This is a genomic window from Actinocorallia aurea, from assembly GCF_054783995.1.
This window is the reverse complement of sequence record NZ_BAAGPQ010000036.1, coordinates 1-56,180: the sequence shown is the minus strand read 5'-3', so window position 1 is coordinate 56,180 and position 56,180 is coordinate 1. Positions and strand designations below refer to the sequence as shown.

General features: G+C 72.2%; 51 protein-coding genes and 1 pseudogene (1 of these 52 running past the window's edge). 23 read left to right on the top strand and 29 right to left on the bottom strand.

Going from position 1 to position 56,180, the window contains the following annotated elements:
* Window positions 1-694, top strand: partial view of an alkane 1-monooxygenase gene (locus ACYVOM_RS37830; RefSeq protein ID WP_460308432.1) — the 3' portion only. The gene continues 458 nt to the left of window position 1, outside the view; 694 of the gene's 1,152 nt are visible here — the last part of the coding sequence; its start codon lies off the left edge, out of view; its stop codon occupies window positions 692-694.
* A gap of 178 nt (window positions 695-872) precedes the next feature.
* On the opposite strand, the gene ACYVOM_RS37825 is transcribed toward ACYVOM_RS37830, so the two are convergent.
* The gene (locus ACYVOM_RS37825) at window positions 873-1,652 is read right to left on the bottom strand and encodes an MBL fold metallo-hydrolase (RefSeq protein WP_460308431.1); all 780 of its coding nucleotides are present in this window, start codon (window positions 1,650-1,652) and stop codon (window positions 873-875) included.
* A gap of 174 nt (window positions 1,653-1,826) precedes the next feature.
* Between ACYVOM_RS37825 and ACYVOM_RS37820 the strand changes: the two genes are divergently transcribed.
* The gene (locus ACYVOM_RS37820) at window positions 1,827-3,833 is read left to right on the top strand and encodes a HelD family protein (protein ID WP_460308430.1); all 2,007 of its coding nucleotides are present in this window, start codon (window positions 1,827-1,829) and stop codon (window positions 3,831-3,833) included.
* Window positions 3,834-4,295: 462 nt separating this feature from the next.
* Here ACYVOM_RS37820 and ACYVOM_RS37815 read toward each other — a convergent pair whose 3' ends face one another.
* The 5 genes from ACYVOM_RS37815 to ACYVOM_RS37795 all read right to left on the bottom strand — a co-directional run bounded on the left by ACYVOM_RS37815 (window position 4,296) and on the right by ACYVOM_RS37795 (window position 10,422).
* Window positions 4,296-5,537: a cytochrome P450 gene (locus ACYVOM_RS37815; protein WP_460308429.1), complete on the bottom strand. Its 1,242-nt coding sequence runs from the start codon at window positions 5,535-5,537 to the stop codon at window positions 4,296-4,298.
* Window positions 5,538-5,912: 375 nt separating this feature from the next.
* The gene (locus ACYVOM_RS37810) at window positions 5,913-6,656 is read right to left on the bottom strand and encodes a polysaccharide deacetylase family protein (protein ID WP_460308428.1); all 744 of its coding nucleotides are present in this window, start codon (window positions 6,654-6,656) and stop codon (window positions 5,913-5,915) included.
* Between the two features lie 293 nt (window positions 6,657-6,949).
* Window positions 6,950-8,371, bottom strand: a complete 1,422-nt coding sequence (locus tag ACYVOM_RS37805) for a family 2B encapsulin nanocompartment shell protein (RefSeq protein WP_460308427.1) — start codon at window positions 8,369-8,371, stop codon at window positions 6,950-6,952.
* 26 nt (window positions 8,372-8,397) lie between these two features.
* Complete coding sequence (locus ACYVOM_RS37800) at window positions 8,398-9,255, bottom strand: geranyl diphosphate 2-C-methyltransferase (RefSeq protein ID WP_460308426.1); 858 nt, start codon at window positions 9,253-9,255, stop codon at window positions 8,398-8,400.
* 60 nt (window positions 9,256-9,315) lie between these two features.
* Window positions 9,316-10,422, bottom strand: coding sequence for a family 2 encapsulin nanocompartment cargo protein terpene cyclase (locus tag ACYVOM_RS37795; RefSeq protein WP_460308425.1), 1,107 nt, complete (start codon window positions 10,420-10,422; stop codon window positions 9,316-9,318).
* A 249-nt stretch (window positions 10,423-10,671) separates the two neighbouring features.
* On the opposite strand from ACYVOM_RS37795, the gene ACYVOM_RS37790 reads away from it, so the two are divergent.
* Window positions 10,672-10,953, top strand: coding sequence for a hypothetical protein (locus tag ACYVOM_RS37790; protein ID WP_460308424.1), 282 nt, complete (start codon window positions 10,672-10,674; stop codon window positions 10,951-10,953).
* Between the two features lie 70 nt (window positions 10,954-11,023).
* On the opposite strand, the gene ACYVOM_RS37785 is transcribed toward ACYVOM_RS37790, so the two are convergent.
* Complete coding sequence (locus ACYVOM_RS37785; protein WP_460308518.1) at window positions 11,024-11,740, bottom strand: Mut7-C RNAse domain-containing protein; 717 nt, start codon at window positions 11,738-11,740, stop codon at window positions 11,024-11,026.
* Between the two features lie 23 nt (window positions 11,741-11,763).
* Entirely contained in the window at window positions 11,764-13,149 is a 1,386-nt protein-coding gene (locus ACYVOM_RS37780; RefSeq protein WP_460308423.1) for an FAD-binding oxidoreductase, read from the bottom strand.
* Between the two features lie 121 nt (window positions 13,150-13,270).
* Here ACYVOM_RS37780 and ACYVOM_RS37775 point away from each other — a divergent pair, with 121 nt between their 5' ends.
* Window positions 13,271-13,444, top strand: coding sequence for a hypothetical protein (locus ACYVOM_RS37775; protein WP_460308422.1), 174 nt, complete (start codon window positions 13,271-13,273; stop codon window positions 13,442-13,444).
* Between the two features lie 2 nt (window positions 13,445-13,446).
* On the opposite strand, the gene ACYVOM_RS37770 is transcribed toward ACYVOM_RS37775, so the two are convergent.
* The 4 genes from ACYVOM_RS37770 to ACYVOM_RS37755 form a co-directional block, all read right to left on the bottom strand.
* Window positions 13,447-14,016, bottom strand: a complete 570-nt coding sequence (locus ACYVOM_RS37770; RefSeq protein WP_460308421.1) for a TetR/AcrR family transcriptional regulator — start codon at window positions 14,014-14,016, stop codon at window positions 13,447-13,449.
* Window positions 14,017-14,048: 32 nt separating this feature from the next.
* The gene (locus ACYVOM_RS37765) at window positions 14,049-14,582 is read right to left on the bottom strand and encodes a copper chaperone PCu(A)C (protein WP_460308420.1); all 534 of its coding nucleotides are present in this window, start codon (window positions 14,580-14,582) and stop codon (window positions 14,049-14,051) included.
* A gap of 113 nt (window positions 14,583-14,695) precedes the next feature.
* The gene (locus ACYVOM_RS37760; protein ID WP_460308419.1) at window positions 14,696-15,385 is read right to left on the bottom strand and encodes an acetoacetate decarboxylase family protein; all 690 of its coding nucleotides are present in this window, start codon (window positions 15,383-15,385) and stop codon (window positions 14,696-14,698) included.
* Window positions 15,386-15,448: 63 nt separating this feature from the next.
* A complete protein-coding gene (locus tag ACYVOM_RS37755; protein ID WP_460308418.1) occupies window positions 15,449-16,096 on the bottom strand; it encodes a hypothetical protein in 648 nt (215 codons plus the stop codon).
* A gap of 175 nt (window positions 16,097-16,271) precedes the next feature.
* On the opposite strand from ACYVOM_RS37755, the gene ACYVOM_RS37750 reads away from it, so the two are divergent.
* Both ACYVOM_RS37750 and ACYVOM_RS37745 read left to right on the top strand, forming a co-directional pair.
* Window positions 16,272-18,422: a sensor histidine kinase gene (locus ACYVOM_RS37750; protein ID WP_460308417.1), complete on the top strand. Its 2,151-nt coding sequence runs from the start codon at window positions 16,272-16,274 to the stop codon at window positions 18,420-18,422.
* Entirely contained in the window at window positions 18,415-19,095 is a 681-nt protein-coding gene (locus ACYVOM_RS37745; protein ID WP_460308416.1) for a response regulator, read from the top strand. Before ACYVOM_RS37750 ends, ACYVOM_RS37745 begins: the two co-directional genes overlap by 8 nt.
* A 292-nt stretch (window positions 19,096-19,387) precedes the next feature.
* Here ACYVOM_RS37745 and ACYVOM_RS37740 read toward each other — a convergent pair whose 3' ends face one another.
* The 3 genes from ACYVOM_RS37740 to ACYVOM_RS37730 form a co-directional block, all read right to left on the bottom strand.
* A complete protein-coding gene (locus ACYVOM_RS37740) occupies window positions 19,388-19,981 on the bottom strand; it encodes a histidine phosphatase family protein (RefSeq protein ID WP_460308415.1) in 594 nt (197 codons plus the stop codon).
* 250 nt (window positions 19,982-20,231) lie between these two features.
* The gene (locus tag ACYVOM_RS37735) at window positions 20,232-20,573 is read right to left on the bottom strand and encodes a mycothiol transferase (RefSeq protein WP_460308414.1); all 342 of its coding nucleotides are present in this window, start codon (window positions 20,571-20,573) and stop codon (window positions 20,232-20,234) included.
* Window positions 20,564-20,716, bottom strand: coding sequence for a hypothetical protein (locus ACYVOM_RS37730; protein ID WP_460308413.1), 153 nt, complete (start codon window positions 20,714-20,716; stop codon window positions 20,564-20,566). Before ACYVOM_RS37730 ends, ACYVOM_RS37735 begins: the two co-directional genes overlap by 10 nt.
* A 181-nt stretch (window positions 20,717-20,897) precedes the next feature.
* On the opposite strand from ACYVOM_RS37730, the gene ACYVOM_RS37725 reads away from it, so the two are divergent.
* Window positions 20,898-22,304: a sulfatase-like hydrolase/transferase gene (locus tag ACYVOM_RS37725; protein WP_460308412.1), complete on the top strand. Its 1,407-nt coding sequence runs from the start codon at window positions 20,898-20,900 to the stop codon at window positions 22,302-22,304.
* A gap of 195 nt (window positions 22,305-22,499) precedes the next feature.
* Window positions 22,500-23,534: a zinc-dependent alcohol dehydrogenase gene (locus ACYVOM_RS37720; protein ID WP_460308411.1), complete on the top strand. Its 1,035-nt coding sequence runs from the start codon at window positions 22,500-22,502 to the stop codon at window positions 23,532-23,534.
* A gap of 50 nt (window positions 23,535-23,584) precedes the next feature.
* Here ACYVOM_RS37720 and ACYVOM_RS37715 read toward each other — a convergent pair whose 3' ends face one another.
* Window positions 23,585-24,427: an undecaprenyl-diphosphate phosphatase gene (locus ACYVOM_RS37715; protein ID WP_460308410.1), complete on the bottom strand. Its 843-nt coding sequence runs from the start codon at window positions 24,425-24,427 to the stop codon at window positions 23,585-23,587.
* Window positions 24,428-24,611: 184 nt separating this feature from the next.
* Complete coding sequence (locus tag ACYVOM_RS37710) at window positions 24,612-26,081, bottom strand: PucR family transcriptional regulator (protein WP_460308409.1); 1,470 nt, start codon at window positions 26,079-26,081, stop codon at window positions 24,612-24,614.
* Window positions 26,082-26,218: 137 nt separating this feature from the next.
* Between ACYVOM_RS37710 and ACYVOM_RS37705 the strand changes: the two genes are divergently transcribed.
* Both ACYVOM_RS37705 and ACYVOM_RS37700 read left to right on the top strand, forming a co-directional pair.
* Entirely contained in the window at window positions 26,219-26,737 is a 519-nt protein-coding gene (locus tag ACYVOM_RS37705; protein WP_460308408.1) for a gluconokinase, read from the top strand.
* A 229-nt stretch (window positions 26,738-26,966) separates the two neighbouring features.
* Window positions 26,967-27,383: a DUF4259 domain-containing protein gene (locus ACYVOM_RS37700; RefSeq protein WP_460308407.1), complete on the top strand. Its 417-nt coding sequence runs from the start codon at window positions 26,967-26,969 to the stop codon at window positions 27,381-27,383.
* A gap of 204 nt (window positions 27,384-27,587) precedes the next feature.
* Here the strand turns inward: ACYVOM_RS37700 and ACYVOM_RS37695 are convergent, their stop codons facing one another.
* Window positions 27,588-28,445, bottom strand: a complete 858-nt coding sequence (locus ACYVOM_RS37695; RefSeq protein WP_460308406.1) for an alpha/beta fold hydrolase — start codon at window positions 28,443-28,445, stop codon at window positions 27,588-27,590.
* 328 nt (window positions 28,446-28,773) lie between these two features.
* Between ACYVOM_RS37695 and ACYVOM_RS37690 the strand changes: the two genes are divergently transcribed.
* Window positions 28,774-31,434, top strand: a complete 2,661-nt coding sequence (locus ACYVOM_RS37690) for an HAD-IC family P-type ATPase (RefSeq protein ID WP_460308405.1) — start codon at window positions 28,774-28,776, stop codon at window positions 31,432-31,434.
* Window positions 31,435-31,447: 13 nt separating this feature from the next.
* Here ACYVOM_RS37690 and ACYVOM_RS37685 read toward each other — a convergent pair whose 3' ends face one another.
* The 3 genes from ACYVOM_RS37685 to ACYVOM_RS37675 all read right to left on the bottom strand — a co-directional run bounded on the left by ACYVOM_RS37685 (window position 31,448) and on the right by ACYVOM_RS37675 (window position 34,334).
* On the bottom strand, window positions 31,448-32,182 hold the full coding sequence (locus tag ACYVOM_RS37685; protein ID WP_460308404.1) for a hypothetical protein: 735 nt from the start codon (window positions 32,180-32,182) through the stop codon (window positions 31,448-31,450).
* A gap of 91 nt (window positions 32,183-32,273) precedes the next feature.
* Entirely contained in the window at window positions 32,274-32,714 is a 441-nt protein-coding gene (locus tag ACYVOM_RS37680) for a cold-shock protein (protein ID WP_460308403.1), read from the bottom strand.
* Between the two features lie 246 nt (window positions 32,715-32,960).
* A complete protein-coding gene (locus ACYVOM_RS37675) occupies window positions 32,961-34,334 on the bottom strand; it encodes a helix-turn-helix domain-containing protein (RefSeq protein ID WP_460308402.1) in 1,374 nt (457 codons plus the stop codon).
* A gap of 200 nt (window positions 34,335-34,534) precedes the next feature.
* Between ACYVOM_RS37675 and ACYVOM_RS37670 the strand changes: the two genes are divergently transcribed.
* The 7 genes from ACYVOM_RS37670 (at window position 34,535) to ACYVOM_RS37640 (ending at window position 40,296) form a co-directional block, all read left to right on the top strand.
* On the top strand, window positions 34,535-35,584 hold the full coding sequence (locus ACYVOM_RS37670) for an ATP-binding protein (protein ID WP_460308401.1): 1,050 nt from the start codon (window positions 34,535-34,537) through the stop codon (window positions 35,582-35,584).
* Window positions 35,581-36,015, top strand: a complete 435-nt coding sequence (locus ACYVOM_RS37665; protein ID WP_460308400.1) for a roadblock/LC7 domain-containing protein — start codon at window positions 35,581-35,583, stop codon at window positions 36,013-36,015. The genes ACYVOM_RS37670 and ACYVOM_RS37665 overlap by 4 nt, the downstream gene beginning before the upstream one ends.
* A complete protein-coding gene (locus ACYVOM_RS37660; RefSeq protein ID WP_460308399.1) occupies window positions 36,012-36,356 on the top strand; it encodes a DUF742 domain-containing protein in 345 nt (114 codons plus the stop codon). The genes ACYVOM_RS37665 and ACYVOM_RS37660 overlap by 4 nt, the downstream gene beginning before the upstream one ends.
* A complete protein-coding gene (locus tag ACYVOM_RS37655) occupies window positions 36,337-36,909 on the top strand; it encodes a GTP-binding protein (protein ID WP_460308398.1) in 573 nt (190 codons plus the stop codon). The genes ACYVOM_RS37660 and ACYVOM_RS37655 overlap by 20 nt, the downstream gene beginning before the upstream one ends.
* A 24-nt stretch (window positions 36,910-36,933) precedes the next feature.
* On the top strand, window positions 36,934-38,181 hold the full coding sequence (locus ACYVOM_RS37650) for a styrene monooxygenase/indole monooxygenase family protein (protein WP_460308397.1): 1,248 nt from the start codon (window positions 36,934-36,936) through the stop codon (window positions 38,179-38,181).
* 145 nt (window positions 38,182-38,326) lie between these two features.
* Window positions 38,327-39,250: a DUF7064 domain-containing protein gene (locus ACYVOM_RS37645; protein ID WP_460308396.1), complete on the top strand. Its 924-nt coding sequence runs from the start codon at window positions 38,327-38,329 to the stop codon at window positions 39,248-39,250.
* Window positions 39,247-40,296: a phosphotransferase gene (locus ACYVOM_RS37640; RefSeq protein ID WP_460308395.1), complete on the top strand. Its 1,050-nt coding sequence runs from the start codon at window positions 39,247-39,249 to the stop codon at window positions 40,294-40,296. The genes ACYVOM_RS37645 and ACYVOM_RS37640 overlap by 4 nt, the downstream gene beginning before the upstream one ends.
* A gap of 201 nt (window positions 40,297-40,497) precedes the next feature.
* Here ACYVOM_RS37640 and ACYVOM_RS37635 read toward each other — a convergent pair whose 3' ends face one another.
* The 5 genes and pseudogenes from ACYVOM_RS37635 to ACYVOM_RS37615 form a co-directional block, all read right to left on the bottom strand.
* Complete coding sequence (locus ACYVOM_RS37635; protein ID WP_460308394.1) at window positions 40,498-42,240, bottom strand: pyruvate dehydrogenase; 1,743 nt, start codon at window positions 42,238-42,240, stop codon at window positions 40,498-40,500.
* A gap of 70 nt (window positions 42,241-42,310) precedes the next feature.
* Window positions 42,311-43,231 carry an urease accessory protein UreH domain-containing protein gene (locus ACYVOM_RS37630; protein ID WP_460308393.1) on the bottom strand — a complete coding sequence of 307 codons (921 nt, stop codon included), beginning with the start codon at window positions 43,229-43,231 and terminating at the stop codon, window positions 42,311-42,313.
* Window positions 43,232-43,308: 77 nt separating this feature from the next.
* Window positions 43,309-44,358: a DUF3616 domain-containing protein gene (locus ACYVOM_RS37625; protein WP_460308392.1), complete on the bottom strand. Its 1,050-nt coding sequence runs from the start codon at window positions 44,356-44,358 to the stop codon at window positions 43,309-43,311.
* Window positions 44,359-44,422: 64 nt separating this feature from the next.
* A pseudogene (locus ACYVOM_RS37620) lies at window positions 44,423-44,881 on the bottom strand (response regulator); the annotation flags it as partial.
* A gap of 8 nt (window positions 44,882-44,889) precedes the next feature.
* The gene (locus ACYVOM_RS37615) at window positions 44,890-48,996 is read right to left on the bottom strand and encodes a hybrid sensor histidine kinase/response regulator (protein WP_460308391.1); all 4,107 of its coding nucleotides are present in this window, start codon (window positions 48,994-48,996) and stop codon (window positions 44,890-44,892) included.
* Window positions 48,997-49,064: 68 nt separating this feature from the next.
* Here ACYVOM_RS37615 and ACYVOM_RS37610 point away from each other — a divergent pair, with 68 nt between their 5' ends.
* Genes ACYVOM_RS37610 through ACYVOM_RS37600 form a run of 3 tightly spaced genes read left to right on the top strand, consistent with a single transcriptional unit; the run spans window position 49,065 to window position 51,029 of the window.
* Window positions 49,065-50,246, top strand: a complete 1,182-nt coding sequence (locus ACYVOM_RS37610; protein WP_460308390.1) for a PP2C family protein-serine/threonine phosphatase — start codon at window positions 49,065-49,067, stop codon at window positions 50,244-50,246.
* Window positions 50,247-50,263: 17 nt separating this feature from the next.
* Window positions 50,264-50,578 (top strand): STAS domain-containing protein, encoded by a 315-nt coding sequence (locus ACYVOM_RS37605; RefSeq protein ID WP_460308389.1) that lies wholly within the window; start codon window positions 50,264-50,266, stop codon window positions 50,576-50,578.
* Window positions 50,579-50,594: 16 nt separating this feature from the next.
* Window positions 50,595-51,029: an ATP-binding protein gene (locus ACYVOM_RS37600; protein WP_460308388.1), complete on the top strand. Its 435-nt coding sequence runs from the start codon at window positions 50,595-50,597 to the stop codon at window positions 51,027-51,029.
* Here the strand turns inward: ACYVOM_RS37600 and ACYVOM_RS37595 are convergent.
* Complete coding sequence (locus ACYVOM_RS37595) at window positions 51,001-52,347, bottom strand: class II 3-deoxy-7-phosphoheptulonate synthase (protein ID WP_460308387.1); 1,347 nt, start codon at window positions 52,345-52,347, stop codon at window positions 51,001-51,003. The two genes, ACYVOM_RS37600 and ACYVOM_RS37595, sit on opposite strands and share 29 nt — an antisense overlap.
* A 43-nt stretch (window positions 52,348-52,390) precedes the next feature.
* Window positions 52,391-53,368, bottom strand: a complete 978-nt coding sequence (locus ACYVOM_RS37590) for a sigma-70 family RNA polymerase sigma factor (protein ID WP_460308386.1) — start codon at window positions 53,366-53,368, stop codon at window positions 52,391-52,393.
* A gap of 159 nt (window positions 53,369-53,527) precedes the next feature.
* Here ACYVOM_RS37590 and trxA point away from each other — a divergent pair, with 159 nt between their 5' ends.
* Together trxA and ACYVOM_RS37580 are read left to right on the top strand one after the other, a co-directional pair.
* Window positions 53,528-53,884: a thioredoxin gene (gene trxA, locus ACYVOM_RS37585; RefSeq protein ID WP_460308385.1), complete on the top strand. Its 357-nt coding sequence runs from the start codon at window positions 53,528-53,530 to the stop codon at window positions 53,882-53,884.
* Window positions 53,885-53,968: 84 nt separating this feature from the next.
* Window positions 53,969-54,778 (top strand): putative RNA methyltransferase, encoded by an 810-nt coding sequence (locus tag ACYVOM_RS37580; RefSeq protein WP_460308384.1) that lies wholly within the window; start codon window positions 53,969-53,971, stop codon window positions 54,776-54,778.
* 320 nt (window positions 54,779-55,098) lie between these two features.
* On the opposite strand, the gene ACYVOM_RS37575 is transcribed toward ACYVOM_RS37580, so the two are convergent.
* On the bottom strand, window positions 55,099-55,797 hold the full coding sequence (locus ACYVOM_RS37575; RefSeq protein WP_460308383.1) for a hypothetical protein: 699 nt from the start codon (window positions 55,795-55,797) through the stop codon (window positions 55,099-55,101).
* Between the last annotated feature and the right edge of the window lie 383 nt (window positions 55,798-56,180).

Sequence of the window (56,180 nt, the reverse complement as noted above, 5' to 3'; positions counted from 1 at the left end):
CGCCCTCGCGCAGACCGCCTACGGGCACTTCTTCGTCGAGCACAACAGGGGTCACCACGTCAGGGTCGCGACCCCCGAGGACCCCGCCAGCGCACGCCTGGGGGAGAGCTTCTACCGGTTCCTGCCCCGGACCGTCGTGGGGAGCGTCCGCTCCGCTTGGCGCCTCGAAGTCGGCCGGCTGGCACGCCGCGGGACGGGGCCGTGGACGTTGCGCAACGAGGTGCTCAACGCCTGGGCCCTCACCGTCGTCCTCTACGCGGCGCTCGCCGCGGTGTTCGGTGCGGGCGTCCTGCCGTACCTGGTCGTCCAGGCCGTCATCGGGTTCGCGGCCCTGGAGGTCGTCAACTACGTCGAGCACTACGGGCTGCTGCGCGAGCAGACGCCCTCGGGACGGTACGAGAGGGTCCGCCCCCGGCACAGCTGGAACAGCGACAGCCTCGCCTCCAACATCCTGCTCTTCCACCTCCAGCGGCACAGCGACCACCACGCCCACCCGGCCCGCCCCTACCAGGTCCTCCGCCACTTCGACGAGGCCCCCGAACTCCCCGCCGGCTACGCCACCATGACCCGCCTCGCCTACCTGCCGTTCCTCTGGCGCCGCATCATGGACCCCCGCGTCCTCGCCCACTACTCCGGCGACCTGAGCCGCGCCAACATCGACCCCGCCAAACGCGCCCGGTACGTTTCCGCCTGACCGCCCAGTCCCGCAAGCACCCGCCCCTCCGGCCGAACCCGCCCGGAGGGGCATCCGCGTTCGATCGGGCCCGCGCGGGGCCTCACCGGACCTCACGACACCGCCGCACATCAGGCCGGCGCGGTGCGCCCCGGCTGAGATGGCCGGGCGGCGGGGCCGCCTGATCCCGGGACACGGGTCAGGCGGGGAGCCGTGCGGCGGAAAGGAGCGCAGGGTCGTGGGACGAGACGATCGTGAGGTCCGGGGAGGACCGGCGGTGGAGGTCGGCGAGGCGCGCGTGGTTGCGGCGGACCCGCGCGCCGGCGAAGGCGACGACGGACTCTTGGGCGCGCAGCACGAGCGGGACGTCAGAGCCGTCGAGGGTGCCCCGGTGGTAGAAGGCGTCGCCGCAGTGCAGGATCCAGCGGTCGCCCGCCTCGACGGCGACGGCCGCGTGGCCCCGGGTGTGGCCGGGCAGGGGGATCAGCACGAGCCCGGACGCGATCTCCGTGAGCTCCCGCGCCGCGGCGAAGCCCCGCCACGCCTCCCCGCCCGGACCGTGCTCCACCAGCCGCGGCCCGTGCGCCCACTGCACCGGCCGGTACCGCATCCGCTCCCGCCACGACGGCGCGTGCACCGCCCCCCGCGCCTCGTCCGCCGTGACGTGCACACGCGCGTCGGGGAAGTCGGCGAGCCCCCCGATGTGGTCGAGATCGAAATGCGTGAGCACGATGTCCCGCACGTCCTCCCGCCGGAACCCGAGCCCCTCGACCTGCCGGACCGCGGTCTCCTCCTCCGCCAGGACCGGCCGGATCACATGCCGCATCGGCCCCAGCCGCCGGGGCTCCGCCACGTCCCGCAGCCCGAACCCGGTGTCGACGAGCACCAGCCCCGTCCCGGTCTCCACCACGAGCACATGGCACACCAGCGGCGCGGTCGGCATCCGCATCGTCCCGCAGTTCACATGATGAACCTTCACCCCGCGCTCCTCACCCCAAGATCCCCTCATTCTCCACAAACCACCGCCTTTCACTCCACCCACGTGGGTTCCGGGCCGCGCGGCCGTGAGATCGGCAGGCGTGACGAGATCGACCAGGCCGAGGGGGAAGGTAAGCTCGTCGGTTCGCCCATCTTGACCGACAGGAGTGGAAGCATGTCCGGAGAGGCCGACGCGGCGGGGGTGCTGGAGGCCGAGCGCGCCCATCTGGAAGGGGCACGGACGGCCCTGCGGCGGATGCGCGAGCACGCCGAGTCCCTGTCGGCGGACGCCGCGGGCGACTGGGTCTCCGCCCAGATCCTCGAATCGCTGCTCGACCAGCGGATCCGGGCCCTCGCCGACCACCCTGACACGCCCCTGTTCTTCGGCAGGCTCGACCACCTCCCGAGCGACCTGCCCGAGACCGTGTACGTGGGGCGGCGGCACGTCCACGACGACGGTGGCGCGGCCCTCGTCCTGGACTGGCGCGCGCCCGTCTCCCGAACCTTCTACCAGGCCGGGCCGAGCGAGCCGATGGGCGTCGCGCGGCGGCGCAGGTTCGGCTACCGCGGCGGCGAGCTGACCGCCTTCGAGGACGAGCACCTCGACGGCCGCGAACTCGCCGCGTCCCGGCTGCTCACCGACGAGATCGAGCGGCCCCGCACCGGCCCGATGCGCGACATCGTCGCCACGATCCAGCCCGAACAGGACGTCATCGTCCGCGACGAACTGGCCAAGACCGTCTGCGTCCAGGGCGCGCCGGGCACCGGGAAGACCGCGGTCGGCCTGCACCGGGCCGCCTACCTGCTGTTCACCCACCGGGAGCGGCTGAACAGGTCCGGCGTGCTGATCGTCGGACCCAACCGGGCGTTCCTCTCCTACATTTCCGGAGTCCTCCCGGCACTCGGCGAGGTCCGCGTCGACCAGGCGACCGTCGCCGACCTCCTCGGCGGCCCGACCGGCGACGAATCCGACGAGCGGGCCGCGCTCAAGGGCGACGCCAAGATCGTCGACGTGCTGCGCAAGGCCCTGTGGCTGCACGTCACCCGGCCGGAGGAAGGGCTCCTCGTCGTGCGGGGCGGCGCGCGCTTCCGCGTCCCCGACTACGAGGTCCGCGAACTCGTCGCCGAACTGCGCGGCACCACCCGCTACGCCAACGGCAGGGAGGCGCTCGCGCGGCGGCTCGCCCACCGGGTCCTGCTGCTCATGGAGCAGCGCGGCGAAGCCCCCGACGACAGGGTGCACGACGCGGTCGCCCGCAGCCGGCCCGTGAAGGCGCTCGTCGACCAGGTCTGGCCGAAGCTGACGCCCCAGCAGGTGCTGTTCCGCCTGCTGTCGGACGCCGAGTTCCTCGCCCGCGCCGCCGAAGGCGTCCTGTCCGGCGACGAGCAGGACCTGCTGCGCTGGGCGAAGGCGCCGCGCTCGGCCCGCTCCGCCCGCTGGACGGCCGCGGACCTCGCGCTGCTGGACGAGCTCGGCGACCTCGTCGAGCGCACGCCCTCGCTCGGCCACCTCATCGTCGACGAGGCCCAGGACCTGTCGCCGATGCAGTTGCGCGCCCTTGGCCGCCGCTGCGCCACGGGCTCGGCGACCGTCCTCGGCGACCTCGCCCAGGGCACCACCCCGTGGTCCGCCCGCACCTGGACCGAGGTGCTGCACCACCTCGGCCGCGAAGGCGAGGTCACCGAACTGACCGTCGGCTTCCGGGTGCCGCGCGAAGTCCTCGACTACGCCGCGCGCCTTCTCCCGTCGATCGCCCCGGGCCTCGCCGTACCGAGCTCCCTGCGCCCCGGCCGCGGCTCCCTGATGGTCCGGCAGGTCCCCGACTCCGCCAAGGAGGCCGTCGCCTCGGTCCGCGACCTGCTGTCCGGCGAAGGCTCGATCGCCCTGGTCGCCGCCGACTCCGACGTCGCCTCCCTGGCGTCCCTCCTCGACGCCGAGGAGATCCCCCATACCGTCCTCACCGCCGACGGCACCGCCGCCGACGCCCCCCACCTGCGCCTCCACCTGGTCCCCGCCCCTCTCATCAAGGGCCTCGAATACGACCACGTCGTCCTCACCGAACCCTCCGCCATCGTCACCGCAGAACCCCGGGGCCTCGCCCGCCTCTACGTCTGCCTCACCCGAGCCGTGACCTCCCTCACCGTCCTCCACACCACCCCCCTCCCCACCGAACTCACCTGACCTCACCCACCCCCGCCACGCCCGGGGGCGAAGCGGTCGGCGAGGCGGCCTGCGCACGGCGGGACGAAGCAGGGGCACATGGCCCTGGCCGAGCCCGCGACCTGCGGTTCGGTCAGGGCAGGCGGACTCGGCGGGTCGTCCTGACGCGGGTGCGGGGTGCGCCGGTTCGGTCGGGCGGCTGACACCTCCTTTCCGACTTCGCGCGATGTCCGCGCCATCGTCGAACGAGGCCTCGCGTCAGGCTGGACACCCATCTCCCACGGACCCCCCTTCTTCCTCTCCGAACACGACGCTCCCCCGTGGAACCTCCCCGGCTTCCTCCTCACCGACCGCCTCCGCGACCCCGACGCCCCGGACCCGACCCCCCGCGTGACCGCGGCCCACCCCCGCCGCGCCCTCACGCCCGCCCACCCCTGACCCGCACCATGCGCAGACCTCCGGACATCCGCAGGTCCCGGTGGTTCAGGTGAAGGTGTAGGTGATGGGGAGGCGTTTGAGGCCGCCTACGAAGGTGGTGGCGGTCCATTCGGGGGTGCCGGCGAGGTCGATGGAGGACAGGCGGGGCAGGAGGGCGGCGAAGAGGGACCTGATCTCCATCCGGGCGAGGGCGGCGCCGAGGCAGTAGTGGACGCCGAAGCCGAAGGCGAGGTGGCGGTTGGGGTCGCGGGCGACGTCGAAGCGGAACGGGTCGGCGAAGACCTCCTCGTCGCGGTTGGCCGACGGATAGGACAGCAGGACGGACTCACCCTCGGCGACGGGGACTCCGCCGACCGAGGTGTCGCGGGCCGCGGTGCGCATGAACTCCTTGACCGGGGTGACCCACCGGATCATCTCGTCGGCCGCGGTCGGCAGCAGTGACGGGTCGGCGCGCAGCCGGGCGAGCTGTTCCGGATGCTCGATGAGGGCGTGCAGCCCGCCGGAGATGGTGGAACTCGTGGTGTCGTGCCCGGCCGTGGCGATGATGACGTAGTAGGACGTGGCGTCCGCCTCCGAGAGCGGTGCGCCGTCGACGCGGGCGGTCGCGATCGCCGAGGCGAGATCGTCGGTGGGGTGGGCGCGACGGGAGGCGGTGAGCTCCTTGAAGTAGGCGAAGAACTCCGCGAGGGTCTGGAACTGCTCGGCGGGGCTCGCGCCGCGGCGGAACTCCGAGTCCTGGCCGCCGAACAGCTCCTGGGTGAGGGTGAGCATGCGCGGGAAGTCCGATTCGGGCAGGCCGAGCAGCGAGAGGATCACATACAGCGGGTAGTGCACGGCGATCTGTCCGGCGAAGTCGCACGAGCCGTCGAGCTCCGCCATGCGGGCGACGTAGCGCAGCGCCAGTTCGTCGACCCGCGCCTGGAGCCTGCGCATCGCCTGGGGCCGGAACCAGTCGGCTCCGATCGCCCGGACGACCCGGTGCTGCGGATCGTCCATGTGCACGAGGGTGCGCAGGCCGGTGCCCTGCTCGCGGTGCCGCCGCTGGAGCGCGTCCATCTCGGAGGTGGCGAGGATCGGGCGCGGGCCGTTCAGGAACTCCTCGTGCCGCCGTTCCACGTCGAGCACGTCGGCGTGCCGGGTGACCGCGTAGAACGGGTCGAATCCTGGGGCCTCGACCAGGTGCACGGGGTCTTCGCGGCGCAGGATCCGCAGGGCTTCGTGCAGCCGCCGCTCCTGCGCGTAGGACTGCGGGTCGGCGACGGCCAGACCCGCTTCGCGCACTGACATCCGAGCATCCATCTCGCCCTCCGGCGGGGGGTGGGCGTCCGGGCCCCGACGGCCGGACGCTGCTCCCTTTCTAACATTCCCGCCACGCTCTGTGGCGCGTTGTCCACAGGACGCGAAAGTGCCCGGTCAGGCAGGGTAGGGGGAGACCGGTCCAGGAGTGCCCGGCGTTCGACGCGCTCGGTGCCCGGCCGGAGCGCGAGACCGGTGTCCGCTTCGTGGCCACGATCCATCCGTCGGCGGTGCTGCGCGCCGAAGGCAGGGACGAGGCGTACGCGGGTCTGGTCTCCGATCTCCGGGTCGTCGCCGGACTCCTCGGCTGAGCCGTGGGGGAGGGGCGCTTCCCGGGCGTGCGGGGGCCGCACGCCCGGGAGTCGGTCACCAGTGGGCGGCGACGGCGTAGAACGTGGTGCCGGGCCAGGCCTCGACGGCGGTCTCGGACGGGACGATCTTGCCCGCGCACAGGCCCCGCTCGGCGAGGCCGGAGATGATGCCGGGCAGGGCGTCCAAGGTGGACTGGTAGCCCTCGTGGAGGAGGATGATGCCGCCGGGGGCCACGGTCAGGGCGTTCGCGGTGATCTGCGCGGCGGTGATCCCGTTGTAGTCGTAGGAGTCGGTGGTCCACAGGACCTCGGTCATGCCGAGGCTGGTGGCGCTGGAGCGGATGGCGGCGTTGGTCCGGCCGTAGGGCGGACGGAACAGGGAGGGCGCCACCCCGGTCTGCGCGAGGAGGATCTGGTTGGTGCCGAGCAGTTCGTTGAACGCGTCGGTGGAGCTGAGCGTGTCGAGGAACGGGTGCGAGAAGGTGTGGTTGCCGATCCAGTGCCCGTTCTGCGCGAGCAGGTCCACGTAGGAGGGGTAGTCGAGGGCGTGCGCGCCGGTGAGGAAGAACGTGGCACGGACCCAGCCCGCGTCGTGCAGCGCCTGCACGTAGGCGGGGGTCAGCGTGGTGGGGCCGTCGTCGAACGTGATGGCGACGTAGCCGCCCGCGCAGGGCTCGTCGGCGGACGCGGGGGCCGCGGCGGCTCCGACCGCCACGGTGCCGAACGCGGTGGTCAGCGCGACGAGCGCGGCGGCGATGCGTGATCTGGCGGAGCGCCCCGATAGGCGGGGAGTGGACATGAGGGTCCTCCGGAAAGGGTCGGGAGGCGCGTCCACGCGGAACCGCCCCAGCCCGAAGGGGGTGCACCGGTCGACGGCCGTCCAAATCCTAATGTCGCGTTAGGCCACCCTCAGTCCGCAACGCCCGAATGACACCTTTCTGGTATTTCGTATGAGAATTTCCTGTCGTAGTCGTTCTCGCGGCACCGCCGCGCAGCCGTGATGCCCGGGTCCCGGACGCACGCCGGACCCCGCGACGGGATGGCTTCCCGCCGCGGGGCCCAGGCCCTCCGTTTCCTTCGTCCGCGCCGCCCCTAAACGCGAGGGGCCGCGACGTCCACGCACTCCAGGACCCCGAGCGCGTCGGGGACGAGGATCGCGGTGTTGAAGTAGGCGCTCACCAGGTAGCGGGCGATCGCCGCCTCGGTGATGCCCATGAAACGGACGTTGAGGGAGGGTTCGTACTCGTCGGGAAGGCCTGTCTGATGCAGTCCGACGACGCCCGAGTCGTCCTCGCCCGTACGCATGGCGAGGATGGAGGTGGTGTGGTCGGAACCGACCGGGATCTTCCCGCACGGGTAGATCGGCACCCCGCGCCAGCCCAGCAGGCGCTTGTCCCCTTCGACGATCTGGTCCGGCGCGACGCTCCGCCGGGTGCACTCTCGGAAGAACGCCGCGATCGCCCTGGGATGGGCGAGGAACAGGCGGGTGCCGCGCCGCATCGCCAGGAGGTCGTCCATGTCGTCGGGGGTGGGCGGGCCCGACCAGGTGGAGATCCGCTGGGTGTCGTCGGCCTGGTGCAGCAGCCCGAAGTCCGGGTTGTTGACCAGCTCCCACTCCTGCCGCTCGCGCAGCTCCTCCACGACCAGGCGGAGCTGCTCCTCCGCCTGGTTCATCGGCCCGTTGTACAGGTCGCCGACCCGGGTGTGGAGGTTCAGGACCGTCTGGGCGACGGCCAGTTCGATCTCCTGCGGACGCGGGTCGTAGTCGGCGTACGTCTCGGGCAGGCGCGGCTCGCCCCGGTGGCCCGCCGCCAGCCGGATCTCGGTCTCGCCCCTGCGGTTGGCCGGGGCGGCGGCCGCCTCGCGGTGGGCCGCCAGATGCGCGCGCAGCTCCGGGCTGACGTCGCGCAGCGCGGCGAGCTCGGCCCGGGGCAGCGCCAGGACGGTGCCCGCGGTGGCGGCCCGCAGGGTCTCCTTCCACACGGGGCCGTCCGTGCCCGCCGTCAGCAGGTCGGCGCCCGCGTGCCGTCCGTCGGTGAGGACGCCCAGCATCGCCGGGCCGCCGTACCGGCCGGTGCCGATCCGCTCGACGCGGCCGCGCGCGACGGCCAGCACCTCTGTCACCGGCTGCCCTTCGGCGGCCAGGACGTCGCCGGGCTCGACGTCGCGGGCCGTGAAGCGGCCCGCGATCTCGACGAGCACCGCGATGCCCCGGGCGGAGCCGTCGAGTCCGTGCAGGGCGGGGAACCCGCCGAGCGAGTCGGGTGCGACCCGCACGCCCGAGGCGCCCCACCGGAAGGCGAGCAGCCCTGGCCGTGCCGTGGTGGTGCGGCGGCGGTTGATCCGGTAGGTGCCGCCGCGGACCTCGACCCAGGGGAGCTTGCGCAGCAGCCACCTGGAGGAGATGGCCTGCATCTGGGGCGGGGTCTTGGTGGTGGTCGCCAGCAGGCGGGCCGCTTCGGTCGCCAGACTGAGCGCGGGCGGGTCCGCCAGGGCCTCCTCGATGGGGGGCATCGCCTCTCCTTCTCCTCCTCCGGGGGTCAGACCCGGTCGGCGGCGATGAGCAGATAGTGGAAGCTGCCGCCGGTGTAGGCCTCCAGGAAGGCGTCCTCGATGCCGGTGACGAGGTGCTCGGAGCGGGCGCGCATCCGCCAGTACGGGATGGTCGCCTCGGTGAGGTCGATGACGTTGATCGGCACGAGGTTGTTGGCGGCCATCGCCTTGAAGTAGGCGCTGCGCGGGTGGATGTCGCAGATGTAGTGCGAGTTGATCTCGCTGACGGCCCGGGACGGCAGCCCGTAGACGTCGTTGTAGCAGCCCGTGATGGTCACGTAGCGGCCGCCCTGCTTGAGCAGCCTGCTGTGTTCGGCGAAGAGGTCGAAGAGGTCGACGTACATCGTGGACTCGTTGTTCCAGATGCCGTCGAAGGTGCCCGTCTCGAAGCCCGTCGCGAGCATGTTCCGGAAGGAGAAGTGCACGGAGTCCGCGACCTCCCGGCGCTCGGCCTGCTCATTGGCGAACCGCACCTGCTCCTCGGAGATCGAGATGCCCTCGACCTGGGCGCCGAACCGGAGATGGGCCATGAAGCTCGTGCCGCCCCTGCCGCAGCCGGCGTCCAGCAGCCGGCCGCCCGCGGGGATCGGCGCCAGGTGGTCGAGGAGGAACGACGCCTGGGCCGTCTCCAGCCTGTGCAGTTCCTCGATGGTCCGCTGCTCGCGGGTGTCCTCCGGGCCTTCCAGCACCGACCAGTCGGGCTCGCCGATGCCGTAGTGATGGTGGTAGGTGCCGCTCACGTCGCCCAGCAGGAGGTTGACCGGATTGCGCTCGGCGTTCCAGTAGTCGGCGACGGAACGCTGGTAGAGGCTCTTGAGCACGGGGGCGGTGGTGGTCGGGGACATGGCCGTTCCTCTCGGTCGGTGTCTACTTGACGGGTTTCGCGCGGTGGCTTCGGGGCCGGTTCACTCGGCCGGGGTGCGGTAGCGGGGGTTGGTGTCGTGCCATTCGAAGCCGCCGCCCATCCAGGCCCGGACCCCGCGCAGGAACCACTGGAGCTGCGGGGACGGCACGGCCGCCAGTTCGGCGTGCGCGGCCTGGAAGGCGCGGACCAGGTCGTTGTGCAGGTCGACGACGGTCTCGGTCGCCTCGGCGACGGAGCAGCCGCGGTCGGCGGCGACGAGCAGGACCATGTTGCAGACGGGCTTGGCGTCGGCGGCGTCCTTGGCGACGGAGAAGAGGTCGTTGAGCATGACCGAGGCGGTGCCCGCGTGGAAGAGGGCGTCGCGTACGCGTTGCTGGTAGTACAGCTCGGCGGGCACCTCGTAGCCGCCGACGGCGTCGACCAGGGTCATCGAGGTGTAGAAGCTGTCGTGCTGGCGGGCCGACAGGTACTCCCAGGCGGGCGGGCGCCGGTCGGTCTCGCGCCAGGCGGCGTAGGCGCTCCAGCTCACGAACATCGCGAAGGTGGAGTAGCAGACGCGCTGGACCTGGGCGGCACTGGCGCGGGCTGCCATGTGCGCGGTGGCCGAGCGCAGCATCCGCAGCACGAGGTCGTCGGCGAGGGCCTCCTCCAGCGGCGGCGTGAAGTCGCCGGCGAAGGGCGGCGCGTCCATCGCCGACATCGCCAGCGCGAGCCGCGGCGGGAGCAGTTCGGGGACGGCGCCGAGCGAGGTGTCGTCGGCGTAGTAGTCGTCGGCGGCCCACCAGGCCGCGTTCAGCTTGGCGGCCGTCAGCAGCGCCTCGGGGTCGTCGCTGTCCGGGTGGGTGAGCATCGCGAGCCTGCCGAAGCCCGCCGCGGCCATCGCGTCGAGTTCGTCGTCGCGGAAGCCGAGCCCCGAGGCCCAGGCCAGCAGCCGGGCCTCCACCTCGGCCGACAGCGCGTCGTCGATCCGCTCGACGGCCGGGACGTAGAGGGGCGACGCCGTTCCGTCGCCCCACGATCTGTGCGAGTACACCGGCGGCGCGCCGATGGTCCTGTTGACGGCGGCCGCGCCGGTGCCGAGGCCGGTAGGCCCGGGCATCCGCCAGGGGACGCGTTGTGCCGTGGCTCCGCCAGGCTGCCCGCCCACGCCCATGATCCACCTCCACGCGATCTCGTGTTCGCCAAGAGAGTGTCACGTTTCGTGAGTGCCTGGATACGATATGTGCCTTCCGGGAAAGTGATAGATCACCGTCCGCGCGGCTATGGACACGGAGCGCGACTAGTGATACGCGTGTGGCCTGCGTGTCCGGTGTGTCGGAGGTGGTGGGTGTGTGTCCAGGGTCGGGGATCACCGGTAGGAATGTTACATTCGGCCCGTTAATGGATACTTAGAGTAATGACGGGAGTGCTGTTCCTGCTCCCGGAACTCGATCCGGCGGTGCGCCGCCGGGGACGGAAGGAGCCTTCCGTGAACCGCAGTCCCTTGCGCTTTCGCAGGCGCCGTCGGCTGACGGTCCCGAGGGCGCTGGCCGTGGTACTGGGCCTGACGGCGACCGGCATCCCCGCCGTGCTCGCCGAGCCCGCAGCGGCCGAAGCGGTCCACAAGCCCAGTGACGACCCGTTGGTCGCCGGCACCGAGGACTTCGACGACGTCGTGGACCTCGACCTTCGCTGGTAGCCCCCGCCCTGTTCGTGCCCGGAGGACTCCCGGCCCCTCCGGGCACGCCCCGCTGCCCCTCCCCGCTCCGTCAGCGTTCGGCCGCCGCCTCCGTGAGGCGCCGCGCCGTCGCGACGAGCTCGGCGAGCCGGGCATGGTGGGCGCCCTTCCAGTACAGGCGCCCGCACCCGGTGCAGCGGGCGAACTCGTCGTAGGTCCGGGACGTCCCGGCGGGCAGGGACGTCAGGACGTCCGCCTTGGGGACGGGCCGGAGAAGGGCGTTGCAGGCAGGGCAGCGTGTCCAGGGCGCCAGCGGCGGCGCGAAGCGGTCGAGGACGTCGGCGAACTGGTCGTCGGGGTCGTCTCCCCGGACGTGGGCGCCGAGCCAGAGCGCACGGCGCCGCAGGAGGCCCCGGTCGCGGGTGAGCAGGACGCGCCGCTCGCCGTTGGCCACGACCACCAGAGCGGGATCGTCGAGCGCGGGATCGTAGGCGGTGTCGAGCCCGACGAGGCGAAGCCGCCGGGCCAGGGAGCCCAGATGCACGTCCAGGAGGAAGCGGGCCGGCGAAGGCAGCGACTGCGGTCTGCGGACCGGGGTGACGCGCACTTCGTCGCCGTCTCTCGGGCGGTAGGAGGGGGAGACCCGCCTACCGCCCACTTCGAGCCCGCCGACCTCGGTGAGCGGTACGCCGACCGCCTCGACGACGTGCCCTAGCGAGGACGTTCCGTCGTGGCGTACCCGCACGGCTCCTGCGCGGTCCCGAGGACGCAGGAACAGGCGCAGGCAGGGGGCGAAGGACAAGGACAGCTCCGCAGGGCCGTCTCCTGCCTTCACGCGGATACGGCCGGCACGATGTTCTGGTTCACGTGCAACACGTTGTCCGGGTCGTAGAGGGCCTTCACCGCGGCGAGGCGCTCGTAGTTGGCCCGGTAGGAGGCCCGGACGCGGTCTTGCCCTTCGTCCATCATGAAGTTGACGTAGGCGCCCCCCGCCGACGTCCCGTGCAGGGCCTCCCAGTACTCGCGCGCCCAGGCTCTGAGGGCTTCGGCGCTGGCCGGGTCGGGGTCCACGCCCACGATGACGCCCGACCACCCGCCGTCGCGGTAGGCGAAGGCCGTCGCGTCGGACGGCACCCGCGCCACGGCACCGTCAACGGGGTAGAGGTGCATCGTCGACTGGGGGGTCGGCAGGCGTTCGGCGAAGGCGCGGTGGACGTCTATGGCCTCGTCGGTGATCTCGGTGAAGAAGTCGGCCCTCCAGTACCACTGGAGGCCGGGCGGGTAGAGGGCGTCGAACGCGCTCTGCAGGGCCGTGAACGGCATCGCGGAGAGGCCGACGAGGAGTGGCGCGCCGAAGGAGCGGACGGGTGACAGGATCTCGTCCGCCCGGTCGCGCGGCCCGCTGTAGCACCAGATGATCGCGCAGACCTTGCGCCCCCACAGGGCTTCGGGGAAAGGCGGCGCGGGCGGGACGGTGATGAAGGCGAACCAGCCGTTCAGCTCCTCGGGCAGGGACGGAAGCACCTCGCGGTACCAGCGCAGGACGTCGCCCGCGTCGTCGAGGTCGTAGAGCACGGGCCCGCCGACGATGAGTCCTTTGTCGCCTATCTCGTGGCAGCGGAAGGTGAAGGAGGTGACGATGCCGAAGTTGCCGCCGCCGCCTCGCAGCGCCCAGAACAGGTCGTCGTGGGAGGTCTCCGAGGCGCGGATGAACGCCCCGTCGGCCAGGACGACGTCGGCCGACAGCAGGTTGTCGATCGTCAGCCCGCAGCGCCTCGACAGGTTGCCTATGCCGCCGCCGAGCGTCAGTCCTCCGACGCCCGTGGTGGAGATGATCCCGGACGGGGTGGCCATGCCGAAGGCTGCCGTGGCGTGGTCCACGTCGCCCCAGGTGCAGCCGCCGTCCACCCGGACGGTCCGCCCCTGCGGTTCGACGGACGTGCCGCGCTGGGCGGAGAGGTCGATGACGAGGGCGTCGTCCCAGATGCCGAGGCCGCCCGCGTTGTGGCCGCCGCCTCGGACGGCCAGGGTGAGGTCCTGGGCGCGGCCGTGCCTGACGCAGGCGATCACGTCGGCGACGTCGCGGCATCGGGCTATGGCCGCGGGCCGTTTGTCGATCATGGCGTTGTAGACGGCGCGTGCCGCGTCGTAGCCGGGGTCCGCGGGAAGGATGAGGTCGCCCCGCAGCGCTGTGCGCAGTTCGTCGAAGGCACTCATGGGTCCGCCATCCCCTGAAGCACCTCCCGCTATGTACCTGAATGTTCCTGTTTCGCCTAGATTGCAGCCCGCTATTGCGTGACCTTTGCCACGAAAAGCACTGATCCTTGCTGTCTTGGGCATGAGTAGTGACATGAAGTGGTTTCGCAGGCACACCGAGTCCGACCGTCGTCCGACCGCCCGCGAGCGCGCCGCCGCCGCGCGCACCGCTCGCGCCGAAGCCGACCTCCGCGCCACCGAGGCCGAGATCCACGCCCTGGCCGCCCGTGCCCGTCGCGCGGTCCGCAACGCCTGACATCACACGAAGAGCGCGTCCACGACCCGGTGGACGTGCGCACGAAAGCGGGCCATCTCCCTCGGATCGCCGCGCGGCGCGATGAGGGGGATGCCCGCCACCGCGTGCAGTTGGATCGTCCAGACCAGCGTCCAGACGACGAGTTCCGCGTCGACCCCCTCGCGCGCGATCGCGGCCAGCGCGGGCACGAGGGGGTCGGCCTGCGGCTTGGCGTAGGTCCGCTCGACGTCCCTGAGGTCGCTCGCGTCGTTCATCCACCGCTGCACCCACAAGGCGGCCACGTGCGGATTCTCGTGCATGTAGTCGAGGTAGTCGTCGACGAGGCGGTGGTAGTCGTCCCGGGTGAAGCCGGGCCGCAGATGTTCGGCCACGAGCCGCAGGTCGAGGTCCTGCGCCTCCTGGTAGACCGCGAAGTAGAGGGCACGCCGCCCCCCGAACTCCCCGGCTATCTCCTCGATGGGCACACCGGCCGCGCTCGCGATGAGCTCACTCGTCGTCTGGTCGTAGCCCAGTTCGCCGAACAGTCGTGCGGCGGCGCCCAGAAGTCTCTCGCGGGATGTCCGTTCCGCCATGGCGCCGCCTCCTCCGCCGGGATCCGCAGTGGTCAGGGCGCGGGCGAGTACGTGGTGAGGGTCTCCTGCCGCGACTGCACAGGGACGCTGAGCGTGCCCGTGCCGGCCTTGGCGAAGGTGAAGGTGAGCTCGATGTTCCCGCCGCTCGGCAGGGGCGCCTTGACGCCTTTCAGGATGATCTTCGCGCCCGGCCCGACCCGGACGTCCTGCCCGGCGGGCAGCGGGATCGTGCCGCCGACGATCTCGGACGACTGCGCGGCCGACGACGTGACGGACTGCAGCACATCGGCCTGGGCGGTGGTGCCCGAGGTGTTGTCGACCTCGCCGCCCGCCGGATGGTTGACCATCGTCAGGTAGACCGGGACGTTCGAGCCCGCGGGCAGTTCCGCCCCGTCGTCGCCGCCGAGCACGAACACGTCCCGGAGGTCGATCTGGCCGACCTGCCCGTCCACGCCCGCCTCGGGGGACACCGAGCCGGAGTCGCCCGCGTCCTCGTCGCCGCCGCCGCAGCCGAACAGCAGTGTCCCGCCCAGCAGTGCCAGCGCCGCGACCGAACCGATCCTCATGCGTCCCCCCAAAGCGTCCTCGCCCCTCCCTGTGGGGATGCCAGCGATCCGCTCCCGGCAAAACACCCGTCGTCCCATGCGAGGGCAAAGGCGCGCGGGCGGGCCGTCGGACGTCAGGAGACCGGGACGGCGTCCTCGAACGTCATGCGCAGGTGGGAGACGGTCGTCGTCGTGAGCGCCGGGAGGCGGTCGAGGCCGAGGCGACGGAGGTCCTCGGCGGCGGGATGGGGGCCGAGGACGACGGCAGCCCCTCCGGGGCGCATGCGCACGCCTGACGGGGTCATCACCCAGGGGGTGCGCCGGGTGACGCCGTCTATGCAGGAGTAGGCGTCGACCGTGGTGGTGCCCGCGCTGGAGGGCACGGGAAGGCCGGGCTTCACCTGGAGGGCGACGGCGAGGGCGCCCTTCTCGTGGACGGCCGCGCGCTGGGGGTTCGACCAGTCGATCGGCAGGTGGGTGAGGACCTTGGGGAACCCCCAGATGCCCCGTCCCGCCGCCAGAGTGAACTCCCCGTCCACGGGAAGCCAGTGGATGAAGGCTCCGACGGGAGAGGCCCCCTCGCCCTTGCCCTCGACGAGGAAGGCGACGGCGAACTCGTGGTAGGGGCCCAGGTCACCGTCCTCGTACTCGATGAAGGCGAGCGTGCACACCGCGAGGCCGGGGCCCGGGCGCAGGACGCGCAGGCCGCTGTAGCCGATGACGCTCTGGGCGGTGCGCGCAGGAACGGCCCACATGGCCGAAGCCACGCGGGCCTTGCGGATCTCGACGGGCATGGCGATCTGTCGTCCCTGGATCTCGTGCATGCCTCAAGTAGAACAGGTTCTAGATCGGAGTCTCAAGGCCCGCCCCGCCGGGCCCGGTTCCGGTCACCGCCGGGTGAGCTCGGGGCGCAGCGCCAGCAGGACGCCCAGAGCGGCGTACCCGACGACCAGATGGACACCGCCGACCCAGCCCGCGACGTCCTCGCCGAAGATCCCGTAGGCCGGTACCGACACGATCGCCCAGCTCTCGGCGACCAGCGGCCACCCGCGCAGCACGCCCCGCCAGCGGCCCGCGAAGGCCAGCTTGACCGAGATGATCGCCATGCCCAGCATCGACAGCGGCCAGGTCAGGTCGAGGACCGCCAGCCACCCCGACTCGGCCTGCGCGTCGGGCAGGACGCCGTGCAGCAGCGACCAGACGCTCGCCAGGCCGAGCACGAACGCCTCGAACCGCAGCGCGAACCGCGCGGCCTTCGACGTGCCGATCGCCATCGTGCGGATCTGCACCCACAGCAGGCAGAGCACGCCGAGCTGGAAGGCGAGTCCGGTCAGGTCGATGATCCGGCCCTCGGTGCCCGTGCCGTCGCTGCCGAAGGCGCAGATCGTCACGGCCCAGGTCAGGGCGCCCGCGGTCAGGCCGAGGCCCGCCCTGCGGATCGCCGCATCCGACGGCCCGGTCCCCGCCGCGGGGCCGCTCGGCGCGGCGACGTCGGTCCGGGCGCGGGCCCGCTCGTTGGTGTAGCGCGTTTCCATGGTCTCCTCCGGTCGGTGTCACGTGCGGCGTCTGCCGCGACGTGGTCCACGATCCGCGCCCGCCGTCCCGAGCCGGCAGGGCCGCCCATCCCCGATCCGCGCCCGGATCAGCGCCGGGCCGTCCCGGGACGCGCGTCCCTGGGAGGACGCCCCGGAAAAAGCGACAATGACGGACGTGACCGATGCGTCCCCCGCCGAGAAGCCCACCGGCGCCCCGCCACCCGCGGCCTCCGAACCTTCCACCGTCCAGCCCGCGTCGGCTCCCGGCTCGGTGCGGGCCGTCCTGCCCGCCGCGCTCGCCCTCGTGGCGCTCGCGTGCACCATCGCGACCGCGGTCCTGGAGGTGCGGAACGCCGGGGTGGACGTCCCGCGCAACACCGGCGTGGACGGGACGAGCTGGCCCGCCTCCCTCTGCGGCTTCGTGCAGGCGGCCTCCGCGGCGCTGCTGCTGCGCAGGCTGCCCCGGCATCCGGTCGCCTGGGTGCTGATGGTGTCCGGGCTGCACTGGGCGCTCAACGGGCTGGCCGGCGCCTGGATCGTGCACGGCCTCTACGTCGCCCCGGGCGCGCCCGGCGTCGCCCCCGCGTTCTGGCTCTACACCAGGCTCGGCGCGGCGCTCCTGCTCGGGCTGCCCCTGCTGCTCCTGCTCTTCCCGGACGGCAGGCTGCCGGAGACCCGGCTCTGGCGGGTGCTCGCGGCGGTGAGCCTCGGGCTGACGGCGCTGCTGCCCGTCGTCTGGGCGCTCGTCCCCTCCTCGGTCATCGCCGCCATGGAAGGGCCCCCGGCGCCGGAGATCGCCCGGCTCGACCTCGACCCGCTGAGCCTGAACCTGCCCGACGCCTTCTGGACCGCGACCGTCCACGCCGCGCAGGCGGTCACCCCGGTGACGCTGCTCGTCCCGCTGGCCGTTCTCGTGCACCGCTACCGCGCCGCGGGGCCGGAGGGCCGCGCCCAGATCCGCTGGCTGATCTGGGCCGCGCTGGTCAACGCGTGCGTGCTGCTCCTTCCCCTGGTCCTTTCGTCCGACCTCCCGGCACTCCTGCTCTACGCAGGCATCTGCCTCGCCTGCGCGGCGATCCTCGCGGCGGTGGCCAAGTACCGGCTCTACGACATCGACAGGCTGCTCCCGGCGACGCTCCTGTACGCGCTCCTCGCCTGCGTCGTCGTGGGCCTGGACGTCGTCGTGTTCACGGTGGCCGGGAGCGTCCTCGGCGAACGGGACTCGGCGCTCGCGGCCATCGCCGTCGTCGCCGTCGCCTACGCGCCGCTGCGCACGGGCCTGTGGCGGCTGTCCCGCCGCCTCGTCCGCGGCTCCCGCGACGACCCCTACGCCATGGTCTCGACCCTCGCGGCCCGGCTCGACCAGGCCAGCGGCCCGGACGAGCAGCTGTCCGCCCTGGCGAGAACGGTCGCCGACGCCTTCCGGCTGCCTTACGTCCGGGTCGAGATCCAGCATCCCGACGGGGTGCGCTCGGTCGTCGAGCACGGAATCCCACGCGGCCCCTCGGTGTCGCTGCCCGTCGTCTACTCCACCGCGGCCGTGGGCAGGCTCGTGCTGTGCCGGGCCGAACTGACCGAACGCGACCAGCGGCTGCTCGGCGACCTCGTGCGCCAGGCCGCGGCGGCGGCCCGCGCGAGCGAACTGAGCGCCGACCTCCAGCGGATCCGCGCCCAACTCGTCACGGCCCGCGAGGAGGAGCGCCGAAGGCTCCGCCGCGACCTGCACGACGGGCTCGGGCCGAGCCTCGGCGCGGTCGCGCTCCGCATCGAACTGGCCCGCAACCTCGCGGCCGGCGACCCCGCCCGCGCGGACGCCATCCTGGAGCAGACCGCGGCGGAGGTCTCCGGCGTGATGGCCGACGTCCGCCGCCTCGTCCACGACCTGCGCCCGCCCGCCCTCGACGAACTCGGCGTGCTGCGCGCCGTCGAGCAGCACGCCGACCGTCTGCGCTCGGCGGCGCTCCAGATCATCGTGGTCGGCGGCGGGGGCCTCGACGAGCTTCCGGCCGCCGTGGAGGTCGCCGCCTACCGGATCGTGTCCGAGTCCCTCGCCAACGTCGTCCGGCACTCGGGCGCGGGCCGCTGCGAGGTGACGCTCGCCGTGCGCGGACCGGTGCTGGAGGTCGAGGTCCGCGACGACGGCTCGGGCATCGGTCCCGACACCGCCGCGGGCGTCGGCATGCTGTCGCTGCGTGAGAGGGCCGCCGAACTGGGCGGGGACTGCGCGGTCACCTGCCCGGAAAGCGGTGGCACACTGGTGCGCGCGAGACTCCCCCTGCAGGCGGAGTCCGCGATGGAGACGGCGATGGAGGCCGCAGGTGCCTGAAGCTTCCGGCGAGCCCTTGCGGATCCTCCTCGCCGACGACCACCCCGTCTATCGCGACGGACTGGCCATGCTGCTCGGCTCGGTGCCCGGCATCGACGTCGTCGGCACCGCGGCTTCGGGGGCCGAGGCCGTCACGGGGGCTGCCGAACTCCAACCCGACATCGTGGTGATGGACGTCGGAATGCCCGGCATGGACGGGATCGAGGCGACCCGCCGGGTCACCGCGGCGAGCCCGCACATCGGCGTCGTCGTGCTGACCATGGCCGAGGAGGAGGCCACCCTCTTCGCCGCGATGCGGGCCGGAGCGCGCGGCTACCTGCTGAAGGGCGCGAACCAGGCCGAGATCGTCAGGGCGATCCGCGGGGTGGCCGCCGGGGACGTCATCTTCGGGCCGTCGGTGGCACGCCGCGTCGCCGACTTCTTCGCCGGACCCCAGGACGCGGAGGCCTCCGTCCCGGAGCCCGCCGAGTACGTCTTCCCGCAACTCACCCCCCGCGAGCGCGACATCATAGAACTGGTCGCCGCGGGCCGCTCCAACGCGCAGATCGCCGCAGCACTGTTCCTGTCCCAGAAGACCGTCCGCAACAACGTGTCGAACATCTTCACCAAACTGCACGTCGCCGACCGCGCCGAAGCGATCATCCGCGCCCGCGACGCCGGCCTAGGACGCTGACCCCCGAACAGACCCCCACCCCCGACCCACCGCCCCACGCGGCCCCAAGCCCCGGCAGGTTGACCGGGCCCGGAAACATCGTCTTACGTGGCTACGAGCCCGACAGGGCCGCCCAGGCCCGAAACGCCGACCTGCACGGCCTCTGCCGGATCTCTGTAGAACTTCCAGGTCTGGTACGCCGACCTGTGCGGCGTGACCCGGGATCGCTGGCAGAGGTCGAGGGCCCGGAGGCTGGTTTGTGTGGTTTTGGGGGCTCGGAGGCTCGGATGGCCGGGGGAGGGCGGCGGGTGGGTCATGGGACGGGGGAGTTGTAGCGGAGCAGCGCGGCGTGGTCGGGGTGCAGGCGGACCTCGGTGAGGGTGCCGTTGTCCAGGGCGGGCAGACGGCGGCGGTATTCGGCGAGGGGGATGCCGAGGAGATGGCACAGGGCCAGGCGGATCGCGGTCGTGTGCGCCACGACCAGGACGCGCCCGCCCTCGATCTGCCGAAGGCAGGAGACGAAGCGGTCGGCGGCGGCGCCGGGCCTTTCCCCGCCCGGAAGGGGGTGCGCCGCCGGATCGGCCTCGAACGCGGCGCGCGCGGCCGGGAAGCGGACGCGCATCTCGGCCTTGGTCATCCCCTCGGCGAGACCGAAATCCAGCTCCCGCAGCCGTGCGTCGGCCTGCAGCGGCACCCCCGCCGCCCGCGCGCTGGGCGCCGCGGTCACCTGGGCCCGGCTCAGCGTCGAGCTCCACACCGCGTCGAGCCCGGCCCCCTTCGCCCACCCGGCCAGCCGCTCCGCCTGCCGCACCCCCGCGTCCGTCAGTGCGATGTCGCTGACCCCCGCATACCGGTTCTCGGCATGCCACACCGTCTCCCCGTGCCGCACCAGCACAAGATCCGTCATCCCGCCCCTCCCTACCCGGCTCCGACCACCCCGAAGATCATCCCACCCTTCCCCGGCCCCGCCCCTCCAGACCACGTCGTCTCCTCCCATGCGTCGCCGTGGGCCCGACGCGCTACGCGATCCCGAACCGCGTCCCGCCTCGAACGGCCGCGGCGTCGCCCTGTGAGAGGGCGGTCGGTCGCGAAGGTCGTGGGCGCGGCCCCGGTGGTCGGTGCTGCCGCGACGCTCGACTCTTCGGGCGCGCACGGCTTCAGCCCATCGTCTTCTGCCCGTCGATCGCCTCGCGCAGGATGTCGGCGTGCCCGGCGTGCTGGGCCGTCTCGGCGAGGATGTGCAGGAGGACGCGCCGGACCGTCCACGTGGCGCGGGGTGGGAACCACGGTGCTTCGGGGAGGGTGTGCGCGGTGTCGAGGTCGAGCCCGGCGACCAGCGACTCGGTCTCGGCGGCGATGTCGGCGTAGAGGTCGAGCAGGGATTGCAGGGTCTCGCCCTCGTCCGGCACGAACTCGCGGGCGTGGCCCGCGGAGTCGGTGGGCCGGCCCTCGGCGCCGTGGACGGCGAAGCGCATCCAGCCGCGCTCGGTCAGCGCCACGTGCTTGACCAGCCGCCGAGGGTCAGTTCGCTCACCGTGCTGCGCTGCGCCGCCTGCTCTTCGGTGAGCCCCCTGACGGCGAAGCGCAGGAAGTCCCGGTGCTGCCCCAGCGCGGTGAGCAGATCAGCGCGTTCCGTGTTCATGGCGTCACTATAGGTCCACGCTGAGTGTTGGTCGAACTGATATTCGAGTCGTCCCGTCTTTCAGAGATGCCGGATTCGTCTATCCCTACCGATTTGGTAGAAAAGTTTGGTCAGGGGCTGGATACCCGATTTCGGTCATGGTCTACTGGCTTCTCCTAGTTTTCCTATCGAAGGAGTTGGAATGTCGCTGTCCCGTCGCGGATTCGCCGGACTCGTCGGAGGGGGAGCCGCGAGTGCGGCCCTGGCGGGCACCCCCGCGTTCGCCTCGCCGTCCGAGCCGAGGGCGGGAGAGGTGGAGTTCAAGGCGGAGAAGGGCAAGAAGCGCCCGCCGAAGCAGCCCAACATCCTCGTGATCATCGCCGACGACCTCGGCGCCGCGGACGTGTCGAGCTACGGCGCCCCGCACATCAAGACGCCCAACCTCGACAGGCTCGCCGCGCAGGGCGTCCGGTTCACCCAGGCCTACTCGGGTTCGGCCACCTGCTCGCCCACGCGGTTCTCCCTCTACACGGGCCGCTACCCGGGGCGCCTCCCCGGCGGTCTGCTGGAGCCGCTCAACGCCCGCGGCGTCGGCCTGCCGCCCGAGCACCCCACTTTGGCGTCCCTGCTGAAGAAGGCGGGCTACGACACCGCCCTCATCGGCAAGTGGCACGCGGGCTACCTGCCGGAGTTCAGCCCCACCAAGAGCGGCTGGGACGAGTTCTTCGGCAACTTCGGCGGCGCGCTCGACTACTTCTCCAAGATCGGCACGCAGGGGGAGTACGACCTCTACGAGGGCGACGCCACCTACGAGGACCTCCGCTACTACGAGACGATCCTCACCGAGCGCGCGGTGGACTACGTCGGCCGCCGCCACGACAGGCCCTGGCTGCTGAACCTCAACTTCACCACGCCGCACTGGCCCTGGGAGACCAAGGACGACAAGGCGGTCAGTGACGAGATCACCGCCAAGATCAAGGCCGGTGCGAACCCGACCCAGGCCCTCCTGCACAACGACGGCGGGTCGGTGGAGGTCTACGCCGAGATGGTCGAGTCGCTGGACGCGTCGATCGGCAAGGTGCTGGCCGAGCTGCGCAGGTCGGGTCAGGAGGACAACACCGTGGTGCTGTTCTCCAGCGACAACGGAGGCGAGCGCTTCTCCTACAACTGGCCGCTGACCGGGAACAAGGCGAGCCTGTACGAGGGCGGCATCCGCGTCCCGAACATCCTGCGCTGGCCCGCGGCCCTCAAGGGCAGGCAGTACAGCGCACTGCCCGTCTTCAGCCCCGACTGGACGGCGACCCTCCTGGAGTTCGCCGGAACCGTCCCGGACGCGGCCTACCCTCTGGACGGCAGGAGCATCGCCGGCCACCTGCTGCGCGGGGAGTCGGTGCCCGAGCGCGACCTGTTCTGGCGCACCCGCGGCTACCGGGCGCTGCGCCGGGGCGACTGGAAGTACTTCCGCGGCACCAACGGGCAGGACCAGCTGTTCAACCTCGCCGTCGACGAGCGCGAGGTGAGCAACTACGCGGCTTCGGAGCCCGCGAAGCTGGCCTCCCTGAAGCAGTCGTGGGAGGCCATCGCAGGCACCCTGCTGCCTTACAGCTGACGTAACGGCCGCGGCCTTTCCGGCCCGACAGGGGCGCGCGACGGTTCCCGACCATGGGACCGTCGCGCTTCCATTTTCGGGCCTGCTGTGGGACGGGTTTCATTCTGTCCATAAACTCGCAGGCAAGGGCCGGTGCCGGGTGCGTCGGCCCGGTGGGCCCGCCAACGGCGGCGGCCCGCGGAAAGGCACAGGACAATGACATATCTGACGGTCTCCGGTCCGCGCAGGCTGGACGTGACCCAGCGGGAGGAGCCCTACACGCCCGCACCCGACGGCGTCGTCGTGGACCTCGTCTACACGGGCATCTGCGGCACCGACGTGCACGGCTACACCGACGGGCACATGCTCCCGCCCGCGGTCTTCGGCCACGAGTGGACCGGCCGCATCAGCGCGGTGGGCGCCGAGGTGAAGGGGCTGCGGATCGGGCAGCGGGTCGTCGGCGGTGTGGGCCCCGCCTGCGGGCACTGCCCCCAGTGCCGGGCCGGGCACGCCCGCCAGTGCGACACCGCCTTCGCCGAGGCCAACGGGGTGGACCCGGCCGCGCCCCCGCACGGCGGTTTCGCGCGCAGGCTGGCGGTGTCCGCCCGGCGCGTCATCCCGGTGCCCGACGCGCTGACGGACGCCGAGGCCGCCCTCGTCGAGCCCGCCACCGTGGCCTTCCACGCGGTCCGCCGCGCCGCGATCGTCTTCGGCGCCCTCGTCGTCGTCCAGGGCGCGGGCCCGATCGGCCTGCTCACCGCGCAGCACGCGCGCAACGCCGGCGCGGGCCGCCTCATCGTCTCCGAGCCGTCGCCGGCGCGCCGCGAGACGGCTCTGCGCCTCGGATTCACCGACGTGGTCCCGCCCGAGGACCTCGCTCCGCTGCTCGCCGCCGCCTCAGGCGGCCTCGGCGCCGACGTCGTGTTCGAGTGCGCGGGCGTCGCGGCGCTGCTCCAGCCGTCGGCCGAGCTGGTGCGCCGCGGCGGCACCCTCGCGCTGCTGGGCTTCCCCTTGACGGACTCGACGGTCAGCTACGGCGACTGGCAGGCGCGCGAGCTCACCGTGATCGGCTCCCTCGCCTACAACCATGACGACTTCACCGCCACGATGCAGGCGATCGCGTCGCGGAGGCTGGACGTCAAGGCGCTGCACACCGCGACGATCCCGCTGTCGCAGCTGCGCGACATGCTGGAGGAGCTGGACTCCGGCAGGAGCCCCCAGACCAAGGTGCTCGTCGACCTCAACGCCTGACGCGCGAAGGCCCCGGCACACCCGTGCCGGGGCCTTCGCGCTGCCGGGAGCTAGCCGAGCCCGCCCTCGTTCGGGGCGAGGACGCCCGCGATGACCAGGAACAGGATCAGGAAGCCGAGCGCCACGCGGTACACGACGAAGGGCATGAACGTGTGGGTGCTGATGTACTTCAGGAACCACGCGACGGCGGCGTAGCCGACGACGAACGCGATGAGGGTCGCGACGATGGTCGGGCCCCACGCGGGGGAGGGCCCCTCGCCGATGTCGAAGAGCTCCAGGACGCCTGAGGCGAGGACGGCGGGCATGGCCAGCAGGAACGAGAAGCGGGCGGCGGCCTCGCGGCTGTAGCCGAGGAACAGGCCCGCGCTGATGGTGCCGCCGGAGCGCGAGACGCCCGGGACCAGGGCGAGGGCCTGGGCGAAGCCGTAGCCCAGCGCGTGCGGCAGCGTCAGCTGGCTGATGGGCTTGCCGGGGGAGTTCAGCCGGAGCCGGTCGGCGGCGGCGAGGATGAGCCCGAAGAGGATGAGCGTCGCGCCGATGATGCGCAGGTCGCGCAGGGCGGTCTCGATGGTGTGCTGGAAGATGAGCCCGAGGATGCAGATGGGCAGCGATCCGGCGATGATGAACCAGCCCATGCGGGCGTTGGGGTCGCCCCGCATCTCCTTCTTGAACAGCGCCAGCACCCACGAGCGGATGATGGACACGATGTCCTTGCGGAAGTAGATGAGGACCGCGGCCTCGGTGCCCAGTTGCGTGACCGCGGTGAACGCGGCGCCGGGATCCTCCCAGCCGAACAGCGCGGAGAACACCCGCAGGTGGGCGCTGGAGGAGATGGGCAGGAACTCGGTGAGCCCCTGGAGAAGCCCGAGGACGACGGCTTCGAACCACGACATGAGTCAAGCGCTCCGATTCGGAGACGGACGGGAGGACGATCGCGAAGCCGATCATGACCCCGCCCGCCGAGATGTTACCTCGAAGACCGGTGAAGGGTCCGATCGTCGCCGATCATTCATCCGACCTTATTCTCCTTTTCCTCCGATCTTGACGGGAGTAGGGAAAGCGGCCGCGTTCCACCGGTCAGCCGCCGCGGGAGCGCCAGCGGAGCGCGAACCACAGCTCCATCCGGACGTCGGGGTCGGAGAGATCCCGGTCGAGCAGCCGGCTCACCTGGCGCATCCGGTGCCGGACGGTGTTGCGGTGCACCCCGAGGTCCGCCGCCGTCCTGTCCCAGCTGCCGTGGTGGGCCAGCCAGGCGCGCAGCGTGCCGAGCAGCACGGCCGCGTCGCGGGCGCCGTCCAGCGGGGCGAGGAGGCGGGCGGCGTGGCGGGCGGCTTCCACGGGCTCCAGAACGCCCAGGAGCCCGTCGGCCGGCTCGTCCGCGATCATGGCCGCGCCCTGGATTCGGGAGCCGTTCAGGGCGGCCTCCGCCTGCTCGCGGGCCTCCCGGAGGTCCTCGGCCCGGTGGGCGCGGCTGATCCCGGCGAAGATCCCCGCCTCGTCCAGCGCGCGGGCGCCGTCTCCCGGTGGCCTGTCGCCCGGGACCAGGGCGGTGTACGCCTCGCCGTCGGGCATGACGTAAGGCGTCGCGAGGATCTCGGCGAGAGAGCGGGCCACGGCGCCGGGCGGCCCGTGCAGGCCCGGTGGAAGGGCGCGGATCACCCGCCAGGTGGTGTCCTCGGGCAGGTCGAAGGGGGCCGCGAAGGCCGCCTCCCAAGCGGGCGGCCTCAGGAGGCCCGCGACGGCGGCCGCGCCCAGCGTGCCGGCGGCCGAGGTCTCGGCGGGCGCGGTGAACAGCAGCGACAGCGCCGAGGCCGCCACCGCGATGAGTCCTCGGTCGGCCACCCCGAAGGGCGCCTCGCGGGCCACCGCCATGGCGTAGCCGGACGGGGAAGGGCCGATCAGCCGCTGGATCTCCACCTGCTGGCCCGCGGTGTTCAGCGCGGCGCTGAGCGGCGTGCGGCTCTCGCAGGCCCGGTTGAGCGCCTCGCTCACCCGGCGGTCCGCGCGGACCTCGCCGGCCGCCCAGGTCCGGTCCCGGTTGTGATCCACGACGAGGACCCAGCCCTCGAGCAGATCGGCGAGCCGGTCCACGACCGCGCGCAGCGGGCCGGGGCCGCCCGCCGCCCGGATCAGCACGCCCTGGCCCTCCGACAGGCGGCGCAGCGCCAGGGTCTCGGCCCGGACGAGCTCGGCGTGGTGGGCCTGCGAGAGCGCCGCGAACGGGATCTCCGGCGGGATCTCCAGGAGCGGCATGCGGGCCGCGGCGCAGGTCGCGATAAGCGCGGCGGGCACCTGGTCGAAGACCCCTGGAGTCAGCCCGAATCCGAGGGCGGTGACCCCGGCGGCGGCGAGGCGCGCGACGTAGGCGGTGCTGTTCTCCGGCCGGAAGCCGATGCCCGCGGTGAGCAGCAGTTCGCCGCCGGACAGGTACGGCGTCGGGTCGGCCAGTTCACTGACGTGGACCCAGCTCACCAGCCGGTCCGCCGGACCCGCGCCGCTCAGGACGCGGAGGCCGAACCGGTCGACGAAGAGCCGGAGGTGCACCACCTCACCAAGCTAGCCGCTCCCCGCCCGCGGCCCGGCCACCGGCCTGGAGCGCCGACCTCCGCCCCGAGTCCGGGACCCGTCCATGGCGGAGCGCGCACCGGGTTGCGGGCGACGCGCTGGGGGCGCAGGCTGTGATCATGCACCGATCCGCGCCGCTCGTCGTCGTCATGGGGGTCTCCGGCTCCGGCAAGACCACGATCGGGCAACTGCTCGCCGAGGCTCTGGACGTGCCCTTCGAGGAGGGCGACGGGCACCACCCGGCGGAGAACGTCGCCAAGATGGCCTCCGGACTCCCTCTCACCGACGAGGACAGGGAGCCCTGGCTCGACATCCTCGGCGGCTGGCTGCGCCTCCACGAGGCGGGCGGAGGCGTCATGTCCTGCTCGGCCCTCAAGCGCGCTTACCGCGACCGCCTGCGCTCGTTCGCCCCGACGGTGCGCTTCCTGCATCTGCACGGGCCCAGGGAGCTGCTGGCCTCCCGGCTCCAGGACCGGACGGCGCACTTCATGCCGCCGTCCCTGCTCGACTCCCAGCTCGCCATCCTGGAGCCGCTGGCGGACGACGAGGCCGGCGCGACCCTCACCGTGGGTCCCCTCCCGTCGGTCCTGACCCACAGGGCGCTCGTCGTTCTAGGCGCCGTGCCCACCGACGACTGACCGGCCGAGAAGGCCGAAACGGCGTCCGCCCTCCCGATCCGGTCGTTCCGGCCCTTCGGGGTCGTGAAGCGGCCAAGAGCGCCTTCTTCCTTCGGGGAGGGGACGAGCCCCTCGTTCCACCACATCATGGGAGCTGTCCGAGATCGCGGATTTTCTCGGGCGGCCGGATTTTGTCGGCGGGCGCGCGTACTGTCTGACCAGGAAACTGCGGTTGCGGAGGGGAAACATCATGGGCGCTTGGGATTACGGGCCGTTCGACAACGACAGCGGGCTGGACTTCGCGGGATCGGTCAGCGGCGCGCCGGAGGCCGCGGCCGAGACGATCCGGGGGGCGATGGCCGACGTCGTGCAGGGCACGGACTACCTGGAGGAGCACGAGGTCTCGGGCGCGCTCGTCGCGGCCTGCTTCGTGGCCGAGCGCCTCGCGCCGGGCACGATCGAGGACGCGATCGGGCGCGATCACGCGGCTCGGCTGGACTTCGGCGCGTCCCCCGCGCTCGTCGGACTCGCCGTCGCCGTCTTCGACCGGGCCTTCGAGGCGCACGACAACGAGTGGGCCGAGCTGTGGGAGGACGCGGGCGCGCTGGACAAGGTGCGCGCCGAGCACGCCGCGTGCGAGGCGGTCCTGCGCGCGGCAGCGCCCTGAAGGACACCAGAGCCCTGGAGCACGTCGAAGACCTGGATCCCCGCACAGCCCTGGAACCCCGCACAGCCCTGGAACCCCGTACAGGTTTGGAACCCCGCACAGCTCTGGAGGACGTCGCGGTCCTGGAGGGCGGGCGTGCCGTGGTGCGGCTCAGAGCACGGGAGGACGTCGGAGCCCCTGGGGGCGCCAGGGTCCTGGACGGCCTCAGAGCCCGGCGGTCCGCAGGATCTCGGCCGTCACCGTGGCGGGATCGGTGAGCATCACCATGTGCTCCGAGGTCGGGGACGCGACGAAGCGGCCGGCCCGGTGCGCCGCCGCCGTCGCCCGGTGCGCCTCGGTGAGCGCGTCGCGGTCGGCCTGGTAGGAGTCGGAGGGCTTGGTGCCGGAGATCACGCAGAGGTCCAGGTCGCCCAGGGCGGGCGGGGCGTCGCGGAGCGCCCGCAGGTCGGCGATGCCCCCGATCGCCTCGGCGGCCATGCCCCGCGCGGCGCGCACGGTGCAGTCTTCGGCGCGGTGGTCCGCGGCGACGTCGGCGGGCTGCGCGTCACCGGCGGACGGATCGCCGAAGGGGTGGTGGAGGCCGAGCCCGGCGAGCCGCACGACCTCGGCACCGCCCTCGGTGAACCGCACCTCGGCCTCGGGCGTGAAGTACAGCGCGCAGTTCTCGTCGGTCGGGTCGATCAGGACGAGGCCGCGGATCCGGTCGGGGCGGGCCGCGGCGGTGGCCCGCACCACGAGGCCGCCCCAGCTGTGGCCGACCAGCACGAACGGGCCGTCCCCGAGCGCGTCCAGCAGCGCCGAGAGGTCGGCGGCGAGCCGGGCGAGGGTGCGCGGCGCGGTGTCGTCGTCGCTGCGGCCGAGGCCGGCCCGGTCGTAGACGACGGTCCGAGCGTGCCGCGCGACCTCGGGGACGACCAGCCCCCAGCAGGACCGCGAGAGGCCCATCCCGGATTCGAACACCACGGTGACGTCGCCCGTGCCGCGCACCATGTGGTGCAGCCGCCGTCCGCCGTCGACCTCGGCGAACCGGCTCGCCCCGAGCGTGTGCTCCTGCCCCGACATCAGCCACCATCTCCGTCAAAACCTAATGAACTGGGGCAACTCTAGTCTCTTGGTTCATTTGAACGTCATTTCGCCCACATGGTCCCGAGCGGAGCCGAGGCGCTCTCACGGGGCCGCAGCCGCGGCCGCAAGGACGCGGTGGCCGCCAGACGCCGTCGCGCCCACCGCGGTGCCCGCAGGGGCGCTTGCCCGCGGAGCCTCTCGCGGTGCTCTCGGCCGGTCGGCGGCGCCGAGTTGCCGTCTGGGTCGGGACCAAGGGCACGTGGACGGGGGCCTTTCGCGGGGGGTGGGGGTGCTGGGGCGGTGGGAGGGAAAGGAGAGTCAGGGGGTGGATGTGGACGAGGCGCATCGGATCGGGGTGGCGGAGGTGGCGGGCCGGCTCGGCACCGACGTGCGGGCGGGGCTGGACTCGCGCGGCGCGGCGGACCGGCTGGCCGAGGAAGGGCCGAACCTGCTGACGGCGGCGAGGGGCAAGAGCGCGCTGCGGCGTTTCGTCGAGCAGTTCCACAACGCGCTCATCTACGTGCTGCTGGCGTCCGCGCTGGTGACGGCCCTGCTCGGCGAGGTCGTCGACACCCTCGTGATCTGCGCGGTGGTGCTGGCCAACGCCGTTGTCGGATATCTCCAGGAGTCGAAGGCGGAGAAGGCGCTCGCGGCGCTCGCGGCGATGGCGCCGCAGGAGGCGGTCGCGCTCCGCGACGGCGAGCGGGTCAGGCTGCCCGCCGCGGAGCTGGTGCGCGGCGACGTCGTGGTGCTGGGCGAGGGCGACAAGGTGCCCGCCGATCTGCGGATCGCCGAGGCGCACCGGCTCGCGGTCGACGAGTCGGCGCTCACCGGCGAGTCGGTCGCCGTCGGCAAGGACCCGCAGGCGCCGCCGGGCGAGGCGCTCGGCGACCGGAAGAACATGGCCTACTCGGGCACCCTCGTCACCGCGGGCAGCGGCGCCGGGATCGTCACCGCCACCGGCGACGCGACCGAACTGGGCAAGGTGAACCGGCTCGTGGGCGCCGCCACCGCAGTCCGCACCCCGCTCACCCGCAAGATCGACGCGTTCACCAAGGCCGTGACGGTCGCGATCCTCGTGCTCGCGGTCCTCACCTTCGCCGTCGGAATGCTGCGCGGCCAGGACCTCGCGCAGATGGTCACCACCGCCGTCGCCCTCGCGGTCGGCGCCATCCCCGAGGGACTGCCCGCCATCGTCACGGTGACGCTGGCGTTCGGGGTCTCGCGGATGGCCGCGCGCGGCGCGATCGTGCGGCGGCTGCCCGCGGTGGAGACCCTCGGCGGCACCACGGTCATCTGCACCGACAAGACCGGCACGCTCACCCGCAACGAGATGACCGTCGTGACCGCCTGTGCGGGCGGCGCCTCCTACGCGCTGTCGGGCGGCGGGTACGACCCAGAGGGCGAGGTCCGCGACACCGTCGACCGGCCGGTGGACGCCGCCGCCCTGCCTGCGCTCGCGGAGGTCTTCACCGCGGGCGCCGCCTGCAACGACGCGGGCCTCGCGCAGGAGGAGGACGGCTCCTGGCGGATCATCGGCGACCCGACCGAGGGCGCGCTCCTGGTGAGCGCCGCCAAGGCGGGCGTGCCTGATCCGCCCGAGCGCACCGGCGTGATCCCCTTCTCCTCGCGCGCCCAGTACATGGCCACCCTGCACGCCGACGGGACGGTCTATGTGAAGGGCTCGGCCGAGCGCGTCCTCGCCCGCTGCGCCGACGCGCTGGACGCCGACGGCCGCGCGGTCCCGCTGGACCGGGCGGAGGTCGAGCGCACGGCGGCGGCGCTGGGCGAGCGGGCCCTGCGCGTCCTCGCGTTCGCCCGGGCGAGGGGGCACCAGGGACCGCTGGAGGAACTGCCACCGCTCACGTTCCTGGGCCTCCAGGGCATGCAGGACCCGCCGCGCCCCGAGGCGGTCGCGGCGGTCGCCGCGTGCCGCACGGCGGGGATCGAGGTGAAGATGATCACCGGCGACCATCTGGCGACGGCCCGCGCCATCGGCGGCGAGATCGGCCTCGGCGGCGGCGAGGCGGTGAGCGGCACCGCGCTCGCCGCCTGCCCGGACGAGGAGCTGCCCGGGCTGGCCCGGCGGGCGTCGGTGTTCGCCCGGGTCTCGCCCGAGGACAAGCTGCGGCTGGTGAACGCGCTGCGCCGCGACGCCCAGGTGGTCGCGATGACGGGCGACGGCGTCAACGACGCGCCCGCGCTCAAGCAGGCCGACATCGGCGTCGCCATGGGGATCACCGGCACGGAGGTGGCCAAGGAGGCCGCCGACATGGTCCTCACCGACGACGACTTCGCCACCGTCGAGGCGGCGGTCGAGGAGGGCCGCGGGGTCTTCGACAACATCGTGAAGTTCATGATCTGGGCGCTGCCCGCCAACCTGGGCCTGGGGCTGCTGCTGGTGGCGGCCGTCGTGCTGGGCACGGAGCTGCCGATCGAGCCGCTCCAGGTGCTGTGGCTGAACATGACCGCGGTGCTCATCCTCGGCCTGCCGTTCGCCGTGGAGCCCCGCGATCCCGACGTGATGCGCCGCCCACCGCGCGCTCCGAAGGCCCCGCTCATCGAACCGCCGTACGTGCTGCGGATCCTGCTCGTCTCGGTGATCCTGCTCGCGGGGTCGTTCGGGCTGTTCGCCCTGGAACGCGCCGGAGGCGCCTCCACGGCCACCGCGCAGACCGTCGTGGTCAACGTCTTCGCGCTGACGCTGCTGACGTACCTGTTCGCCTGCCTGTCCCTGAACCGGCCGGTCCTGTGGCGCGGGGTGCGCCGCAACCCGTGGGTGGGCGTGGGCGCCGTGGCCCTCGTGGCGATCCAGCTCGCCTACACCTATGCCCCGCCGCTGAACTCCCTGTTCCGCTCCGCGCCCCTCACCTGGGCGCAGTGGCTGCACGTCATCGTCGTCGCGGTCGTCGCCTACGGCGCGGTGGAGGCCCTGAAGGCGGTGCAGCGACCACGGCGGTTCACGCCGGCAGAAGAGGGGGCGTGAGCGGGCGGGCGGCTCAGGGGGGCGGGGTGTCTCCGGAGGGGATGGTGATCCAGGTCGCGGAGGCGGAGGCGAGCAGGGCGCCTTCGGCGGTGTACAGGGCGGTGCGGCTGAAGACCTTGCGGCCCTGCGGGGGTTCGGATTCCGCGACGACGACGTGGGGCTCGCCCGCGCGGGGGAGGGCCGCGATCTCGGCGGACATCCGGCCGAGGACCATCGGGTGCGCCGCGAGGTCCTGGGTCCAGGCGCCGGGGCAGTCGAGCGCGGCCCACACGAGCGGCGCGGCGATCTCACCCGACGGGCCGGCGAGGTCCGCGGCGGGCGCCCAGACGCATGCCACCGAGGAGGCGCGGCCGGGCAACGCGCCGGGCTCCAGGGCGAGGCCGTCGCGGGCGGGCCGTTCGGGGCCGCAGACGAAGCAGCCGGGGAAAGGGTGGTGTTCGCGGCCGCGATAGCGGGCCTGGGCGGCGAGCGCTGCCTCGGGCGAGACCGTCGGCACGACCGGCCAGGAGTCCGGGCCGGTGGGTGCGGGCGCCACCTCGGCGATCAGGGCGCCGCCGTGCAGGACACGGCCCGTGCCGCCGTCGCGCTCGACCGCCAGCGCGGTGTCCAGCGGTGGCGGCGTGCGCAGCGTGACCACCGCGCCGCCCCTGTCCGAGCCGGTCGCCGCGCGCGCGAAGACCGCACACGAGTAACCGCCGTTGCCGCTGGCGGCAGGCCCGTTGAAACGTCCAGGGATCATGACCGCCATGCGGCTGCTCCTGTTCCTGAAGCCCGACGAACCCGGTGCACCAGATGAAGCCGGTGAACGCAGGCAGGCCGCCCGAAGCCGGGCGGCCTGCTCAGTCCTCGACCCAGCCGTGCTTCTTGGCCACGATGAGGATGCTCTCGCGCAGCTTGACGATCTGCGCGCCGGTGAGCTCCGGAACCGAGGTGAGGAAGAGCTCCGTCAGCTCCCGGTTCAGCTCGCCCGGCGTCAGGACGTCGCACAGGCTGTCGTCCTCGCCGGACCAGTCGCGGTCCGGCAGGTCGAACGGCGCGTCGAGATCATCGGCGTAGGAGCCGTTGATCTTCGGCCGGTCCAGCAGCCGGACGGAAAAGGCCTTCGGGCCGCGCTCCCCGTCCATCACCTCGAACTCCACCGGCGTACCGGCCTTGAACGTGCCCTTGTCGGCGTTCAGCTCATTGGCGTGGACGAACACATCGGCTCCGCCCCCATCCGGGGCGATGAAGCCATAACCACGCACATCGTCGAAACGCAGGATTCTTCCCGACAGCGCCACAGAAACTCCCCGAGCACCAACCATTGACGACGCGCTCGCCGCGATCCTCCGCGATGGCCGTTTCCCCATCCCCGGCCGACCGCCTGTGCGATCGCCCCGGGGCGATCCCGAGCGGAATGCCCGGATCCCCTTGGCCGTGGTCGTCGGTGTTGATCTCGGTACGCGCCTACCTTGACCTTTTGACGATACCCGCTCTACGGACCGGGTGGGACGCCCGGACCCCGGCGTGTCATGCCCGGTGCTCGGTCAGGCGGCCGGTGAGAGTTCCGCCGCGAGATAGTCGCGCCACTCCCGGACCAGCGGATGGCCCCGGTGCGGGGTGAGCGAGCGCGTGAAGGACCGCAGCAGCGACAGCGCGCGGTGCGAGGACAGCCCGTTGGCCATGGGCACCGCGGGCCGGGCCACCGACAGCGCCTCGTCGAGCGCGCCCTGGCCGTGCAGCGCCTGGGCGTGGTGCACGACGTTGAACTGGGCCGAGCGCGGGTAGGCGGCCCCGAACCCGGCGAGGGCCGTGCGCGCGCAAGCGGCGGCCCGCACGTGGTCGCCGATGAGCCGCCACGCGCACCCGGCCTCCGCGGCGATCTCGGCGGGGCCGAGGTTGCTGATCCAGTGCGGTTCGGCGTCGCCGGCGGAGGCCCGCGCGAAGGTCGTCTCGACCTCGCCGAGCAGTTTCTCGACGCGGCGCGCGGCGTGCCGGTCCGGGGTGTCGCACTGCGCGGCCTGGAGCGCGGTCGCGCGCGCCTCGCGCAGCGCGAGCGCGGCGCTGACGCGCGGGGGAGCCTTCGCGGCCCGTCCCGCGTCCCGGGCGGCCCTGGCGAGGCGGATCGCCCAACGGGCCTGTGCGAGGTCGATCGCCTGCTGGGCCATGACGGTGAGGACCCAGGCCGCGGTCATGCCGTCGCCTCCGGCCTTGGCGAGGCTCAGCGCGCGTCCGTACAGGCGCTGGGCCAGTCCGTCGTGGCGCAGGTCGTAGGCCTCCCAGCCGGCGAGGCCCGTCATGGTCGCCGAGGCCGACAGGAGGGCGGCGCCCACGGTGTCGTCGTAGGCGCCCGACAGCAAAGGCGCGACCTTGGCGTGCAGGAAGTCGACCACGGCGGGACGGACCATGCCGCCGCCGTACCTGCGGTCCATGGCGGCGAAGGCCCGCGTCGCCTCCTCGATCCGGGCGATGTCGGAAGGGCCGACGCGCACCCGGCCGCCGGTGCGGGCGAGGGCTCCGGGGCCGGGATCGAGCGTCCAGTGCAGGAGCCATTCGGGCCACGCCGAGGTGTCCACCGCGAGGTCGGTGAGCGCCGCACGCCGGGTGAGGTCGGCGTCGGCCCTCCACAGGGCGACGGCTTCGGCGAGGGTGCCGTGCAGGGAGACGGGAGAAGGCTCGTCGGCGGCTTCGTCGGCGGTTCCGGCGCCCACCCACCGGGAGACCTCTTCGGGGGTGGCGTTGAAGACCTCCGCGAGCCGCGCTCGGTGGGCGGGGCGCACGTCCTGCACGCCGCGCTCCCACCGCGACCACGTGGACACCGAGACCCGGACGGCGTCGGAGGCCTCCTCCTGGCCCCAGCCGAACCGGTCTCTCGCTGCTTTGAGGGCCCTCCGGGGGCCCGCTTCCCGCTTGGCGTCCACACCCGCCCCGCTGTATGTCGCTTCCTGAGATTTCCGGTTCTGATTCTGGTGCCGTCCGGTGGGCGTGCCGGGCGCTTTGCCGAAAAACGCCGGGTAAACGCCTAGTGCCTGCCGAACGCCCGCATGAACGCTCTTCACCTCCGGCGGACATGGATGCTGGGGTAGGGCGCGGTGATCTTCGGTACGGAGGTGGACTGCTCTTGGGTTTGTGGAAGCGGCGCACCGCACCTGCCCCCGGTGCCTTCTCCGGTCCGGAGGCGGCGCCCGTGCCCGGCGCGGCGTCTTGGCCGCCCGACGTGGCGGGGGCGCTGGCGCTCAGGCTGCTCTCGGTCGTCGAGGAGCAGCGCGAGTCCCTCGACGCGCTCCAGCAGGACGAGGACGACCCCGAGGTCCTGGAGCGGCTCTACCGGCTCGACCACGGCAACGCCAGGGTGCGCAGGCTCGTCCGCGGCCTCCAGGTGCTGACCGGCGCCGCGGGCGGCTACAGCGGCCCGGCCGCGACGCTCCAGGACGTCATGGCGATGGCGACCGGCATGGTCGGCCAGTACCAGCGCGTCAGGATCGAGGACGCGGGGGAGCCCGCAGGGCTGCTCGCCGCCCCGCACTTCGCCGACGACCTCGCCCTCCTGCTCGCCGAACTCCTCGACAACGGCACCCGCTACGGAGGCGCCGCCACCACCGGCGTCTACCGGATGGAGGACGGGTCGGTCGCCGTCTACGTGCGCGACACCGGCACCGGCTGCCCGCCCGACTGGATGGCGCGCGTCAACGCCTGGCTCGCGGGAACGGTCCAGCCCGTCATCGCCGAGAACGGCAGGCACAGCGGGCTCACGATCGTGCACCACCTCGCGCGGCGGCACGGCCTCCAGGTCAACGTGTCGGTCGCGCCGCCCGTGCAGGCGGTTCGCCAAACCGAGGCGGGAGACGGCCCGGGCACCGTCGTCACGGTCTTCGTGCCCGCCCGGCTCCTGCAGCCCGTCCCGGCCGTCCAGAGCGCGCCGCCCGTCCCGGCTCCGGCCGCTCCGACGGGCGCCCCCGACCTTCCGCGCCGTACCCCCGGCGCCGCCTACGCCGGAAGTGACGCTGCCGAGAGCACGTCGCGGGAGCAGGCGTCCCGACACCCGCCCGCCCCGGGGGCCGCGTACGAGCAGGGCCCCCAGTTCCCCGAAAGCCCCCCGTTCGCCCAGGGCGCCACCCTGGCGGACCTCGCAGCAGCCTTCTCCACCGACCCCCGGGAGCCACCCCAGTGACAGGACCGTCCCGTCTGCCCGGACAGGCAGGCGCCGACCTGAGCTTCATGATCGACGACTTCGCCCGGACGCCCGGGGTGCGTCATGCGGTGCTGCTGTCCATGGACGGCCTGGCGATGCTGTGGTCGCCGGGGCTGGAGCGCGACGCCGCCGAACGGCTCGCCGCGCTGACCTGCTCGGCGCTCGGCACCGGCCGGGCCCTCGCCAAGGAGGTCGGCGAGCGCGACGGGCGCGGTGGCCAGCTCATCTGCCAGTTCCCCTCCGGCGGCCACTTCGTGGTCGGCGCGGTAGGTCCGACCGCGGGCATCGGCGTCGCGGTCGAGCCGGGCGCCCCGCTGCCCGCCGTCGTGAACGAGCTGCAGCGGCTGATCGGCGCGGTGGGCGCGCGGCTCGCTCCGTCCCCGCTGCTGGCCGGCGGCGGGATCGCGTGACCGGCCACCCGCGCCACCCCTGGGTCCGGCCCTACGTGCTGTCCGGCGGAAGGACCGGCACGCGGTGGCGGATGCTCATGCACACCCTGGTCAGCGCCGCGGGCAGGCTCCCGGTCGCGGCGGCCGGCCCGCTGCCCGAGGCGCAGGCGCTGTACCAGCGGGTCGAGGCGGGCCCGCAGACCGTCGCGGAGCTTTCGGCGGCGTGCGGAGTGCCGCTCGGCCTCACCCGCGTCCTGCTCGGCGACCTCGCCGGACGGGGCCTGGTCACCGTGCACGCCGACCTCGACCCGTTCGACCCGCTCCTCCTGGAAAGAGTGCTCGATGGCCTCCGCGCGCTTTGACGTCCCGGCCTCCGCGAAGATCGTGGTGGCGGGCGGCTTCGGGGTCGGCAAGACGACGTTCGTGGGCGCGGTCAGCGAGATCGAACCGGTGAACACCGACGCGTGGATGACGTCCGAGGCCCTCGGCGTGGACCCGGGACGCCCCGGGAAGGTCCGCACGACCGTCGCGATGGACTTCGGCCGGATCACCCTGTCGACGGGTCTGGTGCTCTACCTGTTCGGCACGCCCGGCCAGCCGCGCTTCTGGCACATGTGGGACGACGTCGCGCGGGGCGCGAGCGCCGCGGTGGTCCTCGTCGACACGCGCGACCTGGAGTCGTCGTTCGCGGCGGTCGACTACTTCGAGCGTGACCGGGCGCTACCGTTCGTAGTCGTGGTGAACCTCTTCGACGGCCTCGCGACGCACTCCCCGGACAAGGTGCGGGAGGCGCTCCAGATCTCCCCGGACGTGCCCCTCATCGCCGCCGACGTGCGGGTGCGGGGCCAGACCGTCGGCGCGCTCGTCACCGCGGTTCGGCACACGCTGCACACGACCCGTTCCCACTCCCGGTAAACCACCTTCCCTTCGGAGATCCCTTTGCGCAAGATCCTCATCATCGGTGCGGGCCAGGCGGGCCTCCAGCTCGCCCTGACGCTGGTGGAGCACGGCGGCTACGACGTGACCCTCATGACCGCGCAGACGCCGGAGGAGATCCGGAACGGCCGGATCCTCTCGACGCAGTGCATGTTCTCTCCCGCGCTCCAGATCGAGCGGGACGCCGGCCTGAACGACTGGGAGGACAGGACGCCCTGGCTGGAGGGCCAGCGCGTGTCCCTCGCCGCTCCGGGCGGGCAGAAGGTCCTGGAGTTCTACGGGGTCTGGGACGCCCCCGCCCAGTCCGTCGACCAGCGGGTGAAGATGGCGGGCTGGCTGGAGCGGCTGGAGCGCTCGGGCGGCAAGGTGGTCCTGCACCCGGTCGCCACGAGCGAGTTGGAGTCCCTCGCGGCGATGTACGACCTCGTGGTGGTCGCGGCGGGCAAGGGCCCGCTGGTGGAGCTGTTCGAGCGCGACGACGCCCGCTCGACCTACGACCACCCGCGCCGCAGCCTCGCCGCGATCTACCTGCACGGGGTGGCGCCCTGGCCGGAGCGCCCGGTGCCGCAGGTGCGCATCAACGCGGTGCCCGGCGTGGGGGAGATGTACCTGATGCCCGCGTACACCAACAGCGGTCCGTGCGACGCGGTGCTCATCGAGGCGGTCCCCGGCAGCCCGCTCGACGCCTTCGCCGACCGGCGCATCACCCCTGACGAGCACCTCACCCGGCTGCGCTCGCTGCTGGCGGAGTGGATGCCCTGGGAGGCTGAGCTGTTCACCGGGGCGGTGCCGACCGACGCGAAGTCCACCCTGTACGGCTCCTACGCGCCCTCGGTCCGGCGGCCCGTGGGCCGCGTCGGGTCGCAGAAGGTGCTCGGCATGGCCGATGTCGTCGTGCTCAACGACCCGGCGGCAGGGCAGGGCGCCAACAACGCCGCGCACTGCGCCCGGATCTACCGCGACGCGATCGTCGCGCGCGGCGACCTGCCGTTCGACGAGCGGTGGATGCACGAGACGTTCGAGCGCTACTGGGACTACGCGCAGTGGTCCACCGCGCTGACCAACGCGCTCATCTCCGACGGGCTGCCCGAGCACGTCCAGCAGATCTTCGGCGCGGCGACTCAGGACGACGAGGTGGCGCGCCGCTTCGCGCGGGGCTACGCGGCGCCGCCGAGCCTCGCCGACTGGTTCTTCGACCCGGCCGCGACCGGCGCCTACCTGGCCTCCCGCCAGGCGGTGCAGGGGGTCTGACGCGCGGGGCGGCGGGGGTCGGCGCCCCCGCCGCTTCGAGCCTTCTGTCCGGTGGAGGTGTGCTCTAGACCACATCGGGGCCGCGAACCTAGACTCGGGCGGATCGAAGACTGAACCGAATTCGGATTCAGAGGAGCCCTCCGCATTGAAGATCGTCGATCACGGCACCTGGCCGCTCACCCCCGCCGACGAGTCCCTGCACACCCCCGGGGACGAACTCCTGTGGAACGAGTCCTACTACTACGACTTCGCCGCTCCTGACGGCTCCTACGGGGGCTACGTAAGGCTCGGCCTCTACCCGAACTGGAACCGCGCCTGGTACTGGGCCTGCATCGTCGGGCCGGACCGGGAGCCGCTCATCCTCACCGACGACTTCGCGCCCCTGCCGACCGAGGGCACCGACGTCAAGACCGCGGACTACCGGGCGACGCAGACGCTCTCCCCGGACTTCGCGAAGGCACACCTCGTCCTGGACGGCGTGACGGCGTCGGGCACACGCCTGGCCTTCGACCTGGAATGGGTTACCGAAGGCGGCGCCTACCCCTACAAGGACCTCAACCGGTACGAGGTCCCCTGCAAGGTCACCGGCACCGTGACGGCGGGCGAAGAGGTCATCGCCGTCGACGCCGCCGGAGAGCGCGACCACTCCTGGGGCGAGCGCGACTGGTGGAGCGTCAGCTGGCTGTGGACGTCCGGGCACCTCCAGGACGGCACCTACTTCCACGGGATGCAGGCCAACATAGGCATCCCGCTCCCTTGGCCCTGCTTCGAGGTGCCGCCCGGCGGCGCGATCGGACACCTGGACGGCTTCAGCGCCGAGACGGTCTTCGGGGACGACGACCTGCCTTCGTCGACCCGTCTGAGGATCCCCGGCACGCCGATCACCGCGGTCCCCCTGGCGTTCGCCTCCGTGGCCGTCACGTCCCCCACAGGGCAGGACGCGCTCTTCCCGCGCGCGCTGTGCCGCTACACGGCCGACGACGGACGGGTCGGCTACGGCTGGTCCGAATGGCATCAGCCTCCGGGCTGGAAGGACCACGGCTGGTCGTTCCTCGGGGAGCAGGCGTGAGGGGGCCCGCGGCGACCGCGGCCGACCTCACCCCCGGCTACCTCACCGAGGTCCTCGCCGTTCCCGGCGCCGCCATCACCTCCGTCGAGGCGGTGCCGATCGGCACCGGCCAGGTGTCGCAGACCCTGCGCCTCAGCCTGGGCTGGACCGGCGCGGCGGGACCGCCCAGCGTCATCGCCAAGATCGCCTCACCCGACGAGGCGAGCCGCAACGCGGCCAAACTGATCCGCACCTACGAGGTCGAGGCGGGCTTCTACCGGGCGCTCGCGCCCCGCCTCGTCGAGGCCAGCGTCCCGCTGTGCCACTTCACCGCGCACGACCCCGAGACCGACGAGTACACCGTCCTGCTGGAGGACTTCACCTCCGCGCGGCCGGGCGACCAGCTCGCCGGGCTCTCGGTGGCGGAGGCCGCGGCGGCCGTCAGGGAACTGGCGCTCCTGCAGGCCGCCGTATGGGAGGACCCCTCCCTGGCCGACCTTCCGTTCCTGAACCGGGACGACGAGGGCTCCCGCGCCTTCACCGCCGCGATGGTCACCGCCATGTACGAGGGCTTCCGCGAAAGGTACTCCGAGCGCATTCCGGCCGACGGTCTCGCGCTCATAGAGGAGTTCCTGCCCTCGCTGGAGAAGTACCTCGCGCCCTACGACGCGCCGAGCACGCTCGTCCACGGCGACTTCAGGGCCGACAACCTGCTCTTCGGCCCGCCCCGGCCGGCGATCCTGGACTGGCAGACGTGCTCGCGTGGCCCGGGCGTCATGGACCTGTCGTACTTCCTGTCGTCCAGCCTGCCCGCCGACGTCCGCAGAGCCGAGGAGGAGTCCCTGGTCCGCCTCTACCACGGAACTCTCGCCGCCGCAGGCGTCTCCTACTCGTGGGACGACTGCTGGACGGCCTACCGGAGGTACGCCTTCGGCGGGATCGCCATGGCCATCGGCGCGTCCATGCTCGTCGAGCGCACCGCGCGCGGCGACGACATGTTCTGCACCATGACCACCCGCCACGTCCGGCACGCGGCGGACCTGGACGCCGTGTCCCTGCTGCCCTGACGGCGGTCCGCGCCCCGTCCGCCCCGCTCAGGGGCGGACGGGAAACGCACGTTGAGCGTGCCGAAGCGGGCGGGTCCCGTCGGGGCGGCGGGCCGGTCGGTGCGCGCGACGTCGCGCCCTCCCCGCCGATAGCGAGGTGCGCTTTGGCGTGGAGTCCGGATGAGGATCACCGGATCGGTCCCGTGGGTGATCTCGCGGAGATCAGGGGCGCGGGATGTTGCGGAGGTTGCTGCGCGCCAGGTGCAGCATCCGGCCGACGCCGCCGTCCAGCACGAGCTTGCTCGCCGACAGCGCGAACCCGGTCAGCTGATCGGCGGTGATCTTGGGCGGAAGGGACAGCGCGGCCGGATCGGTCACCACGTCGACCAGTGCGGGACCGGGATGCGCGAACGCGTCGAGCAGCGCACCGCGCACGTCCGCGGGCCGGTCCACCCGGACGCCGAACAGCCCCGCCGCCCGCGCGATCGCCGCGTAGTCGGTCTGCTGGTAGGTGGTGCCGTGCGGGCGCAGCCCGGCCACCATCATCTCCAGGTCGACCATGCCGAGCGCCGAGTTGTCGAACACCACGACCTTCACCGGCAGATCGTGCTGGACCAGCGAAAGCAGATCGCCCAGCAGCATCGACAGACCGCCGTCGCCCGACAGCGACACCACCTGGCGGCCCCGGTCGGCGCACTGCGCGCCGAGCGCGTGCGGCATCGCGTTGGCCATCGACCCGTGCGTGAACGACCCGATGACGCGGCGGCGGCCGTTCGGCGTCAGATAGCGCGCGGCCCAGACGTTGCACATGCCGGTGTCGACGGTGAAGACCGCGTCGTCGGCCGCCACCTCGTCCAGGACGGACGCCACGTACTCGGGGTGGATGGGCACGTGCTCTTCCACGTCGCGCGTGTAGGCGTCCACGACGGAGCCGAGCGCTTCGGCGTGCTTGCGGAGCATCTTGTGCAGGAAGGCGGCGTCGGCCTTCTCGGCGACGCGGGGGATCAGCGCCCGCAGCGTCTCCCGTACGTCTCCCCAGACGGCGAGGTCGAGCTTGGAGCGCCGTCCGAGACGCTCCGGGCGGACGTCCACCTGGGCGATGCGTACGTCGTCCGGAAGGAACGCGGTGTAGGGGAAGTCGGTGCCCAGCAGGAGCAGAAGGTCTGCCTCGTGCATCGCCTCGTAGGCGGCGCCGTAGCCCAGCAGGCCCGTCATACCGACGTCGAAGGGGTTGTCGTACTGGATCCACTCCTTGCCGCGCAGCGAGTGCCCGACGGGCGCCTTCACCCTGCGGGCGAAATCCATGACCTCCGCGTGCGCCCCCGCGGTGCCGCTGCCGCAGAAGAGGGTGACGCGCCTCGCCGCGTCCACGAGCCCGGCGAGGCGGTCCAGTTCCTCGTCGGCGGGCCGGATCGACGGCCTGCGGGTCACCAGGGCGAGTTCGGCGGCCTTGACGGGCGCGTCCTGGCCCGCGACGTCGCCGGGCAGCGCGACGACGGCCACGCCGCCCTGCCCGACCGCGTGATGGATCGCGGTCTGGAGCACGCGCGGCATCTGCGACGGGTGGGCGATCAGCTCGCAGTAGTGGCTGCACTCGGTGAACAGCCGGTCGGGGTGGGTCTCCTGGAAGTAGCCGGTGCCGATCTCGCTGCTGGGGATCTGCGCGGCGATCGCCAGGACCGGCGCCATGCTGCGCTGGGCGTCGTACAGGCCGTTGATCAGATGGAGGTTGCCGGGGCCGCAGCTTCCGGCGCACGCCGTGAGCCTCCCGGTGACCTGAGCCTCGGCGCAGGCGGCGAACGCGGCGGCCTCCTCGTGGCGGACCTGGACCCACTCGATCCCGTCGGCGCGGCGCACCGCGTCGGTGATCGGGTTCAGGCTGTCGCCCACGACGCCGTAGATCCGCTCGACGCCCGCCTGGACGAGGATCGCGATGAACTGCTCGGCGACGGTCTGCCTGGCCATGCGACGCTCCCCCGATCGGGCACGGACCTTCGTCGCTTACCTGCCCTTTTGTCGCGTTCCTATGCCTGGGTCAGCGGAAGGTCACCGAGCCCGGGTAGTGGCCCGCCGAGCACACGAACGCCAGCCTCCCCGCCGCCGGCACGCCGAGGTCGATCCGCCGCTCACCGCGTTCCGGCAGCAGCACCGACACGCCCCGCGAAGGGATCTCGAACGCTCGGGTGCAGCCCCGCGTCCCGTCGGTGCGCAGCACCAGGACCGTCGGCACGCCCGCGCGCGCGGCCAGCAGCGCGGGCCGGTACCCGCCGTCGAGCGCGTGCACCGTGACGGTCTGCCCCGCGGGCCCCTGGGCGACGAACCTGGCGTCGATCGCGACAGGTGCTCGCGCCGTGTCGAACCAGCCGCCGAGGCGCAGCCCGCCCACGACGGTCCACCCGGCGACGGCGAGCAGCACCGCGCCGAGGGCGCGGGCGAGCCGCCCGCGCAGCAGGCCCGCGCCGAACCCGAGCACGCCGGTGACGGGCGCGGTGCCGAGCACGAACCCCGCCATGACCGCCGCGCCTTCGGCCGCCGATCCGGACGTGACCGCGAGCAGTTCCGCCGAGACCGTCAGCCCGCACGGCACGAGCACCGTGGCCGCCCCGATCAGCCACGCGCTGCGCAGCCGCGAGGGCCCCGCGCACTTCCGCCTGCGCCGGACGGGCACCCCGAGCAGGTCCAGCGCGAAGTACAGCACCAGCACCCCGGACACGACCAGCAGCGCCCCCCGCACCTCCGCACCGGGCCGCACCGCCTGCCCGACGACCCCGAGCAGCGCCCCGAGCGCCGTGTGCGCCACGAGCTTCGCCCCCAGGAACACCCCCACATGCCGCCCGACCGGCCCCCCTTCCCGCACCACCCCCGCCAGCAGCCCCGTGTGCAGGACCCCGCACGTCGTGGCCCCCGCGAGCAGCCCGCCCCCCACCCCCGTCACGAACAGGACCGAAACGCTCACCCGACGTGTCTGCCCCGGTGAAAGATCGTCAAGCTCCGGGTCAGGACACCCTCACCCGGAGGCCACAGGCTCGGGGGTCAGGGGCGGGGGAACAGGTCCGCGAGGATGCCGCCTGTTTCGGTGTGGCGGCCGGCGGCGGGGGAGTCGAAGACGACCAGGAGTTCGTCGTCGATGAGGGCGATGCCTTCGGCGTGGTCTTCGCCCTGGCCGTGGGGGAGGTCGCCCAGGCGTTCCAGGTCGGGGACGAAGGCGGGGGCCGTGGTGCGGACGGCGTCGCGCCAGCGGAAGAGGCGCACAGGGCCGCTCAGGGCCATGGAGGGGCCGGCCAGGACGAGGAGGTCGTCGCCGTCGGGGCACAGGTCCCGGATGCCGAGGCCGTCGAGGTCGAGGAAGTGGGTGTGGTAATGCTCGCCGTTCAGCGCGCGCAGGCGGAGCCGTCCGGGGGAGTCGGGGTCGGATTCGGGCCAGATCTCGACGAGCACCGCCCAGCCGCGCAGGACGGGGCCGCGGAACCCGACGTAGATGCGGTCGCCGTGCAGTGCGACGCCCTCGACGTCGACGCCGTTGTCCTTCGACGGGATCGCGAAGAACGGGCCGAGGTGCGGATCGTCGGCGAGGAGTTCGGCGAGGGAGTCGCCGCGTCCGCCGAGCACCTCGGCGCGCCTTCCGTCCTTCGCCTCGCGCACCGGCACCGGCAGCCCGTCCGCGCCCTCCTCAAGGGGGATGCGCACCAGGATGTACCGGTTCTCCTCGCGCACGATGGTCGCGAGCCGCTTGCGGGACTTCGCCGGGGAATGACCGAGCTTGACCCGCTTGCGCTTGAGGCTGTGCGACCCGACCGCCCACAGCCATCCGCCGCCGCTGGCCAGCCCTTCCAGGTCGGCCTCCTCGTCCGGCCCGGCCGGCAGTTCCACCAGGTCGGCGAGCCGGTAGGTGATCTGGCCGTCGTACCCGGTGACCTCGCCGTCCGGCCCGCGCACCTCCGTCAGCCGCTCGATCGTGGCGGTCTCGTCGCCGGCGAGCCACAGGCAGCGCCCGTCGTGGCGCACCGCGGAAAGGTTGACATGCGTTTCGGCCGCCCGGCTCTCACTGCCGAAGACGAGCTCGATCTGACGTGCTGCGATCACGGTCCGATGCTTCCATACCGAAAAATCAGCGAACAAGCGGTTTGGCCTACTGTTCCGCGCGTCCTTCGTCACCCAGCCGTCCCCGTAGCAGCTCGGCCTGCTCGCGCAACTGCGCCGCCTGCCGCGCGAGCTGCCGGTTCTTGTTGTGCAGCTCCACGAACACCGACACCTTCGCGCGCAGCACCCACGGGTCGAACGGCTTGGAGATGAAGTCCACCGCGCCCGCCTGGTAGCCGCGGAAGGCGTAGTCCGGGTCGCTGTTGACCGCGGTGAGGAAGATGATCGGCACGTCCCGCGTGCGCTTGCGGCGCTTGATGTCGCGGGCCGTCTCGAACCCGTCCATGCCCGGCATGACGACGTCCAGGAGGATCACCGCGTACTCGTCGGTGAGCAGCGCCTTCAGCGCCTCCTCGCCCGACCGCGCGCGCACGAGGTCCTGGTCGAGGGACGACAGGATCGCCTCCAGGGCGATCAGGTTCTCCTCCCTGTCGTCGACCAGCAGGATCTTGACCTTCTCGTTCACCCGATCGGTCACTCGCTCGCCCCCGTGCGCTGGAGCCACGTGCGCATCACGTTCAGCAGATGGTCGACGTCGACGGGTTTGGGCACATAGTCTGACGCGCCGGAGGCCAGGCTGTCCTCCCGGTCCCCCTGCATCACCTTGGCGGTGATGATGACGATCGGCAAGTCCGCGAACTGAGGCATCTCCCGGATGGCGGCGGTCGTGGCGTACCCGTCGAGGCCCGGCATCATCACGTCCATCAGGACCAGCGCCACGTCCGGGTTGTGCTGCAGGACGTCGATCCCGGCCTGCCCGTCCTCGGCGTACAGGACGTCCATCCCGTAGCCCTCAAGGACGCTCGTGAGAGCGAAGACGTTGCGCACGTCGTCGTCCACGATGAGCACCTTGCGGCCGGTGAGGACCGAGTCGTTGTAGTCGGCGGGGGCCTCGTCGTCGGGGAGGCCGGAGAGCATCGGCGGCTTCGGCAGGGAGACGGGCGGCGCGGGCGGCAGCGGGGGCAGCAGCTCGGGCAGCTGCCCGTCGAACTCCACCGGCAGGTACAGCGAGAACGTCGACCCCTCGCCCGGCCTGCTCTCCACCCGGATCTCGCCGCTGAGCAGCCGCGCGATGTTCCGGCTGATGGACAGGCCGAGGCCGGTGCCGCCGTACCTGCGGCTCGTCGTGCCGTCGGCCTGCTGGAACGCCTCGAAGATGAGCTGGAGCTTGTCCTCGCTGATGCCGATGCCGGTGTCGGCGATCCGGAACGCCACGAGCGAGTCGGCGCCCTGGAGCGTCGGCGAGGCGACCTCGGAGGAGGACGCCTCCTCGATGACGAGCCTGACCTCGCCCTCCTCGGTGAACTTCACCGCGTTCGACAGGAGGTTGCGCAGCACCTGCTGCAGGCGCTGCTCGTCGGCCACCAGCATCTGCGGGGTGCCGGGCTCGATCCGCACGTCGAAGCCCAGCCCCTGGTCGACCGCGAGGGGGCGGAACGTCGCGTCCACGTACTCGACGAGCCGGCGCAGCTCCAGCGGCTGCGGATGCACGTCCATCTTGCCCGCCTCGACCTTCTCCAGGTCGAGGATGTCGTTGATGAGCTGGAGCAGGTCGGTGCCCGAGTCGTGGATGGTCCGCGCGAACTCCACCTGCTTGGCCGTCAGGTTGCCCTCGCCGTTCTCCGACAGCAGCTTGGCCAGCACGAGCAGGCTGTTCAGCGGCGTGCGCAGCTCGTGGCTCATGTTCGCCAGGAACTCCGACTTGTAGCGCGACGACACCGCGAGCTGCTCGGCGCGCTCCTCCAGGGTGCGCCGCGCCTGCTCGATCTCGAAGTTCTGGATCTCGATCGCGCGGTTCTGCTTGGCGAGCAGCGCCGCCTTCTCCTCCAGCTCGGTGTTGGAGCGGCGCAGCTCGGCCTGCTGGCGCTGGAGCTCGTCCGAGCGCTCCTGGAGCTCGCGGGTGAGGCGCTGCGACTCCTCCAGCAGCGCCGCGGTGCGGGTCGTCGCGATGATGGCGTTGATCGTGACGCCCATCGTCTCGGTGAACTGGTCGAAGAAGTCCAGGTGGACGTCGGTGAAGCCGTCGAAGGTGGCGAGTTCGATGACGCCGAGGAGGTGGTGCTCGAAGACGACCGGCATGACGATGACGCTCGCCGGAGGCGCCTCGCCCAGCCCGGAGGTGATCCGCAGATAGTTGCGCGGCACCTTGTGCACGAGGATCGTGCGCCGCTCTTCGGCGACCTGCCCTACGAGGCCTTCGCCGAGCTGGAACCGGCCCCTGCCTTCGCTGCCCGCCGGAAGCCCGTAACCGGCCGTCAGCACCAGCTCGGAGTCCTTGGCCAGGTACAGCGCGCCGAACTGGGCGCCGACGGTGGGCGTCAGCTCGTTGACGATGAGCTGGGCGACCTGGAGAAGGTCGCGGTGGCCCTGCATGAGGCCGGTGATGCGGGCCAGGTTGGTCTTCAGCCAGTCCTGTTCCTTGTTCGCCCGCGTCGTCTCCCTGAGGTTGGCCACCATCAGGTTGACGTTGTCCTTCAGTTCCGCGACCTCGCCGCGCGCGGCCACGTCGATCTCGCGCGTCAGGTCGCCGCTGGCCACGCCGGAGGCGACCTCGGCGATCGCGCGGACCTGCGTCGTCAGGTTCGACGCCAGCTCGTTGACGCTCTCCGTCAGCCGCTTCCATGTGCCGGACACGCCCGCCACCTCCGCCTGCCCGCCCAGGCGCCCTTCCGAGCCGACCTCCCGGGCGACGCGGGTGACCTCGGAGGCGAACGACGACAGCGTGTCGACCATCGTGTTGATGGTGGTCTTCAGCTCCAGGATCTCGCCGCGCGCGTCGACGTCGATCTTGCGGGTGAGGTCGCCGTGCGCGACGGCCGTGGTGACCTGCGCGATGTTGCGGACCTGGCCGGTGAGGTTGGTGGCCATGTTGTTGACGTTCTCGGTGAGGTCCTTCCAGACCCCGGAGACGCCCCGCACCTGCGCCTGGCCCCCGAGCCGTCCCTCGGTGCCGACCTCCCGGGCGACGCGGGTGACCTCGTCGGCGAAGGCCGAGAGCTGGTCGACCATCGTGTTCAGGGTCAGCTTCAGTTCGAGGATCTCGCCCTGCGCGGGCACGTCGATCTTGCGGGTCAGGTCGCCCTGCGCGACCGCCGTCGCGACCTGCGCGATGCTGCGGACCTGGCCGGTGAGGTTGGTGGCCATGTTGTTGACGTTCTCGGTGAGGTCCTTCCAGACCCCGGAGACGCCGCGCACGTTGGCCTGCCCGCCGAGGTTGCCTTCGGTGCCGACCTCTCGGGCGACGCGGGTGACCTCGTCGGCGAAGGCCGACAGCGTGTCCACCATCGTGTTGACGGTGTCCTTCAGCTCCAGGATCTCGCCCTGGGCGTTCACCGTGATCTTCTTGGACAGGTCGCCGTACGCGACGGCCTTCGTCACCTGGGCGATGTTGCGCACCTGGTACGTCAGGTTCGTCGCCATGAAGTTGACGTTGTCGGTGAGGTCCTTCCACACGCCCGACACGCCGCGCACCTGGGCCTGCCCGCCGAGGTTGCCTTCGGTGCCGACCTCTCGGGCGACGCGGGTGACCTCGTCGGCGAAGGCGGAGAGCTGGTCGACCATCGTGTTGAGGGTCAGCTTCAGTTCGAGGATCTCGCCCTGCGCGTCGACCGTGATCTTCCGGCTCAGGTCGCCCTTGGCCACCGCGGTCGCGACGCCCGCGATCCCGCGCACCTGGCTGGTGAGGTTCGACGCCATGTTGTTGACGTTGTCCGTGAGGTCCTTCCAGACCCCGGAGACGCCCCGTACGTTGGCCTGCCCGCCCAGCCGTCCTTCCGTGCCGACCTCTCGGGCGACGCGGGTGACCTCGTCGGCGAAGGCCGAGAGCTGGTCGACCATCGTGTTCACGGTGAGCTTCAGCTCCTGGAGCTCGCCCGCGGCCTCGACCGTCACCTGGCGGGTCAGATCGCCTTTGGCCACCGCCGTCGTCACCACGGCGATGTCGCGGACCTGCGCCGTCAGCCGCCCCGCCATCGTGTTCACCGCGCTCGTGACGTCCCGCCAGCGGCCCGACATGCCGCGCAGCGACGCCTGCCCGCCCAGCCTGCCCTCGATGCCGACCTCGCGCGCGACCTGGGTCACCTCGGAGGTGAACTCGTCGAGCTGGTCCACCATCAGGTTCACCGAACGCGCCATCCGCAGCAACTCGCCGCGCAGCTGCCGCCCGCCTTGACGCAGTTCCACCTTCTGCGACAGGTCGCCCGCCGCCACCGCCTCCACGACCCGCGCCATCGCCGTCGACTGGCCCGTCAACGTGTCCAGGAGGGCGTTCGTGGCGTCCACCGAGGCCGCCCACGACCCCGTGCCAGCCCCCTGCGCCAGCCGCTCCTCGATCCTGCCCTCGCGCGACACCTCTTTGCGCACCCGGGCCAGCTCGTGGTGCTGGTGCGCCGTCCGCTCCCGGATCTGGTCCACCAGCAGGGTCCCGGCCGCCACCGCGCCGTCTGCCCCGATGATCGGAGGGTGCTCCCGGAAATCGCCGTCGCGCAGCCGCGTGAGGGCCAGCAGCAGCGGCTCCAGATCCGCGTCGCTGTACCTGGGGGTACGGTCGAGCCGTGAATCCAAAGCAGTGGTCCGAGGCATAGGCTGAAGCTCCTAAGAAGTCCAGTTAGGCAGTCTGCCACTGATCGAGTCGACGACGGGACCGAACCATGACGACATCGGCGGAACTCGCCGACCGGACCTGGCGCGGATGGATGACCTACGTCGCGGAGGCCAGCGAGCTGCTCGCCGGGACCCTCGATCCCGGCGGGATCGTCGCCCTCACCGCGCAGATCGTCGTACCGCGCCTGGCCGACTGGTGTGTCGCCTACACCACAGAAAGTACGTCCCCGGTGTACGTCTGGCATACAGACGAGGAGCAGTCCGACGCGCTCAAAGAACGGCTGGAGGCCGACGGCCGCCCTGCGGAAGGCCCGCCCGTGCCCTGGGGGAACACGGATCTGGCCTGCACGATACCCCTGGTCGCGCGCGGTAGGACCCTCGGCGCGATCTGCGTCGGCCGCGCCGTCAAGTTCCCGCCCGACCACTACGACCTGGCCGAGGAGATCGTCCGGCGCGCCGCCCTCTCCCTCGACAACGCCCTGCTGTACGCCGAGCAGAAGGCCACCAGCCTCGCCCTCCAGCGCAGCCTGCTGCCCCCGGAGCTGCCTTACCTGCCCGGCTTCGACCTCGCCGTCGCCTACCACCCGGCGGGTGAGGGCGCCGAAGTAGGCGGCGACTTCTACGACGTCTTCGCCTGCCCGCCCGGCCCTGGCGGCGAAGCCCGCTGGCGCTTCGCCATCGGCGACGTGTGCGGCACCGGACCCGAGGCCGCGGCCGTCACCGGCTTGGCCCGCCACGCCCTGCGCATCCTCGGCGGCGAGGGCATGGCCCTGCCCGACGTCGTCGGACGGCTCAACCAGCTGATCATCGACGAGGGCAGCCGAGGCAAGCTCCTCACCCTCCTGCACGGCGAACTGACCGCATCCGGTGCCCTCACCCTCGTGTGCGCCGGACACCCGCCGCCCCTGATCCTCGCCCCCGACGGCACCATCGCCGACGCCGCCACGCCCCAGCCCCTGCTCGGCGTCATCGAGGAGATCGAGTTCACCGCCGACGTCCTGTCCCTGAAGCCCGGCCACGTGCTGTTCTCCTGCACCGACGGCGTGACCGAGCGCCGCGACGGAGACGTCCTGCTGGGCGACGGAGACGGCCTGGAACGCCTCCTGTCGTCCTGCGCCGGCCTCAGCGCGGGCGCGGTCGTCGCCGCGGTGGAAAGGGCCGTGGACGGCTTCTCTCCCGAAGCGGGCCACGACGATATGGCGATCGTTGTTCTGCGCGCCAACCGCTGAGGGGATATGTTGGGACGGTGGGTTTGGCCTTGCAGACGACACGCACCGAAGACCGGGCGGCGGTGGTGACCGCGCGCGGCTCGATCGACCTGCACTCCTCCGAGAGTCTGCGCGGCTGCCTGGTGGAACTCGTCGACACCGGGCACACCGAGATCGTGCTCGATCTCACCGCGGTCGACTTCTGCGACTCCTCCGGCCTGAACGTCCTCGTCCGGGCCTACAAGCACGCCCGCGCCGAGGGCGCCGCGCTGACCGTCACCGGTGCCTACGGCCGCGTGGAGAACGTGCTGCGCACCACCGGCCTGGATCGCTTCCTCATCCGCCAGAGCTGACCCGGGGAGGCATCCGATGCCGACGACGGAGACCAGCCTCCGCGCCGCGCCGAGCACCGAGGCCGTCGAACTGACCCGGCGCCTGGCCGCGCGCACCATGCGGTCGTGGAACCTGCTGAAGGCCGAAGAGGCCGTCACCGCGATCGTCGCCGAACTCGTCGCCAACGTCGTGCAGCACGCCCGCACGCCGCTGGAGCTGCGCCTGGCGCTGCTGGACGGCAGGGTGCGCGTCGAGGTCCGCGACCGCGACGACCGGATGCCCGTCCCCAGGACCGCCGACATCCTCGCCGAAGGCGGACGCGGCATGTTCCTGGTCGAGGTCTACTCCACCCGCTGGGGTGCCGAGGGCGCGCCCGGTGGGGGGAAGGTCGTGTGGGCCGAGGTCGACATCGACACCGAAGCCGAACCCGGCCCGCAGGGCGTCAGCCGCGGTACATCTCCGCGACCATGAACGCCAGGTCCAGCGACTGCTGCCGGTTGAGGCGCGGGTCGCAGGCCGTCTCGTAGCGCTCGTGCAGGTCGCTCTCGGCGATCTCGTGCGCGCCGCCCACGCACTCGGTGACGTCGTCGCCCGTGAACTCCAGGTGGACGCCGCCCGGGTGGGTGCCCAGCGCCCGGTGCACCTCGAAGAAGCCCGCGACCTCGTCGACGACGTGGTCGAGGTGCCGGGTCTTGTGGCCGGAAGGCGCCTCGAAGGTGTTGCCGTGCATCGGGTCGCAGATCCACGCGATCGGCGCGCCGGAGCGGGTGACCTTCTCGACGAGTTCGGGCAGCACCTCGCGGATCCTGCCGGCGCCCATGCGGGTGATGAAGGACAGCCTGCCGGGCTCGCCCTCGGGGTTCAGCTTGTCGATCAGCGCGAGCGCGTCGTCCGCGGTGGTGGTCGGGCCGAGCTTGACGCCGATCGGGTTCTTGATGTGGCGCAGGAACTCCACGTGGGCGCCGTCGAGCTGCCGCGTGCGCTCACCGATCCACAGGTAGTGCGCGGACACGTCGTAGGGCTGGCCGGTGCGCGCGTCGATGCGGGTCAGCGCCCGCTCGTAGTCCAGCAGCAGCGCCTCGTGGCTGGAGAAGAAGTCGACCTCGGAGAACTCCTCCGGCTCGATCCCGCACGCCTTCATGAACGCCAGCGCCCGGTCGATCTCGGCCGCGAGCAGGTCGTAGCGGCGGCCGGCGGGGCTGGCGGCGACGAAGTCCTGGTTCCAGGCGTGGACCTGGCGCAGGTCGGCGTAGCCGCCCTTGGTGAAGGCGCGGGTGAGGTTCAGCGTGGTGGCCGCCGAGAAGTAGGCGCGCAGCAGCCGCTTGGCGTCGTTGCGCCGGGCCTCGGGGGTGAACTCCAGGCCGTTGACCATGTCGCCGCGGTAGGCCGGCAGTGTCACGTCGCCGCGGGTCTCGGTCGGCTTGGAGCGCGGCTTGGCGAACTGGCCCGCCATCCGGCCGATCTTCACCACGGGGACACGCCCGGCGTAGGTGAGGACCACGGCCATCTGGAGGAGGGTCTTGATCTTGTTGCGGACGGCGTCGGCGCCGGAGCCCTCGAAGGTCTCCGCGCAGTCACCGCCCTGGAGCACGAACGCCTCGCCCCGGGTGACCGCCGCGAGTCTCTCCTTCAGCTGGTCGCACTCGCCGGCGAACACCAGCGGCGGCTGGGTGGCGAGCTCGGCGACCACCGCGTCGAGTTCCGCGGGGTCGGCCCACTCCGGCTGCTGGAGGGCTGTCAGTTTCCGCCACGCGTCGAGGTCGGGCGTCGGGCTGCTCTGAGTGCTCACCGACTCAGGTTAGATCAGGGTCAGGGTGCTCGTCACGGTGGCGCTACGCCGCCGCGGCGGTCTTGGCCTCGGCGTGGCGCTCCAGTGTCGAGTCCAGGACGAGCTGGCGGAGTCTGCGCAGCGAGCGGTCGGTGATCTGGCGGACCCGGTTGTGGCTCAGGCCGTAGCGGGCGCCGATCTGCGCGTAGGACTGCGGCTCGCCGTTGTCCATGCCGAACCGAGCGCGCAGGATCGCCTGCTCACGGGCGGGAAGGCGCTCCAGCATGCGGGCCAGGCCCTCCAGGTCGTCGGCCGCCACCACCTCGGTCTCCGGGGTGATCGCGTCCGGATCCTGGAGGAGGGTGCCCATCGGGGTCTCGCCCTCGTCGTCCACGCTCGCGTCCAGGCTGGCCGGATCACGTCGCCAGCCGAGCAGCTCGTCGACGTGCTCGGGAGTCGTGTCCAGCGTCTCGGCCAGCTCCTCGCGGTTGGGGTCCCGGCCCAGCTCACGGCCCAAGGTCCGCTCCGCGCGGCGCAGCCTCGACAGCTCCTCCTCGACATGCACGGGCAACCGGATGGCGCGCGCGGTGTGGCTCAGCCCGCGTCCGATCGCCTGGCGGATCCACCATGTCGCGTAGGTGGAGAACTTGTAGCCCCGCTGGTAGTCGAACTTCTCCACCGCGCGCATCAACCCGAGGTTGCCCTCCTGGATGAGGTCGATCAGCGGAAGCGACTCGGTGGGGTACTTGCGGGCGATCGAGACCACGAGCCGGAGATTGGCCTCCACGAAGCGCTGCTTCGCCACAAGGCCCTGCTCGGCGACCTCCTGGAGCTCTTCCAGCGAGGCGCCCTCCGGCAGCTCCTCGCCGTCGATCAGCACCCCGTCGATCAACTGCTGGGCGAACAGCCCTGCTTCGATGGCCTTCGCCAGTTCGACCTCCTCGACCGCGTCGAGCAGGGGCCGACGCCCGATCCTGTCGAGGTAAGCGCCGACGAGGTCCTTGTCGGGGGTGTCCACTGTCGCGCCTCGAGTTGCAGCCATCCCGGCCCTTCTCTGCTTGAGCGTTCCCTACACTGCCAACGTTAATTACGGCTCTGTGATTCCCGTTTTCGTCAGGGAATAGCCAAGCGCCGTACCGCTGCTCTACGGGGTGCCCACTGCGAGGGCCTTCCAATACCGCCCAGAACGGGAGAACACGCCATGGCGACGGTTCAGTTGACCGAGACCACCTTCGACGAGGTGGCACAGCGCGAAGGCATCGTGCTGATCGACTTCTGGGCCTCGTGGTGCGGCCCCTGCGTCCGGTTCGCCCCGGTGTACGAGAAGGTGTCCGGCGAACACGAGGACATCACCTTCGGCAAGGTCGACACCGAGGCCGAGCAGGCCCTGGCCGCCCGCTTCGACGTGCGGTCCATCCCCACGATCATGGCCGTGCGCGACGGCGTCATCGTCTACGCCGAGCCCGGGGCGCTCCCCGAGGCCGCCCTGGAGGACATCATCCGCCAGGTCCGCGAACTCGACATGGACGACGTGAAGAAGCGCCTCGCCGAAAGCTGAGGCCCCGGGGGGCGTCCGGTCGCCTGGCCCCGGACGCCCCGAGCCCGACCACGGCCGTCTAAGGACGGCCCTAGCCTTGTCGACGTGTTGAGCGACGTCGTTGACCTTCTCGCCTGTCCGATCTGCGCGGACGGACTCGCCCTGGACGGGCGGACCCTTCGCTGCTCGTCGCGGCACACCTTCGACATCGCCAAGCAGGGCTACGTCAGCCTCCTCCAAGGCGGCGCCCATACCGGCACCGCCGACACCCCTGCGATGGTCGCCGCACGAGCCGACTTCCTCGACGCGGGCCACTACGCGCCCCTGGCCTCGGCGCTCGCCGAGCTCGCCTCAGGCACCGTCCTCGACGCCGGGGCCGGCACGGGCCACTACCTGGCCGCCTGCCTGCGCGACGACTCCTTGGGCCTCGCCCTTGACCTCTCCAAGCACGCGATGCGCCGTGCCGCCCGCATCCATCCCCGCGTCGGCGCCGTCGTGGCCGACCTGTGGAGCCCGCTGCCCGTACGCGACGAGATGGCCGACACCGTCCTCAACGTCTTCGCCCCCCGCAACGCCCCCGAGTACCGCCGTGTCCTCCGCCCGGGGGGCCGCCTTCTCGTCGCGACCCCCGGCCCCGACCACCTCGCCGAACTCGTGGGCCCCCTGGGCCTGCTGTCCGTCGACCCCCGCAAGGACGAACGCCTGGCCCACTCCCTGGGCGACCACTTCACCCCGGCTGACAGCAGCCGGCTCACCATCCCGCTCACCCTCACCCGCGAGGAGGCGGTCACCCTCATCTCCATGACCCCCAGCGCCCACCACATCCCCGAGGACACCCTGCGCGCTCGCCTCCCCGACACCGGCACGATCACCGCCACGGCCCACGTACGCCTCGGCGTCTACACACCCGCCTGAACGGCCCCCGGGGGCGTCGGGCCGCGGCGATCTCCAGGAGGACGTCGGAGACGGCACACGGGCCGGTGATCATGAGGGCGTGGCCGGTGTCCATGTCCCACAGGTGCCCGCGGGCGTGCCGCGGTGGTCAGGCCGGGGTGGCGAGCGTCGAGTGCACACGGCAGGAACAGCGGGATCCGCCGGATCATCTCGATGATCGGGTCGGCGACGTTGACGAGGGACTCGCCCACGGCGGGGGTCGCGGCGTCCAGGTGGACCGGCTTGTCCACGCGGCCCGCGGCCCGGCCGGCTGCGCCGGTGACCCTCCTTACGCCGTTGGGTCAGCGGGCGGTGCGGGCGAGTTCGAGGACGAGCTGGGGGAGCTCGCCGGGGGTGGCGGTCGGGGGGTGGGGGAGGCGGGTGAGGTCGTGGACGAAGGACAGAGAGACCGAGCGGATGAGGGAGTGCAGGAGGAGGCTCTGGAGGGACTGACCGGCGCGGAGCCAGAACTGTGGGCCATCGGCGGGAGTGGTGAGGACCGCGGTCTGGGGGCCGCCGCTCTGGGGGAGCAGGTGAAGAGATGTGCCCTCCAGGCGGGCGACTTCTGCGAGCTCCTGGAGGACGGGCGCGGGAGGGCGCTGGTCCCCATAAGGCTGCCGGGTGGGGAGCGGTTGAAGGCCGGCCGCGTAGAGGAGGCGTTCGCCGGGGCGGGAGCGGTGCGGGCCCGTCAGCCGGACGGTGGCCAGCAGGGTGGGATGGCCGCGGTCGGGCAGGAGGCGGACGACGGTCTGGCAGCCGACCTGCGCGGCCGAGAGGCGGAGGTTGTAGAGGGCGGCGCCCGCGCTCAGATGGAGGGCGCGGCCCCTCGGGTCGGACCCTGACGGGATGCGGGACCTGTCGGTGTGGACCTCGACCGCGCCGGGAAGCGCCACGAGCCGGGCGCCCCGGACCTCGGGGAGCGCGGGGGCCAGCGCTCCGGCGACCACGAAACGGCTGGCGTTCCGCTCGTTGAGCGCGCCCGCGACGGCCGCCGACGGCACCGCGACTCCTCTCCCGCGACGATCGCGCGGACCCGGATGACCGACGCCGGAACCTGCCCGCGCCGAGGCCATCGACGTACTCGCCTGCTCCCGGGCACCGGCGCACGGGACGAGGCAGAAGGTACAGAATCGGGTGTGTCGGGCGCCACCCTCGTTCGGTTTGCACCCGCGCGATCCGATGCGTAAGCTCAGCGAGCCGATCCGGAAAAACCCATGCGAGCCGTCGTGCTCGCGGGCTAACCTGGTCAGGTCGGCCCGTTGAGGGGACGCAGGACGCCGGAAGGCGGCCGGCCCCGGTGGGACTCCACTCCAGCAAGAATCTGCGGACTCTTCGAAGTTCGGGCTTATTGCTGTGCGTGGAAATGGGCCGAAGTGTGGAATGG

What these genes read in the sequence shown, in the direction of transcription:
- ACYVOM_RS37820 (WP_460308430.1), top strand. Translation starts at nt 1,827, where the DNA reads ATGTCCGGAGAGGCCGACGCGGCGGGGGTGCTGGAGGCCGAGCGCGCC.
- ACYVOM_RS37815 (WP_460308429.1), bottom strand. Translation starts at nt 5,537, where the DNA reads ATGTCAGTGCGCGAAGCGGGTCTGGCCGTCGCCGACCCGCAGTCCTAC.
- ACYVOM_RS37810 (WP_460308428.1), bottom strand. Translation starts at nt 6,656, where the DNA reads ATGTCCACTCCCCGCCTATCGGGGCGCTCCGCCAGATCACGCATCGCC.
- ACYVOM_RS37805 (WP_460308427.1), bottom strand. Translation starts at nt 8,371, where the DNA reads ATGCCCCCCATCGAGGAGGCCCTGGCGGACCCGCCCGCGCTCAGTCTG.
- ACYVOM_RS37800 (WP_460308426.1), bottom strand. Translation starts at nt 9,255, where the DNA reads ATGTCCCCGACCACCACCGCCCCCGTGCTCAAGAGCCTCTACCAGCGT.
- ACYVOM_RS37790 (WP_460308424.1), top strand. Translation starts at nt 10,672, where the DNA reads ATGACGGGAGTGCTGTTCCTGCTCCCGGAACTCGATCCGGCGGTGCGC.
- ACYVOM_RS37780 (WP_460308423.1), bottom strand. Translation starts at nt 13,149, where the DNA reads ATGAGTGCCTTCGACGAACTGCGCACAGCGCTGCGGGGCGACCTCATC.
- ACYVOM_RS37775 (WP_460308422.1), top strand. Translation starts at nt 13,271, where the DNA reads ATGAGTAGTGACATGAAGTGGTTTCGCAGGCACACCGAGTCCGACCGT.
- ACYVOM_RS37770 (WP_460308421.1), bottom strand. Translation starts at nt 14,016, where the DNA reads ATGGCGGAACGGACATCCCGCGAGAGACTTCTGGGCGCCGCCGCACGA.
- ACYVOM_RS37765 (WP_460308420.1), bottom strand. Translation starts at nt 14,582, where the DNA reads ATGAGGATCGGTTCGGTCGCGGCGCTGGCACTGCTGGGCGGGACACTG.
- ACYVOM_RS37760 (WP_460308419.1), bottom strand. Translation starts at nt 15,385, where the DNA reads ATGCACGAGATCCAGGGACGACAGATCGCCATGCCCGTCGAGATCCGC.
- ACYVOM_RS37755 (WP_460308418.1), bottom strand. Translation starts at nt 16,096, where the DNA reads ATGGAAACGCGCTACACCAACGAGCGGGCCCGCGCCCGGACCGACGTC.
- ACYVOM_RS37740 (WP_460308415.1), bottom strand. Translation starts at nt 19,981, where the DNA reads ATGACGGATCTTGTGCTGGTGCGGCACGGGGAGACGGTGTGGCATGCC.
- ACYVOM_RS37730 (WP_460308413.1), bottom strand. Translation starts at nt 20,716, where the DNA reads ATGAACACGGAACGCGCTGATCTGCTCACCGCGCTGGGGCAGCACCGG.
- ACYVOM_RS37725 (WP_460308412.1), top strand. Translation starts at nt 20,898, where the DNA reads ATGTCGCTGTCCCGTCGCGGATTCGCCGGACTCGTCGGAGGGGGAGCC.
- ACYVOM_RS37720 (WP_460308411.1), top strand. Translation starts at nt 22,500, where the DNA reads ATGACATATCTGACGGTCTCCGGTCCGCGCAGGCTGGACGTGACCCAG.
- ACYVOM_RS37715 (WP_460308410.1), bottom strand. Translation starts at nt 24,427, where the DNA reads ATGTCGTGGTTCGAAGCCGTCGTCCTCGGGCTTCTCCAGGGGCTCACC.
- ACYVOM_RS37705 (WP_460308408.1), top strand. Translation starts at nt 26,219, where the DNA reads ATGCACCGATCCGCGCCGCTCGTCGTCGTCATGGGGGTCTCCGGCTCC.
- ACYVOM_RS37700 (WP_460308407.1), top strand. Translation starts at nt 26,967, where the DNA reads ATGGGCGCTTGGGATTACGGGCCGTTCGACAACGACAGCGGGCTGGAC.
- ACYVOM_RS37695 (WP_460308406.1), bottom strand. Translation starts at nt 28,445, where the DNA reads ATGTCGGGGCAGGAGCACACGCTCGGGGCGAGCCGGTTCGCCGAGGTC.
- ACYVOM_RS37685 (WP_460308404.1), bottom strand. Translation starts at nt 32,182, where the DNA reads ATGGCGGTCATGATCCCTGGACGTTTCAACGGGCCTGCCGCCAGCGGC.
- ACYVOM_RS37655 (WP_460308398.1), top strand. Translation starts at nt 36,337, where the DNA reads ATGGCCTCCGCGCGCTTTGACGTCCCGGCCTCCGCGAAGATCGTGGTG.
- ACYVOM_RS37635 (WP_460308394.1), bottom strand. Translation starts at nt 42,240, where the DNA reads ATGGCCAGGCAGACCGTCGCCGAGCAGTTCATCGCGATCCTCGTCCAG.
- ACYVOM_RS37615 (WP_460308391.1), bottom strand. Translation starts at nt 48,996, where the DNA reads ATGCCTCGGACCACTGCTTTGGATTCACGGCTCGACCGTACCCCCAGG.
- ACYVOM_RS37610 (WP_460308390.1), top strand. Translation starts at nt 49,065, where the DNA reads ATGACGACATCGGCGGAACTCGCCGACCGGACCTGGCGCGGATGGATG.
- ACYVOM_RS37600 (WP_460308388.1), top strand. Translation starts at nt 50,595, where the DNA reads ATGCCGACGACGGAGACCAGCCTCCGCGCCGCGCCGAGCACCGAGGCC.
- ACYVOM_RS37590 (WP_460308386.1), bottom strand. Translation starts at nt 53,368, where the DNA reads ATGGCTGCAACTCGAGGCGCGACAGTGGACACCCCCGACAAGGACCTC.
- trxA (WP_460308385.1), top strand. Translation starts at nt 53,528, where the DNA reads ATGGCGACGGTTCAGTTGACCGAGACCACCTTCGACGAGGTGGCACAG.